Source organism: Pseudoalteromonas sp. Cn5-37 (assembly GCF_021532495.1).
Classification (GTDB): domain Bacteria; phylum Pseudomonadota; class Gammaproteobacteria; order Enterobacterales; family Alteromonadaceae; genus Pseudoalteromonas; species Pseudoalteromonas simplex.
Window position 1 is genome coordinate 1 of sequence record NZ_JAKGBA010000014.1, and the last position, 57,671, is coordinate 57,671.

Annotated in this window: 56 protein-coding genes and 1 tRNA gene (1 of these 57 running past the window's edge); 39 read left to right on the top strand and 18 right to left on the bottom strand. The window is 41.5% G+C overall.

Features of this window, described 5'->3' with window-relative positions; translation table 11 throughout:
* Positions 1 to 462 precede the first annotated feature (462 nt).
* The 7 genes from L1266_RS14865 to L1266_RS14890 all read left to right on the top strand — a co-directional run bounded on the left by L1266_RS14865 (position 463) and on the right by L1266_RS14890 (position 8,514).
* Positions 463 to 936 (top strand): DUF721 domain-containing protein, encoded by a 474-nt coding sequence (locus tag L1266_RS14865; RefSeq protein WP_235377800.1) that lies wholly within the window; start codon positions 463 to 465, stop codon positions 934 to 936.
* 681 nt (positions 937 to 1,617) lie between these two features.
* Positions 1,618 to 4,326: a preprotein translocase subunit SecA gene (secA, locus tag L1266_RS14870; protein WP_235377801.1), complete on the top strand. Its 2,709-nt coding sequence runs from the start codon at positions 1,618 to 1,620 to the stop codon at positions 4,324 to 4,326.
* Positions 4,327 to 4,388: 62 nt separating this feature from the next.
* The gene (gene mutT, locus L1266_RS14875; protein ID WP_235377802.1) at positions 4,389 to 4,790 is read left to right on the top strand and encodes an 8-oxo-dGTP diphosphatase MutT; all 402 of its coding nucleotides are present in this window, start codon (positions 4,389 to 4,391) and stop codon (positions 4,788 to 4,790) included.
* Positions 4,791 to 5,275: 485 nt separating this feature from the next.
* Positions 5,276 to 7,348 (top strand): M13 family metallopeptidase, encoded by a 2,073-nt coding sequence (locus L1266_RS14880; protein ID WP_235377803.1) that lies wholly within the window; start codon positions 5,276 to 5,278, stop codon positions 7,346 to 7,348.
* A 100-nt stretch (positions 7,349 to 7,448) separates the two neighbouring features.
* Positions 7,449 to 7,634, top strand: a complete 186-nt coding sequence (locus tag L1266_RS14885) for a hypothetical protein (protein WP_235377804.1) — start codon at positions 7,449 to 7,451, stop codon at positions 7,632 to 7,634.
* 92 nt (positions 7,635 to 7,726) lie between these two features.
* Complete coding sequence (locus L1266_RS22300) at positions 7,727 to 7,861, top strand: hypothetical protein (RefSeq protein ID WP_268842770.1); 135 nt, start codon at positions 7,727 to 7,729, stop codon at positions 7,859 to 7,861.
* A gap of 206 nt (positions 7,862 to 8,067) precedes the next feature.
* A complete protein-coding gene (locus L1266_RS14890) occupies positions 8,068 to 8,514 on the top strand; it encodes an REP-associated tyrosine transposase (RefSeq protein ID WP_235377805.1) in 447 nt (148 codons plus the stop codon).
* Positions 8,515 to 8,712: 198 nt separating this feature from the next.
* Here L1266_RS14890 and yjgA read toward each other — a convergent pair whose 3' ends face one another.
* Positions 8,713 to 9,234, bottom strand: a complete 522-nt coding sequence (yjgA, locus tag L1266_RS14895; protein ID WP_058583884.1) for a ribosome biogenesis factor YjgA — start codon at positions 9,232 to 9,234, stop codon at positions 8,713 to 8,715.
* Positions 9,235 to 9,371: 137 nt separating this feature from the next.
* On the opposite strand from yjgA, the gene pmbA reads away from it, so the two are divergent.
* Together pmbA and L1266_RS14905 are read left to right on the top strand one after the other, a co-directional pair.
* A complete protein-coding gene (pmbA, locus tag L1266_RS14900) occupies positions 9,372 to 10,709 on the top strand; it encodes a metalloprotease PmbA (RefSeq protein WP_235377806.1) in 1,338 nt (445 codons plus the stop codon).
* Positions 10,710 to 10,838: 129 nt separating this feature from the next.
* Complete coding sequence (locus L1266_RS14905; protein ID WP_235377807.1) at positions 10,839 to 11,255, top strand: VOC family protein; 417 nt, start codon at positions 10,839 to 10,841, stop codon at positions 11,253 to 11,255.
* A gap of 322 nt (positions 11,256 to 11,577) precedes the next feature.
* Here L1266_RS14905 and L1266_RS14910 read toward each other — a convergent pair whose 3' ends face one another.
* Positions 11,578 to 12,237 (bottom strand): LiaF domain-containing protein, encoded by a 660-nt coding sequence (locus L1266_RS14910; protein ID WP_235377808.1) that lies wholly within the window; start codon positions 12,235 to 12,237, stop codon positions 11,578 to 11,580.
* Positions 12,238 to 12,567: 330 nt separating this feature from the next.
* On the opposite strand from L1266_RS14910, the gene L1266_RS14915 reads away from it, so the two are divergent.
* The 3 genes from L1266_RS14915 (at position 12,568) to L1266_RS14925 (ending at position 13,814) form a co-directional block, all read left to right on the top strand.
* A complete protein-coding gene (locus L1266_RS14915; protein WP_054552867.1) occupies positions 12,568 to 13,134 on the top strand; it encodes a BON domain-containing protein in 567 nt (188 codons plus the stop codon).
* A gap of 57 nt (positions 13,135 to 13,191) precedes the next feature.
* A complete protein-coding gene (locus tag L1266_RS14920) occupies positions 13,192 to 13,350 on the top strand; it encodes a YqaE/Pmp3 family membrane protein (RefSeq protein WP_064971745.1) in 159 nt (52 codons plus the stop codon).
* A gap of 254 nt (positions 13,351 to 13,604) precedes the next feature.
* Positions 13,605 to 13,814: a hypothetical protein gene (locus L1266_RS14925; protein ID WP_054552865.1), complete on the top strand. Its 210-nt coding sequence runs from the start codon at positions 13,605 to 13,607 to the stop codon at positions 13,812 to 13,814.
* On the opposite strand, the gene L1266_RS14930 is transcribed toward L1266_RS14925, so the two are convergent.
* Entirely contained in the window at positions 13,799 to 15,823 is a 2,025-nt protein-coding gene (locus tag L1266_RS14930) for a methyl-accepting chemotaxis protein (RefSeq protein WP_235377809.1), read from the bottom strand. The genes L1266_RS14925 and L1266_RS14930 overlap by 16 nt on opposite strands.
* A gap of 112 nt (positions 15,824 to 15,935) precedes the next feature.
* Between L1266_RS14930 and L1266_RS14935 the strand changes: the two genes are divergently transcribed.
* Complete coding sequence (locus L1266_RS14935; protein WP_235377810.1) at positions 15,936 to 16,706, top strand: NADP-binding protein; 771 nt, start codon at positions 15,936 to 15,938, stop codon at positions 16,704 to 16,706.
* On the opposite strand, the gene hutC is transcribed toward L1266_RS14935, so the two are convergent.
* A complete protein-coding gene (gene hutC / locus L1266_RS14940; RefSeq protein ID WP_235377811.1) occupies positions 16,707 to 17,414 on the bottom strand; it encodes a histidine utilization repressor in 708 nt (235 codons plus the stop codon).
* Between the two features lie 142 nt (positions 17,415 to 17,556).
* On the opposite strand from hutC, the gene hutI reads away from it, so the two are divergent.
* Positions 17,557 to 18,798 (top strand): imidazolonepropionase, encoded by a 1,242-nt coding sequence (gene hutI, locus L1266_RS14945; protein WP_235377812.1) that lies wholly within the window; start codon positions 17,557 to 17,559, stop codon positions 18,796 to 18,798.
* Between the two features lie 121 nt (positions 18,799 to 18,919).
* Complete coding sequence (locus L1266_RS14950) at positions 18,920 to 20,590, top strand: GGDEF domain-containing phosphodiesterase (protein ID WP_235377833.1); 1,671 nt, start codon at positions 18,920 to 18,922, stop codon at positions 20,588 to 20,590.
* A 50-nt stretch (positions 20,591 to 20,640) separates the two neighbouring features.
* Here the strand turns inward: L1266_RS14950 and L1266_RS14955 are convergent, their stop codons facing one another.
* Positions 20,641 to 21,561 carry an esterase/lipase family protein gene (locus L1266_RS14955; protein ID WP_138616089.1) on the bottom strand — a complete coding sequence of 307 codons (921 nt, stop codon included), beginning with the start codon at positions 21,559 to 21,561 and terminating at the stop codon, positions 20,641 to 20,643.
* Positions 21,562 to 21,984: 423 nt separating this feature from the next.
* Here L1266_RS14955 and L1266_RS14960 point away from each other — a divergent pair, with 423 nt between their 5' ends.
* Together L1266_RS14960 and L1266_RS14965 are read left to right on the top strand one after the other, a co-directional pair.
* Complete coding sequence (locus L1266_RS14960; RefSeq protein ID WP_166341074.1) at positions 21,985 to 22,572, top strand: YceI family protein; 588 nt, start codon at positions 21,985 to 21,987, stop codon at positions 22,570 to 22,572.
* The gene (locus L1266_RS14965; protein ID WP_235377813.1) at positions 22,572 to 23,090 is read left to right on the top strand and encodes a DUF1285 domain-containing protein; all 519 of its coding nucleotides are present in this window, start codon (positions 22,572 to 22,574) and stop codon (positions 23,088 to 23,090) included. The genes L1266_RS14960 and L1266_RS14965 overlap by 1 nt, the downstream gene beginning before the upstream one ends.
* 4 nt (positions 23,091 to 23,094) lie before the next feature.
* On the opposite strand, the gene yihA is transcribed toward L1266_RS14965, so the two are convergent.
* Positions 23,095 to 23,742, bottom strand: a complete 648-nt coding sequence (gene yihA / locus L1266_RS14970) for a ribosome biogenesis GTP-binding protein YihA/YsxC (protein ID WP_138599290.1) — start codon at positions 23,740 to 23,742, stop codon at positions 23,095 to 23,097.
* 283 nt (positions 23,743 to 24,025) lie between these two features.
* On the opposite strand from yihA, the gene L1266_RS14975 reads away from it, so the two are divergent.
* The 3 genes from L1266_RS14975 to L1266_RS14985 all read left to right on the top strand — a co-directional run bounded on the left by L1266_RS14975 (position 24,026) and on the right by L1266_RS14985 (position 26,520).
* A complete protein-coding gene (locus L1266_RS14975) occupies positions 24,026 to 24,658 on the top strand; it encodes a c-type cytochrome (RefSeq protein ID WP_054552855.1) in 633 nt (210 codons plus the stop codon).
* A 750-nt stretch (positions 24,659 to 25,408) separates the two neighbouring features.
* Entirely contained in the window at positions 25,409 to 26,008 is a 600-nt protein-coding gene (gene yihI / locus L1266_RS14980) for a Der GTPase-activating protein YihI (RefSeq protein WP_235377814.1), read from the top strand.
* Entirely contained in the window at positions 26,005 to 26,520 is a 516-nt protein-coding gene (locus L1266_RS14985) for a DUF2489 domain-containing protein (RefSeq protein ID WP_235377815.1), read from the top strand. Before yihI ends, L1266_RS14985 begins: the two co-directional genes overlap by 4 nt.
* A 62-nt stretch (positions 26,521 to 26,582) precedes the next feature.
* Here the strand turns inward: L1266_RS14985 and hemN are convergent, their stop codons facing one another.
* Positions 26,583 to 27,956: an oxygen-independent coproporphyrinogen III oxidase gene (gene hemN / locus L1266_RS14990; protein WP_235377816.1), complete on the bottom strand. Its 1,374-nt coding sequence runs from the start codon at positions 27,954 to 27,956 to the stop codon at positions 26,583 to 26,585.
* Positions 27,957 to 28,230: 274 nt separating this feature from the next.
* Here hemN and L1266_RS14995 point away from each other — a divergent pair.
* The 4 genes from L1266_RS14995 to L1266_RS15010 all read left to right on the top strand — a co-directional run bounded on the left by L1266_RS14995 (position 28,231) and on the right by L1266_RS15010 (position 30,372).
* Positions 28,231 to 28,307, top strand: a tRNA-Ile gene (locus L1266_RS14995).
* Positions 28,308 to 28,564: 257 nt separating this feature from the next.
* On the top strand, positions 28,565 to 29,272 hold the full coding sequence (locus L1266_RS15000) for a hypothetical protein (protein WP_235377817.1): 708 nt from the start codon (positions 28,565 to 28,567) through the stop codon (positions 29,270 to 29,272).
* A 21-nt stretch (positions 29,273 to 29,293) separates the two neighbouring features.
* Positions 29,294 to 29,797: an RNA polymerase sigma factor gene (locus L1266_RS15005; protein ID WP_054552830.1), complete on the top strand. Its 504-nt coding sequence runs from the start codon at positions 29,294 to 29,296 to the stop codon at positions 29,795 to 29,797.
* Between the two features lie 5 nt (positions 29,798 to 29,802).
* Entirely contained in the window at positions 29,803 to 30,372 is a 570-nt protein-coding gene (locus L1266_RS15010; protein ID WP_054552829.1) for a hypothetical protein, read from the top strand.
* On the opposite strand, the gene L1266_RS15015 is transcribed toward L1266_RS15010, so the two are convergent.
* A complete protein-coding gene (locus tag L1266_RS15015; protein ID WP_138599286.1) occupies positions 30,357 to 31,262 on the bottom strand; it encodes a LysR family transcriptional regulator in 906 nt (301 codons plus the stop codon). The genes L1266_RS15010 and L1266_RS15015 overlap by 16 nt on opposite strands.
* A gap of 108 nt (positions 31,263 to 31,370) precedes the next feature.
* Between L1266_RS15015 and L1266_RS15020 the strand changes: the two genes are divergently transcribed.
* Positions 31,371 to 32,390, top strand: a complete 1,020-nt coding sequence (locus tag L1266_RS15020) for an NADP-dependent oxidoreductase (RefSeq protein ID WP_138599285.1) — start codon at positions 31,371 to 31,373, stop codon at positions 32,388 to 32,390.
* Between the two features lie 13 nt (positions 32,391 to 32,403).
* Positions 32,404 to 33,105, top strand: a complete 702-nt coding sequence (locus tag L1266_RS15025; RefSeq protein WP_235377818.1) for a hypothetical protein — start codon at positions 32,404 to 32,406, stop codon at positions 33,103 to 33,105.
* A 45-nt stretch (positions 33,106 to 33,150) separates the two neighbouring features.
* On the opposite strand, the gene galE is transcribed toward L1266_RS15025, so the two are convergent.
* Entirely contained in the window at positions 33,151 to 34,164 is a 1,014-nt protein-coding gene (galE, locus tag L1266_RS15030) for a UDP-glucose 4-epimerase GalE (RefSeq protein ID WP_054552825.1), read from the bottom strand.
* Between the two features lie 229 nt (positions 34,165 to 34,393).
* Here galE and L1266_RS15035 point away from each other — a divergent pair, with 229 nt between their 5' ends.
* A complete protein-coding gene (locus L1266_RS15035) occupies positions 34,394 to 34,897 on the top strand; it encodes a DUF3016 domain-containing protein (RefSeq protein ID WP_138599283.1) in 504 nt (167 codons plus the stop codon).
* Positions 34,898 to 34,970: 73 nt separating this feature from the next.
* Here the strand turns inward: L1266_RS15035 and L1266_RS15040 are convergent, their stop codons facing one another.
* A complete protein-coding gene (locus L1266_RS15040; protein WP_235377819.1) occupies positions 34,971 to 36,020 on the bottom strand; it encodes a formimidoylglutamase in 1,050 nt (349 codons plus the stop codon).
* 5 nt (positions 36,021 to 36,025) lie between these two features.
* The gene (gene rraA, locus L1266_RS15045; RefSeq protein WP_054552822.1) at positions 36,026 to 36,523 is read right to left on the bottom strand and encodes a ribonuclease E activity regulator RraA; all 498 of its coding nucleotides are present in this window, start codon (positions 36,521 to 36,523) and stop codon (positions 36,026 to 36,028) included.
* Positions 36,524 to 36,735: 212 nt separating this feature from the next.
* On the opposite strand from rraA, the gene L1266_RS15050 reads away from it, so the two are divergent.
* The 3 genes from L1266_RS15050 (at position 36,736) to L1266_RS15060 (ending at position 40,305) form a co-directional block, all read left to right on the top strand.
* Complete coding sequence (locus L1266_RS15050; RefSeq protein WP_054552821.1) at positions 36,736 to 37,272, top strand: phosphatase PAP2 family protein; 537 nt, start codon at positions 36,736 to 36,738, stop codon at positions 37,270 to 37,272.
* On the top strand, positions 37,269 to 38,318 hold the full coding sequence (locus L1266_RS15055) for an MJ1255/VC2487 family glycosyltransferase (RefSeq protein ID WP_235377820.1): 1,050 nt from the start codon (positions 37,269 to 37,271) through the stop codon (positions 38,316 to 38,318). Before L1266_RS15050 ends, L1266_RS15055 begins: the two co-directional genes overlap by 4 nt.
* 106 nt (positions 38,319 to 38,424) lie before the next feature.
* On the top strand, positions 38,425 to 40,305 hold the full coding sequence (locus L1266_RS15060; RefSeq protein ID WP_138616133.1) for a methyl-accepting chemotaxis protein: 1,881 nt from the start codon (positions 38,425 to 38,427) through the stop codon (positions 40,303 to 40,305).
* A 101-nt stretch (positions 40,306 to 40,406) separates the two neighbouring features.
* On the opposite strand, the gene L1266_RS15065 is transcribed toward L1266_RS15060, so the two are convergent.
* The 5 genes from L1266_RS15065 to priA form a co-directional block, all read right to left on the bottom strand.
* On the bottom strand, positions 40,407 to 40,781 hold the full coding sequence (locus tag L1266_RS15065) for a gamma-butyrobetaine hydroxylase-like domain-containing protein (RefSeq protein WP_235377821.1): 375 nt from the start codon (positions 40,779 to 40,781) through the stop codon (positions 40,407 to 40,409).
* Positions 40,782 to 40,857: 76 nt separating this feature from the next.
* Positions 40,858 to 42,186 carry an HslU--HslV peptidase ATPase subunit gene (gene hslU / locus L1266_RS15070; RefSeq protein ID WP_235377822.1) on the bottom strand — a complete coding sequence of 443 codons (1,329 nt, stop codon included), beginning with the start codon at positions 42,184 to 42,186 and terminating at the stop codon, positions 40,858 to 40,860.
* 11 nt (positions 42,187 to 42,197) lie between these two features.
* Complete coding sequence (hslV, locus tag L1266_RS15075) at positions 42,198 to 42,716, bottom strand: ATP-dependent protease subunit HslV (RefSeq protein WP_054552816.1); 519 nt, start codon at positions 42,714 to 42,716, stop codon at positions 42,198 to 42,200.
* 80 nt (positions 42,717 to 42,796) lie between these two features.
* Positions 42,797 to 43,324, bottom strand: coding sequence for an SPOR domain-containing protein (locus tag L1266_RS15080; protein WP_130167267.1), 528 nt, complete (start codon positions 43,322 to 43,324; stop codon positions 42,797 to 42,799).
* Between the two features lie 16 nt (positions 43,325 to 43,340).
* Complete coding sequence (gene priA / locus L1266_RS15085; protein WP_138599279.1) at positions 43,341 to 45,521, bottom strand: primosomal protein N'; 2,181 nt, start codon at positions 45,519 to 45,521, stop codon at positions 43,341 to 43,343.
* Between the two features lie 233 nt (positions 45,522 to 45,754).
* On the opposite strand from priA, the gene rpmE reads away from it, so the two are divergent.
* Both rpmE and L1266_RS15095 read left to right on the top strand, forming a co-directional pair.
* Positions 45,755 to 45,970: a 50S ribosomal protein L31 gene (rpmE, locus tag L1266_RS15090; protein ID WP_036973208.1), complete on the top strand. Its 216-nt coding sequence runs from the start codon at positions 45,755 to 45,757 to the stop codon at positions 45,968 to 45,970.
* A 535-nt stretch (positions 45,971 to 46,505) separates the two neighbouring features.
* On the top strand, positions 46,506 to 47,747 hold the full coding sequence (locus tag L1266_RS15095) for a malic enzyme-like NAD(P)-binding protein (protein WP_235377823.1): 1,242 nt from the start codon (positions 46,506 to 46,508) through the stop codon (positions 47,745 to 47,747).
* A gap of 99 nt (positions 47,748 to 47,846) precedes the next feature.
* Here L1266_RS15095 and metJ read toward each other — a convergent pair whose 3' ends face one another.
* Positions 47,847 to 48,167 (bottom strand): met regulon transcriptional regulator MetJ, encoded by a 321-nt coding sequence (gene metJ / locus L1266_RS15100; protein WP_036973203.1) that lies wholly within the window; start codon positions 48,165 to 48,167, stop codon positions 47,847 to 47,849.
* A gap of 224 nt (positions 48,168 to 48,391) precedes the next feature.
* On the opposite strand from metJ, the gene metB reads away from it, so the two are divergent.
* Together metB and metL are read left to right on the top strand one after the other, a co-directional pair.
* The gene (metB, locus tag L1266_RS15105) at positions 48,392 to 49,651 is read left to right on the top strand and encodes a cystathionine gamma-synthase (protein WP_235377824.1); all 1,260 of its coding nucleotides are present in this window, start codon (positions 48,392 to 48,394) and stop codon (positions 49,649 to 49,651) included.
* Positions 49,652 to 49,655: 4 nt separating this feature from the next.
* Complete coding sequence (gene metL / locus L1266_RS15110) at positions 49,656 to 52,001, top strand: bifunctional aspartate kinase/homoserine dehydrogenase II (protein ID WP_235377825.1); 2,346 nt, start codon at positions 49,656 to 49,658, stop codon at positions 51,999 to 52,001.
* Between the two features lie 79 nt (positions 52,002 to 52,080).
* On the opposite strand, the gene L1266_RS15115 is transcribed toward metL, so the two are convergent.
* Entirely contained in the window at positions 52,081 to 54,591 is a 2,511-nt protein-coding gene (locus L1266_RS15115; RefSeq protein ID WP_235377826.1) for a penicillin-binding protein 1A, read from the bottom strand.
* A gap of 132 nt (positions 54,592 to 54,723) precedes the next feature.
* On the opposite strand from L1266_RS15115, the gene L1266_RS15120 reads away from it, so the two are divergent.
* The 5 genes in view from L1266_RS15120 to L1266_RS15140 are tightly spaced (at most 22 nt apart) and all read left to right on the top strand, a layout consistent with a single transcriptional unit that may run on beyond the window.
* The gene (locus L1266_RS15120; protein WP_235377827.1) at positions 54,724 to 55,803 is read left to right on the top strand and encodes a pilus assembly protein PilM; all 1,080 of its coding nucleotides are present in this window, start codon (positions 54,724 to 54,726) and stop codon (positions 55,801 to 55,803) included.
* The gene (locus L1266_RS15125) at positions 55,791 to 56,363 is read left to right on the top strand and encodes a PilN domain-containing protein (protein WP_054552808.1); all 573 of its coding nucleotides are present in this window, start codon (positions 55,791 to 55,793) and stop codon (positions 56,361 to 56,363) included. The genes L1266_RS15120 and L1266_RS15125 overlap by 13 nt, the downstream gene beginning before the upstream one ends.
* The gene (locus L1266_RS15130; protein ID WP_054552807.1) at positions 56,353 to 56,958 is read left to right on the top strand and encodes a type 4a pilus biogenesis protein PilO; all 606 of its coding nucleotides are present in this window, start codon (positions 56,353 to 56,355) and stop codon (positions 56,956 to 56,958) included. The genes L1266_RS15125 and L1266_RS15130 overlap by 11 nt, the downstream gene beginning before the upstream one ends.
* Positions 56,955 to 57,491, top strand: coding sequence for a pilus assembly protein PilP (locus L1266_RS15135; RefSeq protein WP_054552806.1), 537 nt, complete (start codon positions 56,955 to 56,957; stop codon positions 57,489 to 57,491). The genes L1266_RS15130 and L1266_RS15135 overlap by 4 nt, the downstream gene beginning before the upstream one ends.
* A 22-nt stretch (positions 57,492 to 57,513) precedes the next feature.
* Positions 57,514 to 57,671, top strand: the 5' portion of a protein-coding gene (locus L1266_RS15140; RefSeq protein ID WP_371351972.1) for a type IV pilus secretin PilQ. Its footprint extends 1,900 nt past the window's final position; 158 of the gene's 2,058 nt are visible here — the first part of the coding sequence; the start codon lies at positions 57,514 to 57,516; the stop codon falls past the right edge of the window.

A 57,671-nucleotide genomic window follows, 5' to 3' on the forward strand; every position in this document is an offset into this window, starting at 1 on the left:
AGAAGAGGCACAAGGGCGCGAATACATCAAAGGGCCGAGGTAGCTCCTCATTATGAGCCCGCATATAAGCACGCAGTCTGACAAAATTAACGAAGGGTATTGTGCAATAGGAGGAGTCCATATAAGGTACTTCAGTGCCGAAAATATTTTTACAAAGAGAAGTGAATGAGAAGAAAATGAGGGAACCACGGGATCATTTTTTTCTTCCTCTTCAGCGAAGTGCCTCTTACCCTCTTTGTGCTATTAGATGTCTTTGATGTAGGCGTGAAATTTATTTTGCGCGCTTTCTTGTAGATCGTGCTTTAGCGCATCATTGATGAGAGATACGTAATAGCTTGACGCCATAAATGACCACTTTGTACAAAACCGCATCTTGTATCTCGTTCCCCGAACCTAATAGCTTCATATTTACGTAGGTGGTATATTCTCTTTGTGGTGATTAACCTTTTAGGTAGACGATTAATGGCAAAAGATAGATACGCGCCAAAAGCTGTTGGCGATATTATGGCGGGCTTGAGTGGTCGCTTGGCATCTTATGCTGGTAAAACCCAAGGCTTGTCTTCTCAACAAACCATTCTTGATGACTTCTTAGGTGAAACGCTTTCAAAAAAATGCCGGGTAAGTAATTACCGTGATGGTACTTTGATGATAGAAGCTGTTTCGGCACCGATAGCACTGCGTTTAAATTACTTAAAAATGGATATGCTTTCGCATTTTCGTGCCGCTGGTATGGTAGAGCTTGGGCAAATTAAAATTACCGCAAACCCACAGGCTACGCAGCGCTTATCTGCAACAAATAAGCCAGAAGAAAAGCCTGTTTCTAAACGTCAAATGAGCGAACAAACAGCTGATTACCTCAGCGCCATTGCCGCAGATGCCCCTCCATCTTTAAAAGCTAAGTTAGAGCGTTTAGCACAACATGGGCGGAAGAAATAAAGCCGTCAGCTTTCAGCTGTCAGTTTTGAGTAGAACGGCATTGTTCTTTGGTATTGCGTTAATTCTCTGGCAGCCCCTGAATTCAGTCTCATTAATAAAGAACATTTGCACAAAGAGAAGTGAATGAGAAAAGAATGAGAAAGCGATAATGTGCTTTTTTGTTTTCTTTTAAGCGCAGCGTCTCTTATCCTCTTTGTGCGATTAAATGTCTTTGATGTAGGCGTGAAATTTATTTCGCGTGTTATCTTGTAGGTCGTGCTTTAGCGCGTCATTGGTGAAGGCGATGTAATGTATTGTCGGCATAAATGACCACCTACATTTACAAAGTCGAATTTCGTCCATCGCATCGCCTTTTTACTCCCCTGATCTTGATTTTATTCTTATTGTCGCCATATCTATTCAGTAATCTTGTTTTCACCCTTTTTATGGGGTTAGATCAAAGATTATGGCTGATTTTTAAATTTTCTTGCTGAAAATCCATATCTTCATAAACAGAAGGTTTGATGTTGCGCAGACTCTGGTATGATAGCGCACGAAATAAGCGGTGTTTTGAACAGCGTACTGATAAATTGTTAATTAATATGCCCTACATCATGAGCATAAGCGCATATTAATTATCAATTGAAGAAAGTGGGTTAGCTAATGACTAGCTAACAAAGAATATATTGTAACGGTTTTATCATGATATCTAATTTATTTACCAAGATTTTTGGTAGTCGCAATGACCGCACTATTAAAAACCTAAGAAAGACGGTCGCTCTAATTAATGCGCTTGAAAAGCAATTAGAAGCGCTTTCTGATGAAGATTTAAAAGCAAAAACAGCTGAATTTAGAGAGCGTTACGATAACGGACAAAGCCTAGATGACATTTTACCAGAAGCATTTGCTGTGGTACGTGAAGCATCTAAGCGTGTAAATGGCATGCGTCACTTCGACGTACAGCTACTAGGTGGTATGGTTTTACACCAAGGTCGCATCGCAGAAATGCGTACCGGTGAAGGTAAAACACTAACAGCAACATTACCTGCCTACCTTCGTGGTTTAACAGGTAAAGGTGTTCACGTAATTACCGTGAATGACTACCTTGCAAAACGTGACGCCGAAACTAACCGCCCATTATTTGAGTTCTTAGGCCTAACAGTAGGCTGTAACGTACCTGGCATGATGCCACAGCAGAAGAAAATCGCTTACGCTGCTGACATTACTTACGGTACTAATAACGAATTTGGCTTTGATTATCTGCGCGATAACATGGCATTTAGCATTGAAGAGCGTGTACAACGCCCACTTTACTACGCCGTAGTGGATGAGGTGGATTCAATCCTAATCGATGAAGCGCGTACGCCGCTGATTATCTCAGGCCCAGCTGAAGACAGCTCTGAGCTTTACATCGAAATCAACAAAATTGTGCCTGACCTAGAGCTTCAAGAAAAAGAAGATGAAGAAGGCGTTGAAGGCGACGGCGATTACACGATCGATGAAAAGTCTAAGCAAGTTCACCTTACAGAGCGTGGTCAAATTAAAGTTGAAGAGCTACTAATTGAGCGCGGCTTAATTCAAGAAGGTGATTCACTTTACTCAGCTTCAAGCATCACATTATTAAGCCATGTGTATGCGGCACTTCGTGCTCACAAGCTTTATCAAAAAGACGTTGATTACGTTGTTAAAGAAAACGAAGTTATCATTGTTGATGAGCACACTGGCCGTACAATGGAAGGTCGTCGTTGGTCAGAAGGTTTACACCAAGCTGTTGAAGCAAAAGAAGGTGTACGCATTCAAAACGAAAACCAAACATTGGCATCAATCACGTTCCAAAACTACTTCCGTTTATACGACACTCTAGCGGGTATGACAGGTACAGCAGACACAGAAGCGTTCGAGTTCCAGTCTATCTATGGTCTAGACACAGTAGTAATGCCAACTAACAAACCGATGATCCGTGACGATCGTGCTGACCTTGTGTACCTAACACAAGAAGAAAAGTACGAAGCAATTCTTGCTGATATCAAAGATTGTCAAGAACGTGGTCAACCGGTACTTGTGGGTACTATTTCTATCGAAAGTTCAGAGTACTTATCGCAGTTCTTACGTAAAGAAAAAATTAAGCACAACGTACTTAATGCTAAGTTCCACGCGCAAGAAGCAGACATTGTTGCCGATGCCGGTTTACCTGGCACAGTAACTATTGCTACTAACATGGCCGGTCGTGGTACTGATATCGTGTTAGGTGGTAACTGGAACAGCGAAGTTGAAAAGCTAGAAAGCCCAACTGATGAACAAATCAAAGCGATTAAAGATGAGTGGCAAAAACGTCACGATGCAGTAATCGAAGCGGGTGGTTTACACATCATTGGTACTGAGCGTCACGAATCTCGTCGTATCGATAACCAGCTACGTGGTCGTTCTGGTCGTCAAGGTGATGCCGGTTCAAGCCGTTTCTATTTATCAATGGACGACGCGCTAATGCGTATCTTCGCTGGTGAGCGCATGACTAACATGATGCGTAAACTAGGTATGCAACGCGGTGAAGCAATTGAGCACCCTTGGGTTAACCGCGCAATCGAAAACGCGCAGCGTAAAGTTGAAGCACGTAACTTCGACGTTCGTAAACAATTACTTGAGTACGATGATGTAGCAAATGACCAACGTCGTGTTGTTTACTCGCAACGTAACGAGCTACTTGAAGAAGGCGATATTTCAGAAACTATCACTGCAATTCGCGGCGATGTGTTAAATGGTGTGATTGACCAATTCATTGCACCGCAAAGCCTTGCTGAAATGTGGGATATCCCAGGTCTTGAAGAGCGTTTAAAACAAGACTTCTTAATCGAGCTGCCAATTTCACAATGGCTAGCTGACGATAGCAAATTATACGAAGAGAAGCTTCGTGAGCGTATCGAAGAAGCGGTTGAGCAAGCATACAAGCAAAAAGAAGAGATGGTAGGTGAGTCTGTACTACGTCAATTCGAAAAAGCGATTATGCTACAAAGCCTAGACCAACATTGGAAAGATCACTTGGCAGCGATGGATCACCTTCGTCAAGGTATCCACTTACGTGGTTACGCACAGAAGAATCCTAAGCAAGAGTACAAGCGCGAGTCGTTTGAGCTATTCTCTGAAATGCTTGAGAACTTAAAAGTCGACGTTGTGGGTATTTTAAGTAAAGTACAAGTTCGCGCTGAAGAAGATGTTGAAAAAGTTGAAGAGCAACATCGTCGTAGCGAAAATGCGCCACGTGAATACCAACACGAAGAAGCTGAGCACATCGGTGGCGAAACACCAGAAGGTGCTGTAGTTACACAACGCGCAGAACCTAAAGTAGGCCGTAACGAGCCGTGTCCTTGTGGTTCAGGTAATAAATATAAGCAGTGTTGCGGTAAATTAAAATAACCAAAACACGGTGATAAAAAGCGACGCTTGCGTCGCTTTTTTTATGATTAAGGAAACAACAAATGACTAAAAAAGTAGTGCATGTTGCAGTTGGTGTTATTTATAAAGATCAGCAATTATTTATTTGTAAACGCCCAGACGACAAACACCAAGGCGGCTTATGGGAATTCCCAGGTGGTAAAGTAGAGCAGGGCGAAAGCGTATTTACTGCGCTACAGCGCGAGCTATTAGAAGAAGTAAACCTAACCGTAAATGGCAGTGAAGAGCTAATGGTTATCGAACATGACTACGGTGATAAATGCGTACGCTTAGATGTGCACATTGTTGATGATTTCACAGGCACAGCCCATGGCGCAGAAGGCCAACAAGGCAAATGGGTCGCACTTAGCGAGCTTGATGAATACAGCTTCCCAGCCGCCAATGTTGAGATCATCGAAAAGATAAAACAGAAGTACAAGCAGTAACAGCCGTCAGCTTTCAGCTGTCAGTTTCTGGCCGAGCGGTGTTGTTTGCGGGTTCTTTATTAATTTGCAATCTTGGTGTTGAATGTAAGACGCGCCAAGCAAGCGTGACGCCTACGATTGATGTAGGCGTGAAATTTATTTCGCGTGAAAAAATTGCACAAAGAGCAGTGAATGAGAAAAGAATGAGGAAGTGATAATAATGCTTTTTTGTATTCTCTTAAGCGCAGCGCCTCTTATCCTCTTTGTGAGTCATAGAAACATTGCGCGATATAAAATCGCGCCTACAATGCAACCACTAACCACTTAACCTCCCACTCTCATCGCTCAAAAATGCGGCTTATCTTGTTTTGATAAGAATTGTTACATATTCGATTTTGTTGTTTTGCTCGAGAGGTTTATTATGGAAACAGCGAAAAACTAACTGTTGGTATGGTTTACTCGTTTTTCGATAAATACTTTATAAATTAAATTGGTACGGGAACCTCATGAAAAAAGTAACACTTACCGCGGCAAGTATTGCACTTGCGCTCGGTCTTGTTGGTTGTGGTGAAAAAGAACAAGAAACTAAAGCACCAGCAACTGCGACCGTCACTGAAGCAAAAGCACCTTTAAACTCTGGCATTGAACTGGCGAACATGGACAAATCTGTTCGCGCACAAGATGACTTTTACTATCACGTAAACGGCGAATGGTTAGAGAAAACAGAAATTCCAGGTGATAAATCAAACTACGGTTCATTCACTCAGCTTTACGATGATTCGCAAAAAGCGATGAAAGAAGTGCTAGAAAAAGCAGCGGCAAATAAAGACGTTAAGCCAGGCTCTGATGAAGCTAAATTAGCTGCATTCTACAACAGCTACATGGACGAAGCAGGTCGTGAAGCGGCAGGTATCAAGCCATTAACACCAGTGCTAGAAAGCGTTGATGCAGTGAAAAACAAGTCAGATCTTGTTGCTTTAATGGCTGAACTTCGCATTAAAGGTGGTAGTTTACCGTTTGGTTGGTACGTAAACAACGACGCGAAAAACTCTAGCGAAAACGCGATGTATGTTTATCAGTCTGGTTTAGGTTTGCCAGATCGCGACTACTACTTAAAAGATGAAGAAAAATTCACAAAAATTCGTGAAGCTTACCAAGCATACGTAACAGCTATCTTAAGCAAGGCCGGTGTTGCTGATGCAGAGTCTGCGGCTAAAGCAATTATCGATCTTGAAACAAGCATTGCTGATGCACAGTGGAGCCGTGTTGAAAGCCGTGATGCAACTAAATCTTACAATAAGATGAGCATTGCAGATGCAAACAAACTTACAGGCGACTTTGACTTTGCAGCTTACCTTGATGCATCAGGTATCAAAATTGATGATGTAATCATTCGCCAACCTAGCTACCTAGAAAAATTTGCTGGTATCTACAACGATACAGACTTAGCAACGTGGCAGAACTACCTTAAGTTCCACTTTGTTAGCAACTATGCTCACCTATTAGATAAAGAGCTAGTAGACCTTAACTTTGATTTCTACAGCACAACACTTCGCGGTGTTACAGAGCAATCTCCACTTTGGAAAAAAGCGGTTGATGCATCAAACGGTGTACTAGGTGAAATTCTAGGTAAAGTATACGTTAAAGAAAACTTCCCGCCTGAAGCGAAAGCGCGCATGGAAGAGTTAGTAGATAACGTAATCAAAGGTTATGCAGTTGCGATTGAAAACCTTGAGTGGATGAGCCCTGAAACAAAAATTGCGGCTAAAGAAAAGCTTGATAAGTTCACACCAAAAATCGGTTACCCAGATAAATGGAAAGATTACTCAGCACTTGAAGTTAAAGGTGATGACTTAGTAGGTAACTACATTCGCCACAGCGAGTGGGAATATGCAGACATGACTGCAAAACTAGGTAAGCCAGTTGACCGTTCAGAGTGGCACATGACACCTCAAACAGTAAACGCTTACTATAATCCTGTGAACAACGAAATCGTATTCCCTGCGGCTATCTTACAACCGCCATTCTTTAACCTAGAAGCTGACGATGCTGTTAACTACGGTGCAATCGGTGCGGTAATCGGCCACGAATTAGGTCACGGTTTTGATGATCAAGGCGCGAAGTACGATGGTGACGGTAACTTACGTAACTGGTGGAGCGAATCAGACCTTAAACAGTTTGAAGAGCGCACGGGTCAGCTAGTTGCTCAATATAACGAGTACAAACCATTTGAAGATGCTAGCGTAAATGGTCAGCTTACATTAGGTGAAAACATTGGTGACTTAGGTGGCTTAACAGTTGCTTATACAGCATACCAGTTATCACTTGGTGATGAAAAAGCGCCTATTATTGATGGTTACACAGGTGATCAGCGTTTCTTCATGGGTTGGTCGCAAATTTGGCGTCGTAAATATCGTGACGAAGAGTTACGTAACCGCCTAATGACAGACCCTCATTCACCAAGCCATTACCGCGTAATCGGTATTCTTTCAAACATGCCAGAATTCTATCAGGCATTTGATGTGAAAGAAGGTGACAAAATGTATATCAAACCAGAAGATCGCGTAAAAATCTGGTAATTGATTATCGATTTTAAAAAAGGCTCTGAGTGAACGCTCAGAGCCTTTTTTGTTTGGAGCTGTCAGCTTTAAGCCGACATTTGATGTAGACGTGAAATTTATGTCACGCGATGGTTGTGTATTAAGTGGTGTTCAACACGCGCCAAGCAAGCGTGACGCCTACGGTGTTGTAGGCGTGAAATTTATTTCGCGCGATGGTTGTGTATTAAGTGGTGTTCAACACGCGCCAAGCAAGCGTGACGCCTACGGTGTTGTAGGCGTGAAATTTATTTCGCGCGATGGTTGAGTATTGCGTGATGTTCAATACGCGCCAAGCAAGCGTGACGCCTATGTTTGATGTAGGCGTGAAATTTATTTCGCGCGGTGGTTGCGTGTTGTGTGGTGTTTAAAACGCGCCAAGCAAGCGTGACGCCTACGGTTGATGTAGGCGTGAAATTTATTTCGCGCGATGGTCGAGTATTGTTTGATGTTCAATACGCGCCAAGCAAGCGTGACGCCTACGGTTTGATGTAGGCGTGAAATTTATTTCGCGCGGTGGTTGCGTTTTGTGTGGTGTTTAAAACGCGCCAAGCAAGCGTGACGCCTACGGTTTGATGTAGGCGTGAAATTTATTTCGCGCGATGGTTGTGTATTGTGAGGTTCAAACATTTTTGGTGTAAATTGGCTAGGTGTGTTTTTAAGTTCTAAGATCAGGTTTTACCTTCAGGATTGATAGGTTTATGTTTTCGTCAAGGAAGAGGCTTAAAGGGCGTACCTCACATTCAAATTGCTATTATTCAGTAACTCTTTGTTGTGAGAATCGAGTACCCATATTTGCCAACTACCTATATGCAGTTGATGCTGCCAAAGCAATTTACTATTTAGAAGATAAAGTAGAGACAATCTGCTTTGTCCTCATGCCTGACCATTTACATTGGATATTTCAACTTCGCTCTCAGCAAAACTTATCAGCAGTAATTAAGCTGTATAAAAGCATGGTGACCATGTCTATTCGTAAGAGGAAGGGGCGTAAAGTCGTAGTCTGGCAAAGTAATTTTTATGATCATCAAATCAGAGATGAAAACGACCTAATACATCAAGCTCGATATGTAGTCGCAAACCCTCTACGCGCAAGATTAGTTAAACACGTTGGCGATTACCCGTTTTGGAATTGTATTTGGTTGTAGGCGTGAAATTTATTTCGCGCGGTGTTTTTGTATTGTGTGATGTTTAAGATGCGCCAAGCAAGCGTGACGCCTACGTTTGATGTAGGCGTGAAATTTATTTCGCGCGATGTTTTTGTATTGTGTGATGTTCAAGTCGCGCTAAGCAAGCGTGACGCCTACGGTTTGATGTAGGCGTGAAATTTATTTCGCGCGAAGAAATCAAAGCATAATCGCATCTTTTAGATACTGGAATAATTCTTTGTAATTCTTTGCTGGTTTTTCTGCTTTTACTTCTTTTGCGGCGCTGCGCACTAATTGGCGCATTTTTTGACGCTCAAGAGAAGGGTATTGATCAATTGTTGAATTGATCAGGTCGTCACCTTGTTTAATTAAATCATCACGCAGGGTTTCGATTTTGTTCATCAAAACATCGGCTTGATTGTTTTTATTAAGCATGATGTCGATCATCGCTTGGATTTCATCAACGTTTTCTGTGGTACGTAATACTTTTGCGATGTAGTTTAAGTTACGACGGTAAGCATCGCTCTTATCACTTACTTTATCAGAAACAACAAGGGCTTCTTTTAAATCGTGATTAAGCGGTAAACGATCGCGTTGCTTTTTCGGCATTTTTGCAATTTCAGCACCCAGACCATGATATTGCATGGCTTCACGTTTTAATTCGCTTTTTGATACGTAAATAATTTCTTCTTCGATAAGTGGCTTTTTCTTCTTCGCCATAAGGATGCTCATTCAGTAAACTTAACTATTCGCTATTATACGCCATTTAGTTAATGATTAATATTAGCTGATGCAGGTCTCGCAGTGTGTTAGCATTCGTTACACTATAAAAAATATCAGAACCTAGGACACACAAGATGAAAGATCCTATTTATCAACACATTTCTGAAGTGAAAGACGCAGTAAGCGAAGTGCTAGAGCATGCAAAAAAATTGGGTGCAACAGCAGCCGAAGCGGCGATGTCGAGCACGTCAGGTTTGTCTGTCAGTACGCGCATGGGCGAAGTTGAAACAATAGAGTTTAACCAAGACGGTGGCTTAGGTATCAGTGTTTATGTGGGTAATAACAAAGGGTCTGCTTCAACGGCTGACTTAAACCCAAAAACATTACGTACAGTGGTCGAAAAAGCCATTGATATTGCAAAGTTCACCTCTGACGACCCATTTAATGGTATCGCTGATAAAGAGTTACTTGAATTTGCGCCGCAAGATTTAGATTTATACCACCCGTGGGAAGTTAGCCCAGAGCAAGGTGTTGAGTTTTGTCATCAAGCAGAGCAAGCGGCGTTGAACGCCGATGAGCGCATTGTAAACTCAGATGGTGCGAGTTTTTCTTCTCATCAAGGTTTACGTGTTTATGGTAACAGCCATGGCATGATTGCAGGTTACCCGCGTACGCGTCATAGCATTAGCACGATGGTGATTGGTAAAGATGGCGAGCAAATGCAGCGCGACTCGGCTTACACTATCGCGCGCCATAAAGATGATTTAAATGACGCTGCAAAAGTGGGCCTTGAAGCAGCAACTGAAACCTTGGCTAAACTGAATAGCCAAAAGCTCGGCACTATGAAAGTGCCTGTAATCTTTAGAGCTGATATTGCGAACTCATTATTCGGCCATTTAGTGTCGGCGATTGGTGGCGGTGCGCTTTATCGTAAATCAAGCTTCTTGCTTGATAGTTTAGGTACAAAAGTATTCAGCGATTGTGTGAATATCTCTGAGCGCCCGCATTTATTAAAAGGTTTAGCGTCTTCACCGTTTGATGCTGAAGGTTTAAAAACTGTAGACCGTGAAATTATTCAAGGTGGTGAACTGCAAACATACCTATTAGCAAGCTATGCGGCACGCAAACTGTCTATGGCACCAACGGGTCATGCTGGTGGTATTCATAACTGGCTAGTTGAACAAACCCATGCCGATTTAAAAGCGCTATTAAAAACCATGGGCACAGGCTTATTAGTAACTGAACTTATGGGCCAAGGTGTGAACACGGTAACGGGCGATTACTCACGTGGCGCAGCTGGCTTCTGGGTTGAGAATGGTGAAATCCAATACCCAGTCAGTGAAATCACAATTGCTGGTAACTTAAAAGATATGTTTAAGGCCGTTGTGGGCTTAGGTGGCGATATCGAGCGTCGTGGTGGTATTCAAACAGGCTCTGTATTGATTGAACAAATGCAGGTTGCTGGTAGCTGATTCATCAATAACTACTCAATTTTTGAAGCCTCACGTTTGTGGGGCTTTTTTATTTGAAAAAACGCTTTACCTAAACTTAACTTGAGGTTTTATCTTGGTGGCAGTTTAAAAATAAAAAGGAAAACTACCATGTATTTAGAGCACGTAAACCTTGTTGTAAGTAATGTTGATGCCATGCTGCACTTTTATAAAGCCGCATTCCCGCACTGGCGTGTGCGAAGCCAAGGTGACAGCAAATGGTCGGGCAAACCGCGTAAATGGCTGCACTTTGGTGATGATTACCAATATCTTGCATTAAGCGATAACGGTGAAGCTGAAAACCGTGATTTAGCCGGCCACCAAGTAGGCCTTGCTCATTTTGCCTATGTGACAAACGATATTAATGCAGTAGTTGAACGCCTGGTTTCGGCTGGTTATGAAGTTGATAAACACGGCCCAGAAAACCCTTACCGTAAAAATGTATATTTCATCGACCCTGCAGGTTTTGAAGTTGAGTTTGTAGAGTATTTTAGTGATATTCCAAGTGAAAGGAATAATGACTTGTGAGGGAGCTGTCAGCTTTCAGCTGTCAGTTTTGAGCCGAGCAGTGTTGTTTGTAGGTCAGACATAGGTTGATGGAATGGCGTTGCATATAAGACGCGCCAAGCAAGCGTGACGCCTACGACGTAAAATGTGATGTAGGAGGCGTTTTAACGCCGAACAGCTTTACTTTATTCACGGCTAAAGCCGTTCCCACGTTTGATGTAGGCGTGAAATTTATTTCGCGCGCATTCTTGTAGGTCGTGCTTTAGCGCGTCATTGATGAAACGTATGTAATATCTTGTCGCCATAAATGACGACTTACATTGCATAACCGCACCTCGTAACTTTACTGCATCTTATTCATCTCTTTCCAACTGGCTTTTAGGCTGTTGGCGAAGCTGATGAACTTTTCTTTCATGGTACGTTTAACTGAAATCTCGACTGAGCCTAGCCATACATTACCTTCAATAGTGATGGTTGGGCCTTGGCCTTTGTTTAAGGCAACTGATTTATTCTCTACACTACCAATCACGCTAAATAATTTAGATACCACATTTACATGTTCTGGCACGTAGATTTCATCGTTACCTAAAATACAGTTCACGTAAATAGTGACATGCTGATGTTGGAAAATCGCTTCGCTAAAGTCGAGTTCAATTGAACCTAAGCAGTTTGTTAGGTGAATTTCTTTTGGTACTACCCATTGGCCGCTGCGCTCATTTGAGCCCAGAATACTGCGTAGCTGCAGGCTTTCGTTGTCGCTGCTGTGGCTGTAGTGAGGTTTAAATTGCGCATGCTTATGCGACTTGTAGTCAATATCCGCTTTCAGATCTAAATCAGCAACCAGTTCAATCAGTACTTCGTTGCTGGTAGCTGCCATTGCTTGATCTAGGCGGCGTTCAAATGCTTCGGCTGAAATAACAGCATGACTGTAGTTATAAATGAGTTGATCAATGACTTCTTCTCTTACTTGATCGATTGGGCGATCTTCAAGTTTAACGGCCATGGTAGTTCCCTGTTGTGATTTTAAAGGTGATTCTTTAGTTATTAATTACAAAGCAAAGCTTAGGCCAGATTTTATTTCTATATAAATCATGAGGTTGTCTTTTTAGGCGAATAAGCAATTTCGTTAAATTAACCACAGATTAATAAAATCAGCAACTAAATGGTTATTTTTGCAACATCGTGAACTTCTTACCGAGCAGCTTGTAAATCTTTACCGAAATGAATATAAATCATCGCTGAATGAATTTTTAAATCACTGAAAATAAACAAGTAAATAGTTGGCATCATAGTCGCATTAGTAAAAGTGTCTTTAATCAAAAGGAGAAAGATTATGAACACTTTTAACAAATCTATGATTGCGGCTTTAGTAATTGGTGCAACTAGCATGTCAGCTCAGGCAAGCAGCTGGGAAAATGAAAGTAAAGATGCTTGGATTGATGGTAAGGCGGAAACTGTGCTTCTTATGAACACAAACCTTAACAACTTTGACATCAACACTGATGTAACGAATGGCAAGGTTGTACTTACAGGTAAAGTTGATAGCGAATTAGATAAAGAGCTTGCTGAAGAGTTGGTTCTTAGCCTAGACGGTGTTAGCTCTGTTGATAACAAATTAACGGTTGTTAAAAACATGAAAGCTAAGCACATGAAATCAGACAAAGCTGATTCTGCAGAAAGCGACTTAACCGATGCAAAAATCAGTACTGTAATCACCACACGTTATTTATTTAACTCAGAAGTAGGTGGTACAGATATCGATGTTGATACCGACAACGGTGTAGTAACACTAAAAGGTACTGTTGAGTCTGATGCAGAAAAGCAATTAGCGGTAAGCATTGCTGAAAACGCTGAAGATGTTCGCAAAGTAATCGATGAATTAACGATTGTTGCTGAATAATAGCAAGCCCTATATAGCCCAGCTTTGGCTGGGCTTATCTTTTTCAAGGAGTGAGTCATGGATTTAATACGTATTATTTTATCGGTTTTAATTCCACCTCTCGGCGTATTTTTACAGGTAGGTTTAGGTGCGCAGTTCTGGATTAATATTCTTTTAACTCTATTAGGGTATATTCCAGGTTTGATTCATGCTGTGTATATCATCGCTAAGCGATAATCACCGCATTAATCTACAAGGATGGGTAATGGAGCACAGCAAGGAAGGGCTGTAGGAGTAACGGACGATAAACCGCAAGGAGTTTACAGTATGGATAATGTAACTAAGCACAAAGGACAACAAGGAAGTAACAAGGCGTTATGGAGTAGCGCACAATGGCAACGCTTTATGGATAAGGTGAATGGAGATGACAGCAAGGATTAAGCTTAGGCTTGGAGCCCAAACGGATGAAGCTAGCGTAAGGAGGAGACTATATGGAACAAGTACAAACGCAATCAAAACAAGGATTGACCAATAATGGAGTTGCTTTATGGAACAAGCAACAGTGGCACGAATTTATGGAACACGCGAAAGCGGTTGCGCCACGATTAACAGGGAAGGCTGACGATAAAAACCCGATGTCATCTTCAGGTGACATCGGGTTTTTAACTACTTCAGCAATTTATCTTTATAACTTAAATTGATTTACTGTCTTATTTAGAGACTCTGCTAACTCATTCAAATCACGTGCTTCATCCGCCAATTCATGGGCATGATCCGCAGTGCTATTCACTAAGTGATTAATCGCTGCCAAGCTATTGTTAATATCTTCTGCAACCACAGTTTGCTGCTCTGTCGAAGTCGCAATTTGATGACTTTGATCTTGTACATTTGTCACAGATTGCGCGATATCTTGCAATGCTTGCAATACAATTTGTGTTTGCTCAACTGAGCCTTCAGCACGCTCTTGACCTTGCTGCATCATGGTTGATGCTTGTTGGGCAATTTGCTGTAAACGGCTGATCATATTGCGAATATCATCTGTTGACTCTTGCGTTCTGCTTGCTAGTGAACGAACCTCATCAGCAACAACTGCGAAACCTCGGCCTTGCTCACCAGCACGGGCTGCTTCTATCGCTGCGTTAAGTGCCAGTAAGTTAGTTTGCTCAGCGATTGAGTTGATAACATCAACCACCGCGCCGATATTGCCACTTTCTTGTTCAAGACCCGCAACGACTTTAGACGCTTCACCAATGTGACTTGCAAGAGCGGTCATGACTGACTGAGCTTGAGTTGAGCGCTTAGTGCCATCTGCGGTAATGGTTTGCACTTCTTCAGCGGCATTATTGGTGTGCTGGGCATTACGCGAGATTTCCATCACTGTAGACGCCATTTCGGTTACTGCCGCACTTACGCTATCAACTTGTTGCTTTTCTTGCTGAATTTCATCATTGGTTTTTTGCGATACGGTTTTCAATTGGGCAGCGGCTTGGCTTAATTGCTCAGCTTGTGCTGCAGTATTCAGCATCATTGCACGTAATTTATCGATGAAAGTATTCATGTGATGAGCAAGCTGTCCTACTTCATCCTGACTTTTTATCTCGATTTTTTGTGTTAGATCGCCATCACCTGATGCGATATCACGCATGATGTAAGTGAGTTTAGTCAGCGGCTTGGTGATCATTTGCGTGGCCCAGAAGATCATCGCAATAATAATCGCAAGAATGATGATCACGGATGTTGTGGTTGTCATCACCGCATCATTTACTGGCTCATCAATCATACTGGTCGGAATTAAAATACCCACATACCAATCAAGGTAAGGGCTTTCTAATTCAAGGCGATTGTATACAACGTAATATTGCTCGCCTTTGAATGTGACAAAGCTGCTACCCTCTTTTTGGCTTTTCATCGCGCGGTTTAATTCGCTAAAGCCCGAGGTGTCGTTAAATTGCTTTTCGAGAGCATCTAAGCCTTCTTTGCCATTAGGGCCTTCGTCTGTGATAGATAGTTTATGTCCAGTTCGTTTTGAAAAGTGCACTACTTTCTGGTTACTGTCGAGTAAAAAGCCAAAGCCTTGGCCATCAAATCGAATAGCTTCAACCATGTCGTTGATATTATTAAGCTGTAAATCAACACCACCAAAACCAATAAGCTTGTTTTGTTTATAAACAGGCTGTTGTACAACTGCAGAGGCGATACCTGTGGTTAAATCAACAGAAATAGGGCCAACATACAACTTATTAATTTTTAATGCATCTTGCCACCAACCACGTTTGTAAGCGTAATATGGTTGGCCATTATAAGTGGCTGTACGCTCGTTTTCTTTGAAGTACTCACCTGTGGTCGCAGAAGCAAAGAAGGCTGATAAAATGTTATCATCGTTACCACTAATACGAACAAAATCTTGATTAATGCTGCTGTAACCAGGCTGACTATCTAAGCTTTGATCGCGCTGAGTCCAGTTATCGAACCAGTTAACTAAATGCGGGTTTGTTACAAAGGTTTCGACAACTTTGCCGTATTTGGCAAAATAGGCCTGCATTGACAGTCGCTCACTTTGCAAATAGCTGTCGGCTTCGCGTTGAATTGCATGACGTGAAAGATCAGCAATATGGTTTACAAAAAAGCTAGACGCGATGATTAGTAGCACACTTATCGTCCCGCCAATGAGCAGAAGTATTTTTTTACGTAAAGAGAGGTTGTTTAACATAGTGCACGCGTTTTTATTATAGGTTAGAGTTATCTATCTAATCATATTTGCACCTAAATCGCTACACTGTTAAGCGAAGGTTAATAATAAATACTAAGGGGCAGTTGAGTAAATGAGTACTGAAAATAATAAACTGGTTGTTTTAGGTGCTGGCTGGCTTGGAAATGCACTTTGTGTTGAGGCAAATAAATTAGCATGGCAAGTACAGGGAACACATCGCGGTGGCGAGCACGAATATGACTTTCAGCGCCAGTTTATACTTGAAGGTGATATGCTCAAGCATGAGCTGTCGCTTGAAAATGCTTGGTGGGTCTGCGCTATTCCACCGCGTAGTCGTAGCTCAGAAAGTAACTATTTAGCGACTTTGCAAGCAGGGCTTGAACTTGCTAAGCAACTAAATTGTAAAGGCTTTATTTTATGTTCTTCGACAGGAGTTTATCCATCTAACAATGGTCAATATGACGAAACTACAGAAATTATTTGCCAATCAGCACGTCAACAGCAGCTATATGATGCTGAACAGTTAGTGCTAAGTGCTGGTGGTAAAGTATTGCGCTTGGCTGGTCTTGTAGGGCCTGGGCGCGATCCGGGTAGGTTTGTTGCCGGTAAAGAACTGACTAGCTCAAGTCAGCAAGTGGTAAACATGGTTCAGCAGCAAGATGTGATAGCGGCGATTTTTTCAGTACTTGAAAATTGGTCAAACGCGAGCAGTATTTATAATGTGGTTAATCCGGCACATCCTACAAAAGCAGATTACTACCAACAAAAATGTGCTGAGCAGGGCAACCAGCCACCGACTTTTACTAGTCATGATAAAGGCGAGCGCCTTATTGATGGCTCAGCGATTGAGTCACTGAGTTTTCGTTATCAAATGTCCATTTAGTTATTTTTTAAAAGTAAGGTGGCCGCCTAATCGGTATTTACTGCCTGGTGATACTAAACGGGCAAAGCTCACAATACCTTGTGATGACCAAGTTCGGCGGATCACTTGTAAGCATGGCTCTTCGTTATAAAGGTTCAGCCATTCGCACATTTCTTGGTTGGGCATAATCGCTTCGACTGTATGGCGTGCCTCGGTGAGCGGGGCGTTTTGCGATAAGTATTCATGAGGCGTTAGGCTATGGAAATCCTGCTGTAAGTAATCTTTAGCAAGAGCGGGGTTCACAAAGCGTTCTTCAACTTGCAGAGGTTGCTCGTTTTCATTGTGTACAATCACACTTCTGTAAACATGGCTGTCGACCTCGACACCCAAAGCAATCGCAATTGGTGCTATAGCGCTTATAGACTCCATTACTAAAATGGTACAGCTATAATGGTTACTTCGCGCTTTTACCTCATCAGCAATATTTTTAATTTCTAATAAAGATGATTGTGACTTAAAGCTAGCCACAAAAGTACCTAGGCCTTGGCTACGGGTTAATATACCTGCATCGGTTAATTCACTGAGTGCTCGTCTTGCAGTCATACGACTAACTTTAAACTGGTTGGTAAGCTCATTTTCAGAGGGCACTCGGTGATTTTCTTGCCAAGCTCCAGAACGAATATTTTCCAGAATGAACTCTTTTATTTGCGCAAATTTAGGAACTCTCATTATGCGTGTATATGTGGTGAGTAAACAGTATGTTTGAAGGTGACATAATTATCTTGTATATACAAGGTGAGTTGATAAACTTTAAGCAAATTTAAACTTAGTCTCGTAATGGGCCTATCGCAAGTATCAATGTAGGTGAAAAATGCACACAACCAATAATGATCAAGCTTTCTGGGATTTAGTGATCACAGATGCCAACATCGCCACAATGGACCCAGCCATCGAAGCACCTTATGGTGCTATTGAAAATGCAGCTATTGCTGTTAAAGATGGCAAAATTGCTTGGTTAGGTGAGCAAGCCGATTTACCAGAGTTTGATGCGCTAGCTACGCCAACATTGTCAGCAAAAGGGCAGTGGTTAACCCCCGGGTTAATTGATTGCCACACTCACTTAGTGTTCGCGGGTAGCCGTGCAGAAGAATTTGAGCAGCGTTTACAAGGTGTAAGCTATGAGCAAATAGCTGCAAACGGAGGCGGTATTGCAAGTACCGTACGTGCAACGCGAGAAGCCGATCACGAAGTTTTATTTGTCAGTGCAAAAGAGCGCTTAAATGCATTATACGCAGAAGGTGTGACGACGGTAGAGATTAAATCTGGCTACGGTCTTGATTGCGAAAACGAAATTAAACTTCTCGAAGTGGCACGTTTACTCGGTGAAAATCACCCTGTTGATGTTAAAACCACGTTTTTAGGTGCGCATGCATTACCACCTGAATATAAAGGCCGTAGCGATGAGTACATTGATCTGGTGTGCGGTGAAATGCTTGACCGTGTTGTTGAAGCTGATTTAGCTGATGCAGTTGATGCTTTTTGTGAAAACGTTGGCTTTAGTAATGAGCAAACTCGCCGTGTGTTTGAAGCGGCTAAAAAACACAACTTACCAGTCAAGTTGCACGCTGAGCAGTTATCTAATCAACATGGTGCAGAGCTTGTTGCTGAATTTAATGGCTTATCTGCGGATCATATTGAACACTTAGATGAAGCTGGTATTCAGGCAATGGCCAAAGCGGGTACTGCAGCAGTTTTATTACCAGGTGCATTTTACTTCTTACGTGAAACAAAGTATCCGCCAATTGAACTACTGCAGCAGTACCAAGTTCCAATTGCTATTTCAACTGACTTCAACCCGGGTACTTCGCCTTTATGTTCATTGCATTTGATGATGAACATGGCATGCACTATTTTTCGGATGACACCAGAACAAGCATTAGCAGGGGTAACACGAAACGCTGCAGGTGCTTTAGGACTTGATGATCGTGGTGTGTTAAAGGTAGGCGCACGTGCTGATATTGCCCATTGGCAAATAACCCACCCAGCACAATTAAGTTACCAATTTGGCGTAAATAAACTGTTAAATCTGTGGATTTTGGGTAGACTTAATTAGATAAGTCTTTTTTACGTAGTATTTTTACATGTCTTTGATTGCCAGCTTAGCAAGTAGTAGTGTGAGCCTTGCAAATTTAAGTAGCGATGTTGTGCCAGTGTTTTTAGCTGGTTGCGTTCTTATGGCAATGATTTGTGCCTTATGTGTTACTCAAAATTCTATTTTAAGGCTGAGCTTAGTCGTCAATGGCGTGCTTGGATTAGCAATTCTTAGTCTTGGCATGCCTTGGTTAGTGCTATTGTTAAGTGCAAGTGTTTGTTTTCATTTGTGGCAGGCATTTCGCACAACTAATTGGCTAGCAATCATTATTTCAGTTGTTGCTGCGATTGTATTAACAGTACTTTATTCAGCTCATTTATTGTTACATACTGCTCTTTACTGGCTTGTTTTTTCTGTCGTTATTTTGTGTATATCAGGCTTTTTTAACTATGAAGAACCTGAAGAAGAGCAAGTGGTCGTTGAGCCACTTCACACTGACGAGTTAGATGCGACACCTCTTACAGGCTTACCCGATCGCAACGCCTTAAAAAATAGCTTTATTGCTTGGACCGAGGAGAATGATGCCAACTGCGCGTTAGTGATGCTTCGCCTTGAAGGTTTTAACGATGTAAACCAACACATAGGTCGAGACTTTGGTGATTTGTTATTAGCGCAATCAGCAACCCGAATTAAACAGCAGCTCAATGTTGATAATGTTCTTAATATAGTGGGTAATTCAGGCAAAGCCGAAAAGTTGGCGCATTTAGGGGGCTTAAACTTTGCGTTTATTTGTTCATTAGAGGAACAAAAGCACCTTCATGAGCAACTAATTAGTCAAATTCGCCATGTTACTTTAAAGCCATTTAATGTTGCCAATTGCACCATTGAAGTTAAAGTTCGTGCCAGTTATGTAGTTTGTGATGAGCCTGAATACAGCTTTGAAAACTTCATTTCGTTTGCCAATCTAGCGCTTGATTCAAATCCAGACAAAGCGATTGTGCCTTATCATCCACAAATGATGATTGAGCAATTGGAGCAGCAAGCACGACTACGTGAGTTAGCACACCTTGATTTTGCAAGTGAACTAGAGTTGTATTTTCAGCCAGTTATTCGTAATAGCGATGAGCAAATCGAATTTTTAGAATTGCTGTTACGTTGGCAGCATCCTAAGCAAGGGATTCTTTCTGCGAATAAATTTATAGATGATATACGTGTTGCAGGCCTAAGCTATCCTGTTGCAGCTTTTGTTATTGAGCGTGCAGCAGAACTTGCTATGGCACTACGAATGGAAGGTATTGAATTACCTCTTAGTATAAATGTGTTTGGCCCTGAGATGCTGCACGAAGAATTTATTGAGTTTGTTGACCGTATCATGGCTGAGCATCGACTAGAGCCGGGTGATTTAATTATCGAGTGCCCGCTCGATTTATTTATGAGTTTAGATGATCAAGGTAAAGCGATGGTTGCAAGGCTCAATAGTATTGGTATCAAATTATGTATAGATGGTTTTGGTGACACACCTATTTGGCTAGCTAAGCTTCCGAATCTTAATGTTGAGTATATTAAAGTGGCGGCTTCACTTACCGCTGATTTTGCTCATCAAAGTCAAATTCGAAGCCTCGTTTCGGGCATGGTCGATATGCACAATCAAAATAATGCAAAAGTGATTTGTGAAGGAGTTGAAACTCTAGAGCAACTTAAGTTTGTAAAGTCGCTTAAAACCTATGCTGCACAGGGCTATTATTTTAATTACCCATTGAGTAGTGTTGGTATGATGTCATGGCTTAAACAATGGCGTTTGGAACATCAGTAAGCGTAAAGCTGTGCTCTCCCTCTGGTAGGCTTCACGATACAACACCGCTTTTATAACCCTAGTTTCTGTAGCCTTGTCACGTGGCTACGGTAAAGTTCAACTGGATCAACTTCACGAAAACTATGTAAACCAATAAATTGGTTAATCTCATCGAGATGATTCATTTTGTAATCATCTTTGATCACATGCCCTAAATGGCTACTACAGCGTGAAATGAGGCCGTCACTGTGACCTAAGATAAATAATGAGCCAAATAACATGGATAAGTCACTTAAATCTAAGATATTAGTGAGTGTTTCTGTGCCGCTCCAAGAAAAGTAGTATACGCCATTGCTTGCAAGCATATTACCTTGTTCGCACTCGTTTTTGGGCAAGCCTTCGGGGTACTTTTGATTAAATGTTGCTGCTCCTTGTGTGCTTAAACTATTTATTGCACCGAGTGTATTTTGCGGTAATTGACTATTGCCTGATAATAACGAAATAACACCACCGAATGCATCGAATACTAATCGAGTTGTATATTCTGCTTGAGAGCCGGGTGTTAGCTCTTTATTAATAAGATCAATAATGCCACTGCCATAATTTGCACCGCCTACACTGGTAACTGAGGCAATTAGATCAGGCCTGATAGATGCAACATAGCGTGCAGTTTGCGCACCTTGACTGTGACCAATCAAGTTTACTTTTTTAGCACTAGTCAGAGCTAAGATTGATTCTATTTGTGTGAGTAATTGCTCGCCTCGGACTTCTGAACTGTTGATAGCAGAAACGGCAGGTGTGAAGACTAAAGTACCATCTTTTTCCAGAATTGTAGCGATATTGTAGAAGTAATCGATTCCGAGCAGGTTATCGAATCCCATTAGCCCATGAACTAAAACAACTGGATATTGGGTAGTTGTTTTTTTGGCATTGCACCAAGGGCTCAACAAAAAAAGTAAGGTAACAAATAAAATTAACGGGATTTTTTTCATACCTTTTACTCTTCTACTTCAATATTTATCACCAACAAGCCTTAAAAAAGCCTGATTTTAGTGCGCTTTTAATTCACCTTACCTTAAATTTGGGTTCTCTGTAATGTTAAATTAAAGTAAGCAGGAAAAGATGGTTTTAGTGTTTCGTTATATGTTTATCAATTTGTGTTTTTTCTGCGGTTAAGCAATTTATTTTTAATCTGGTATTTGATAAAGTCCGCGCCGTCCTCATCCTGTAGGACATCCTGTTGATGATGCATCTGAAAGGATGCAACGTATTGATAGCTTCTCCCCAGTTTGCTATAACGACTCACTCCTTGTTGAGTGAGTCGCTTTTTCTTTTCTTATCATACAATTCATTGCACAAATACACGCAAGTGATACCATCAAAGTGATTCTTATTTACTTTCGAAGGAATGCGTTATGTTTAAATCTTTGGCAATAGCTGCCTTTTCATTATCGAGTATTTTAGTTGCCCCTTTAGCCAGCGCAAATTGGCAAGTTAATAATGAGCAAAGTAACGTAAGCTTTGTATCTATTAAAAAGAACTCTATTGCAGAAGCACATCATTTCAAAAACGTGTCGGGTACACTCAACGAACAAGGTCAATTTAAGTTGATGATCGACCTGACATCGGTTGAAACTCTGATCCCTATCCGCAATGAGCGCATGACAAAGTTGTTATTTGAAACAGCTAAATTTCCTAATGCTGTGTTAACTGCTGATTTAAGTAAAGCATTATCAACACTGAAACCAGGTCAACATGTGCTGAAAGGGTTAAAAGCTGAATTAGACTTTCATGGCAACAAGAAAGAGCTAACGATTGATGTTCTAGCTAATATGTCAGCAAAGGGCGATATTAGCGTGTCATCTTTTACGCCAGTTATTATTAATGCAAGTGACTTCAAAGTAACAGAAGGTATTAGTGAGTTACAAAAGCTTGCGGGCTTACCATCAATTGCAACAGCGGTTCCTGTAACATTTTCTTTGACGCTAGATAAAGAAAAATAATGCAATCACTTGCTGACTTACAAGCCGCTCTTCAGACGCCTAATAAACCTTTTGATCAATGGCAGCCACAAAACTGTGGGCAAGTGCCAATAACGATTGATGCGCAAGGGCGGTGGTTTTATGCCAGCAGTGAAATAAAACGCGAGGCAATGGTTAAACTCTTTGCCTCTGTGCTTTGCAAAGAGGCAGATAGTTATTTTTTAAAAACACCCGTCGAGAAAATGGCCATCACTGTGATTGATGTGCCTTTTATTATTGTTGATTGGCGTTTTGAAGAGACAGAGCAAGGCCTTGCTCTATGTTGTGTCGATAATTTACAGCGCGCTTGGTTGGTATCAGCAAAGCAACCACTATTACTGAGAGAGTTTGAAGGTGTCAGTGTGCCTTATCTTCAATTAGCACATGGCTTGGCTGCGAGGGTATCGAGAAATGTTTATTATCAGTGGGCTGAAATAGCCTGCTCAGATGAGCAGGGCTATTATATAGAATCATTAGCCAAGCGTTATTACTTGGCCTAAGCACTTAGTCTTCTGGTTGTTCGTCAGACTCAGGTGCTTGCGCTTCAATAGGGCCTAAAAACCACTCATCGAGCTTTTTAGCAACTTCAGGTAAGCCGGTGCCTTTTAGTGAAGAAAAGGCGTGAACTGTAATATCACCATCTAAACTACTTAACTCACGACGAACTTGTAAAACTTGAGCTTTACGCGCGCCTTGTTTTAGCTTGTCAGCTTTAGTTAATAGTGCCAGCACTGGAATTTCGCTGCCCACCGCCCAGTCGATTAAGTCACGGTCTAAATCTTTTAACGGGTGGCGAATATCCATCAAAACAACGATACCTTTTAAGCTTTGACGTTTTTGTAAATATTCACCTAGCGACTTTTGCCATTTCTTTTTCATTTCGATAGGCACTTTCGCAAAACCATAGCCCGGCAAGTCAATAAGGCGCTTATCGGCATCAAGTTCAAAGGTATTGATCAGCTGAGTACGACCAGGTGTTTTAGAAGTACGCGCTAACTTTTGATCAGTTAACGTGTTTAAAGCACTTGATTTACCCGCATTAGAGCGACCAGCAAACGCGACTTCAATCCCCGTATCAGCAGGTAAGCGTGAGATATCAGGTGCGCTGGTAACAAAGGACGCAGTATTGTATTTGATACGAGATTTGAGCACAGGCTCTCCTAGTCTTTTATAAAAAATAACAAACAGTGGCTAATTTCCACTTAAGGCACGTATTTTATACTATTAAAGCAGCATTCAAAAGCGTATTTAAGCGTGCTAAATTGGCTTTAAATTAGGAAAATTACTAGGTGTAAACTTAATCTAAGTCAAATCCCTATAAATTATGAGCTTAATGTGGGCAGAAAACGTGCCAGAGAATTTATTATCGTGTAGAATGTAGAAATCACAACATCCATATTGTAGATGATACAGGGTCGGAAACAGAGAATTCACCATGAAAAAAATAGCACTATCTTTAACTATATTGCTTGGTACGTTGTCAGCAAGCAACGCAACAGCATTTGATGGCGATGTAAACGCAGGTAAAGAGAAATCGGCAACGTGTGCGGCTTGTCACGGCCCAGACGGTAATGCACCGGTTAATATCTACCCTAAAATTGCAGGCCAACACGCAGATTATATCTATAAACAATTACAAGAGTTTAAATTAGGTATGACATCTGGCGGCAAAGAAGGTCGTATGGATCCAGTAATGAGTGGTATGGCTATGCCGCTTAGCGATCAAGACATGAAAGACCTAGCAGCTTACTTCTCTTCTTTAAATATGTCTGAAGGTGCAACACCTAAAGATGTAGTAGAAGTAGGTCAGCAGCTTTATAAAGCCGGTGATGCAGAGCGTGGTATTCCAGCATGTGCTGCGTGTCACGGTCCTCGTGGTAACGGTACATCACTAGCTAAATTCCCGAAAATTTCGTTCCAACATCCAGAATACATCAAGTCACAACTTGAAAAATTCCGTGATGGTACGCGTAATAACGACTTAAACGGTATGATGCAAGACATCGCTAAAAAGCTAACAGACAAAGACATCGAAGTACTTTCAAAATACTTAGGTGGCTTACACTAAAGTATGATTGCGGAAAGAAATGCTCCGCAGTAGTATGTAAAGAGTTTGAAAAAGCAGCGCAAGCTGCTTTTTTTGTACCTAACGTATGTCGAAATTTCCCACTCCCTTGTGAGACATTGACCATATCTAGCTGTAAGCCAAGTCTTATTTTTATTTCACTATTTTTGCTAAGTCTTTGTTATTAATTAAAATGACAATGTTGCAATAAGTCATCTGTAAGAAAAATTATATAAATTAGTTGTAACAATTTTATTAATAAGTAAATTAACCACTGTCGCTGAGACAGCAAAAACAACATGGACAATGTAATAAGGAAAGTAACTGCGGCAAATCTTTAGGGGTTGACACTAGTTAGGTGTCCTAAAGGAAATAACAAAAAAGTGTCAGGATTGACCGAGAATAATAAAAGCTCATGGAAGTTTAATAATAAAAACAAAATGGAATGCTACACGGAAGGTTAAAACAATAACAAAATGGATAAACAATAATAATAAAAATAATAAAGACTAAAAAGTCGAAGGGAGAAGTGTCCAGATAATTGGCGCTCAGATTAGTAGGCGGTAGAGATGTTTTCTCTACCGCCTTTTTATTTGTCCTGTTACAATAGCCACCGTTTGTACTAAAAGTATGAAAAGTGCGCAGTTCGTCAAGTTGACCAACCACATCCGCACATCGAATTCTTCTGGTTATGCCAGCATTACAATGCCACAAAGGCGTTGTGCACAACCTCTTAAGTGAGATGATCAAGATATGAGTAGAAAGAAAAAGTCGCGTAAAATTCCATCGAATGGTCCTGTACGTCTAAGCAAAGAAAAGCTTAGAGAGATGCGCGCGTTAAAAGAGCAGCGAGTTAAAAAGACCAAAGGTGCTAAACCTGGGTCTCGAAATGCACCTGATGCACACAGTGCAGAAAACACTGCAGCGAACAATCAACCGAAAGATAAGCGTGTTGGTAGTAAAAAGCCAGTTTCTTTAGTTGCGCCTAAGGCTGAGCCGAAAGTTGAAATGAAACGCAACTTAAAGCCTATGGTTGAGCTTAAGAAAGTGGCTGAGCCTGAATTAACGCCAGAGCAAGAGTTAGAAGCGCTAGAGAATGACGAGCGTCTACTTAAGCTGGTTGAGCGTCATGAGCGCGGTGAGTTATTAACAGGTAAAGACGCTAAGTACTTCAATAGCCGTATTGCTCGCCACCAAGCACTTTGCGAGTTATTAGGCATTGAAGATGAAGACGAGTACGAAGATGACTTTGAAGATGATTCGTACGATGAAGGTGAATCTGACTTCGATAAGTACTTATCTGATGATTTAGCCAACGAATGGTTTGATGACGAAGATGAGGATAAGCGATGAGCACAACCTTGATTATTGCCATCGTAATTGGTGCGGCAATTATCGCAGGGCTTGCGTTTTATGCAGGACAACTTCTGTATAAACTAAAAGAGCAAAATAAGCTTATTGCCAAGAAGCAAGCTGAGCAGGAGCAAAAGCTAGCGGCATCAAAAGCAAAGCGTAATGCAAAGTTAGCCGATAGCATTCATTTAATTGCCCGTGCAATGAATGAAGAGCAATGTGAGTTCTCAGAAGGCTGCTTACGTATTTGGGTGCTGATCTCTCAATATAGCTTTGCTGAAGAGTTTGAGCTAAGTGAGCGCTACCCAGGCATATTTAAAATGTACGAAGTCGTAAAAGATATGCCAACGCACGATGCCCGTAAGAAATACTCTAAAAAAGAGATTTTTAAAATGGACACTGCTCGCTGGCGTGCTGAAGAGCAGCATAGCGATGAAATTAAAGCAGATTGCGCACGTATAATTGAAGAGTTTAAAGCCGCTCCAGGCAGCGAAAACGTAGTATTCAATTAAGTTGACGTATCGTTGAATTAAACAAAATAAAAAGCAGAGCCTAGGCTCTGCTTTTTGTTGGGCTAGATAACTCGTGAGAAACGAGTTTGCTTGATTTGTTGTTGTAGGTGCGCATCAAAGCACATACAAATAATACGAATAAATAAATTACCGCGAGCTGTTACTGTGATCTTATCTTGGCTAACAGACACCAAGCCATCAGCTAGTAATGGGTCGAGTGCCTGTAGTGCCTCGCAGAAGTAGCTGGCAAAGTTAATATTAAACTGTTTTTCGATTGCTGGAATATCCAGCTCAAACTGGCAGATCAATTGTTTGATCACTGCGGCACGTAACGTATCGTCATCAGTTAAAGCAACACCTTTACAGATTGCACTGCCATAGCCTTCTTGCACGGCTTTGTAATAGTGCTTTAACTCTTTTTCGTTTTGTAAAATGGCATTGCCTATTTGCGAAATAGATGACACACCCAAACCTAATAAGTCACATTGGCCATGCGTTGTGTAACCTTGGAAATTACGGTGTAATTGACCTGCGTTTTGTGCAATTGCTAGTTCATTGTCTTTACGGGCAAAGTGGTCCATACCAATAAACTGATAACCCGCCGCTAACATCTGCTCAAGGGTATTTTTGAACATAGTGAGCTTGTCGCCAGCAGATGGTAAGTCAGCGTCTTTAATTTTACGCTGAGCAGCGAATCTATCTGGTAAGTGGGCATAGTTAAATACCGACACGCGATCAGGGTTTAACTCTATCAGCTGCGCAATCGTCTCTTTAAAACTCTCTGGTGTTTGCAGTGGCAAACCGTAAATCATATCTGCATTAATAGACTTAAAGCCAAGTTCACGAGCCTCACTTATTAAACCTTTTACAGATTGCACGCTTTGTGGGCGATTAACTGCCAGCTGCACATCATCATTGAAATCCTGAATACCAAACGAGACACGATTGAAGCCAAGCTGACGTAGGTGAACTAGCATGCCATCAGCTAAAGAACGAGGGTCAATCTCAATACCGCGCTCGGCATCATCAGCAAAATTAAAATGCTGCTCAACCAATGCCATTAAACGGCTCATTTGCTCTGCCGATAAGAACGTTGGCGTACCACCCCCTAAATGCAGTTGCTCAACGTTATAATCGGCAAAAAGTGTTGCTTGCTCAGCAATTTCAAGCGCTAAGTTATCTAGGTATAAATCGGCTTTAGATTGATGACGAGTGATCACCTTATTACAACCACAGTAATAACAAAGCTGACTGCAAAAAGGGATATGGATATACAGCGATAAAGAACGGCTTTTCGATGCCGCAATCGCGTTAATCATATCTTGTTGCTTATAACCATCAGCTAAAGACAATGCTGTTGGGTAAGATGTATATCGTGGCCCAGAAATATTGTACTTGTTGATCAGAGATTGATCCCAGCTTGGTAAATTTATCACAGTCAGCACTCCGCAATTGATTGAGCGGCTATTTTAACGAGTTTAGCAAGTTAGCTATTTGATCTAGAACAATGTCGGAGAATAGAAACGAATCGGCAATGCTTTAAGGTCGTTGTAAAAACAAAGAGTTTACTATTTGAGCAGTTAATTTAGTGATTGTTAAAATAAAGGGTTTTGCTAGTGACAAGGTTGCAAAAACTTTTTATACTGCATCCCGCTTTAGTCAGTTAAACCTGTTAAACGCATCAAAAAATTTAGCTTTCGCTAATACAATGGCCCCTTAGCTCAGTTGGTTAGAGCACACGACTCATAATCGTTAGGTCCCCAGTTCAAGTCTGGGAGGGGCCACCATTTTCTTGCTGTAAAAAACCAAAAACCAAAAATCAAAGCTTAAATCTATCTCAAGCAGCTGCGTTCCACTATTGTTCCACCTCTTTTTTATCTTTAAAGTTCAACGAAATAAAATTATTTTTTAATTTTTTAAAAATATTTTGTCAGGTTTTCTGTGTTTGTCTCGTCTATAGCTGCAAATGACACGAAGTTGTTCCTATTAGGTGGTAGCGATAGGCAGTGTCTTATGTATCTATTTTTACGAAAAGGACAAACTTATGACGACTACAACATCAACTGTGAATACGCTAAAACTTGATTCAACAAATGCACCATTTAGTGATGCTGCTGTTTGGTTAAAAGAAGGGTGGGGGTTATTTAAAAAAGCACCGTTTAAACTTTTTTTACTTATGACGCTGTTCGCTATTGTGCCAGGCTTAGTGCAGCTATTACCTGCACCTACAGGTTTAACTGTATCAAAATGGTTAGCGCCTATGTTAATGGCGACGGTGTGGCCATTGTTGTTTAACCTGAATAATCAGCAAGGCTTTTCATTTAAGCACAATGCAACATGGATGAAGTGGGGGCGAGTTGCCGTGTGGTCAGTTGTTGGTATTTTACTGGCGCTGGTGCAATTTGCTGTTGGGAGTACTTTGATTGGTAGTGAGCAGTTATCGGCTTTATTGTCAGGTCAGTTTGTTGATGTTGAGCGCTGGCGCGTAGGGGTCATGTTTGTATCAATTGTTCCTGTAAATATGTTGCTTATGTTTGTGGTACCTCTGTTACTTTTAAACAATGCTTCGCTTAGTGCAGCTGTTAAAGAAGGCATTACAACGGCACTAAAGGTGATTAAACCATTAAGCATGCTTTGTTTGATTAATATGCTCGTTACCTTTGCTGCCCCTTATAGTCTTTTACCTATGTTGTTGGTAGGGCCGGTATTAGCATGTACCTACTTTTGTGCCTATAATCGTTTGTTCAAATAATAATAAAAACATGGAAGTACAGTGAAAGCTGATGTTCAAATAAACACATTGCTGAATGAATACGCGCCGCTGTTGGCGCGTGTTGCTGCAACCTACGAGATCAATCAAGCGCTACAAGATGAGCTAATTCAAGAGATGTCGCTGGCTGTTTGGCGCGCTTTTGAAAGTAATGACTCATCACCCGATGTTGCCTTTCGGGGCGATGCCAGCATAAAAACCTATATTGCCCGAATAGCTCACAATAAAGCGGTTGATCATGTGATAAAAGAGCAAAACCGCAAAGAGGTGGCAAGCTCTGAAAGTATTGATTACACCCAAGCCTTAAGTGCGCATAAGTCACCAGACGACAGTTTAGATTTAATGGCTGCCCTTCGTAAATTAACGCTGAAATATCGGCAGGTGCTTGCTTTACAGCTTGAAGGGTTTAATCAAAGTGAGATAGCTCAAACGCTGGGACTGTCTGAAGATGCTGTTGCTAAACGTGCCAGTAGAGCAAGACAGCAAATTGCGAGCCTAATGGAGTAAATAAAGTGGATAAATTCGAAGCAGATGATCAATTAGCTAAGTGGCAGCAGGCATTCGTGCAGGCAACGCCGAAAGTGGATAGTGCAGCGTTAATAGCACAAACGCAAAAGTCGCGAACTAAGTTAAAGCTAAAAGGGTTAATCGACTCATTTTTAGGTGTTGTGGTAACCGTATTTTGTATTTACGCCATGTTGTTTGAAGCAAAAAATACCTATGAAACCATTATGTTTGCGCTATTAGTGCCTATTCCTCTAGGTTTTGGAATTTGGTCATACCGTTTAAGGCGAAAGCTGTGGCGAGCAGAAACACTAGACGTTAATGCAATGCTTAATTTTAAAGAGAATCAGCTGAAGCACCAAGTTCATTACTGGCATGTGAGTTTTATTGGCTGCGTTGTGCTTTGGTGCGCTTTGTTAATCGCTGCCTTGTTTAATATGGTTATGTTTAAAACATACAGCCTATGGCTTATCCAGCTTGGTATTAATGGTATTATCGTGCTGGCTGTTTATATACGCTATAAAAAATTAAAAACACAGCTAGCTGTAGCACTTGAGAGCATTCAAGCAATGCGCTGATGTGCGGCTCTCACTTTTGCTGCGAATTGATTTAACCAGCCAGTAGCTAAACTTGGTTTGTAAACCAGCTCGAGGCGCTCTTGGCAAGTGTAGTTACAGTCTAATACATCGATGACTTTGAGGGCTGGATCGTTTGCAATAAAATCAGGGACGTATGCTAATGCAATCCCTTGTTTGACGAGTGACAGCAAGGTGCTGAAATCGTTGCAGCGATAACTTATGGTTCTAGGTACTTTGTCATCTCGCCAACCATCTGAGCCGACACCCCTAGTTACGCCACAAAAGGGTGAAATACTCGGACAAGCAAAACTAAATTGAAAAAGCTCTCTGTTGGTGAGTGAACCCTTACTAAACTGTTCGAATAATGGATGCGAGTGCGCAGCTACAACTTTGAAAGTAGTTGTGCCTAAATATATACGTTCAAAGTCACTTTGCAGTGTGCTTTCATTTAATGCCACTTCGGTAACTAAAGCTAAATGGGCATGGCCGCTGGCAACCTGTTCAATGGCTTGACCTTCCCAACTTGTATCAATATTAAATTGAAAACCTTGCTCATTAAATTGCGATAATAAAAAAGGCAGGTAATGCTGTAGCAGCAAAGAGGGGCCGGATAAGTTAACAACCGTATTTTTCGTGCTTCCATTAAACTCGCTGATAGCTTGATCAGCCTCATGAACCAAATTAAGCGCATAATGGCGAAATTTTTCACCTTGCTGATTTAGTTTTATATTTCGACCAATTCGCTTAAATAGTTGTGTATTTAGCTTAATTTCGAGCCGTTTTATGACCTTCGAAAGCGCACCAGGTGTGACATTTAATGTTGCAGATGCTTGCTGTAAGTTATTGTGCTTTGCGATGACCAAAAACTTTCGTAAATCTTCTGTATCCAAGTTTGCCTCTAATTCCAATATGGAAACGTATAGATAGTTTTAATAGCTTAATGGTTAATTGTTTAAGTGCAATAATTTCGTTATTAAATTTCATTAAATGAGAGAGCGATGACGTCTTACAATCTTAAGCAGTGGTTTTATGTTAAGCGCCCTGATGGACGTGTCAGTGAGCAGCATTATGCATTGCGAGAATCTGTAATTTCGCCGACATTGGCTAAAAACGAAGTGCTGCTAGAGGCAAAGTACATTTCTGTCGATCCATATATGCGTATTCAACAGGCTGCTAAGCCGAATTGGGAGCAACCTCATGCATTAAATACAGTGCAAGGGGCTGCGGTTGTTGCTCAGGTTTTAAAGTCAAACAGCGAGCGATTTAAGCAAGGTGATTGGGTAAGCGCTTATTCAGGTTGGCAAACTCATGCAGTTGTCCATGCCAATGAAATACAAGCCTTAAACCCTAATGATGCCGATGTAAGAACGGCACTAGGTGTTTTAGGTATGCCTGGGCGAACAGCTTGGTTTGGTTTAATGGAAGCAGGTAAACCAAAAGCCGGCGAGACGGTTGTCGTTTCAGGTGCTGCTGGAGCCGTGGGTTCGTTAGTTACTCAGTTTGCTATAAAAAATGGTTGTCGTGTTATTGCCTTAGCTGGATCTGAAGAAAAATGTACTTGGTTAGAAAAGCTCGGGGTCGCTTATGCGCTTAACTATAAGCAATTTGACTCAGCCCAACAGTTGCACGAAAGGTTGATGGAGCTTGGTGGTGTTGATGTTTATTTTGATAATGTTGGCGGGATGAACACTGATGCGGTGTTGAGCAGCTTAAACTTGCGTGCTCGTGTAGTGATTTGCGGGCAAATCTCGCAGTACGATGGCTCGCTTGACAACCCCGAACTAGGCCCTCGCTTTCTTCATCAATTACTTTATAAACGAGCGACAATTCAAGGGATTTTAGCAAGAGACTTTACTCACCGTATGCCTGAAATGATTAATCATATTTTGCCGTGGTTAAAAGCAGGAGAGATCCAATTTAAAACAACCGAAATTAATGGCTTTGAAAATTTACCAAGCGCGCTTGAGGGATTGTTCGAAGGGAAGAATATCGGTAAAGCGATTGTTCGTGTTAAATAAAAGGTATTAAAAAATGAAAGCAAATTTCGCTGTTCTGTTGTTACTTTGCTGTTTAATTGTCAGTTTTAAAAGCATAGCAAAAGAGGTTAAGCATTTTCATGCGCATAGCCGAGTTGGTATGCATGGCATGGTGTTGTTCACCGATGGCGTTGAGCTCTATGCCAGCCACCTTCCTTTGTACCACGCCCCGCATGATTACCAATTAATTTATCGTGTAGAAACTCGCTATGAGAAAGAACTAATTCGTTGGCTTACTGTGCAAGAAAGTGATTCAACTCCTCAGTATTTAAACTCTATGATCACTCTATTGCCTGCTAAGTTTGACTTGAATAAGTTAATTGCTGGGCAGACATTGAGTGTGCCCAGCCAATTATTCTTCGGTCATTTTGAACGAGGCGGTAAAAAATGGCTAAAGGATGAAAACTTTAAGTTTGTTTCTCTTGTATATAAACGAGCACTGTCATCGACTCAGCACGTGTCGCAACCGCGCTGGCAAAGAATAAATAAAGCGACAAATGAACAAGGAATACAAATATTGGTACATCAAATACAGGCCAGCCCGTCATTTGACGCCATTGCTTTAGTAAGAGGGTGTGAAGCTGAGCGTTTGCAGGTAGAAGTAAACGTGCCAACATTTACGCAATTATCAAGTGGCTTTAATGACTGTGAGTACAGCCAAATAGTTTATTTTGAAACGCAGGATTTTATAAAGTAGCCAGTAAAAAGGCACTTATTTGTAAGTGCCTTTTAATTCTTCTGACTATTTGTAACCGTTCGGGTTATTGCTTTGCCAGCGCCATGTATCTTGCATCATCTCATCGATGCCACGCTCTGCTTGCCAGCCAAGTTCTTTTAATGCTTTTTCTGGAGCTGCGTAGCAAGCTGCAATATCGCCCGCTCGACGCGGCGAAATTTGGTAAGGTACGGCTTGACCGCTGGCTTTCTCAAAAGCGGTAACCATCTGCAGTACTGAATAACCATTACCTGTGCCTAGGTTAAATACGTGCGCACCTGTATCACTTGCAATTCGGTTCAGTGCTTTTAAGTGACCTAATGCTAAATCGACAACGTGGATATAGTCACGAACACCTGTACCATCTACAGTATCGTAGTCATCCCCAAACACACCAAGCTTTTCTAGTTTACCCACAGCAACTTGCGAAATATAAGGTAATAAGTTGTTAGGAATACCATTAGGGTCTTCACCAATAAGGCCAGACTCATGTGCGCCTACAGGGTTAAAGTAACGTAAGATAACAAAGGCAAAGCGTTCATCGGATTTCGCGATATCTTGCAGCATCATCTCTACCATAAGCTTTGATGTGCCATACGGGTTAGTCGTGCCGCCAACTGGGAAGTCTTCGCGAATTGGTAAGCTTGCTGGGTCACCGTATACGGTTGCTGATGAGCTAAATACTAACTTAAACACGCCAGCATCACGCATAGCATCAACCAGAGTCAGTGTACCTTGTACGTTGTTTTGATAATACTCGATAGGTTTTACAACCGATTCACCAACCGCTTTTAAACCAGCGAAGTGAATAACACTATCAATCGTGTGTTCACTGAAGATTTTGTCTAAACAGGCTCTATCTAAAATATCACCTTGATAAAACGTGACGTCTTTGCCGGTGATTTGTTTTACGCGAGCCAATGACTCATTTGATGAATTGCTTAAATTATCAAGTACAACAACGTCTGTGCCTTGTTGTAGTAACTCTAAAACGGTGTGAGAACCGATGTACCCGGCTCCGCCGGTGACTAAAATGGTCATAAAATATCCATGAACTATACCTGGTTGAATTAGCCTTATTTCATCACATTTCGCGTTAAATTACATGAATAAAATGTGATTAAACTTCTTTCATAGAAATATCAGTGTCTTGTTTTTGATTACATTTTGCACCATATTGGTTACATCCAAGCGTTGAGTTATTAAGCTATAGTTAATTGTCAGCTGCTAAATTTTAATCAAAAGCTATTCCTGTTAAGTGGAGATAAAGATGAAAATTGTAAAGAAAATGGCCTTAGTAATGGTTATTGCACTACCTGCTTTTGCTCACGCAGGGGAGGCTAAGGTTAAATGGCATGACTTTAACGATTACCGTGATGTGCGCCCCGGAAATAACTCACCAAAAGGTGCATTTCATAAAAACGTGGCAAAGAGCTTTGAGAAGCACTTTAACAAGCTTGCTGAACAGTTACCTGATGGCTACACCTTCAATGTGGAAGTAACAGAGCTTGACCTTGCTGGTGATGTGCGTTTTGGAACGATGAATGAACTGCGCATTATCAAGCCAATTTATTTCCCACGTATTGACCTTAATTATTCAATTACTGATAAAGACGGTAAAGTGATTAGTGAAGCAAAAGACGTAAAGCTTAAAGATATGGGCTTTATGGACCGCATGAAAACAGGGCGCGATGAAGCTTATTACTACGACAAACGTTTAATCAGCGATTGGTTTGAAGATGAGCTATTACCATCGTTAAATCTTGGCGAATAAATCACCTTGTTTGCAGCAGGTGTGAATTTATTCGCAAAGTAGACGTTTCAGTAAGAATAGCGCCTAATGCAAGTTAAGAAGACTCTCTGGCTTGCAGGTAGGCGTTTACTAAAGCTGTGATTATTTGGCCTGCATCGTTCATACCTGTTTCTAAACTAACCGGGTGTTGTGATGGTGCGCCTTCACATAAATGTAAGTAGCGGGCTGTTGCTTGGCTGGCAGCTAAATGCACAAAGTGTTCTGCATCACTCACATTAAAACCACAGTTGGTGTATGCGCTAACTGGCATTAACGAAATACTGTCTAAGTCTACTTCTACGCCAAGCGAGGCATTATCAAACTGAGCTAGTGCGTGTTGACATGCTGAAGATAAATCAACTTTACGACGTACTTGAATGTCTTGGTAACTATCAAACGTGAAGTTTGCGTTTGTCAGGGCATCCATAATCGCTTGGTTATTTTTAAATTCGTGTAAACCTATCACATGGTAATCAGCAAGGTGATTCTCGCTGTACGCATATCTAAAGCCATTGCCACTATGACGCCCTTCGCATTCTCTAAAATCAGCATGAGGGTCTAAGTTAATAGCATTTACTGGTTTACCATCTTGCTTACTAAGGGCACGCAAAATACCTAAGCAGTTGTTATGGCCGCCACCGATTACAATTGGTTCAAGACCAGCTGTAAAGATCATTGCAAGCACTTGCTCAACGCGGGTGTCTATATCAGCGCACAATTCACGTAGTTTGGCTAAGTCGGCGTCGTTTTTATTATCAAGGTCAGCAGCTTGTTGGTTTAAGTCATCAAGGGCCACTTCGCCGAGTAGCAACACACGCTCGTGGTTTAAAAACTGGTTATGCGATTGGTTTAAAAAGCGCTTTAAAAATGCTTGCCACGCTTGTCCTGAGCCACCATTACCTAAGTTGGCACGAGGGCCAATATCTTCACATACGCCAACTAAGACATAACGAATACCGAATTGTTTTGCATCGATGAGTGCTTGTGGGGCGTTAACTTGAGTGTCGAGAAGGGCAAGGGCTTGCCAAGCTTTGAGTTCGTTAGCGCGGCGGACACATAAGTGCTTTACCGCCGCTTCATCATAAATTTTAAGGTAGTTTGTCACCGAGATTAGTCTTCTATTATTTCTAACTCTAATTCTTCAGCAGATAATATAATACCGGTGCTATCAGCGTAAACAAAGTCGTCATCAAAGAAAGAAACGCCTGCGAAGTTAACGCCTATGCCGTCTTCACCTGCACCTTCACTATCGGCAGCAACAGGAATAGAGGCAATTGCTTGAATGCCTAAGTCTAGCTCTTCAAGTTCATCAACATGACGAATAGCACCGTAAACGATAATGCCTTGCCAGTTGTTTTCTAATGCGATTTCAGCCAGCTCAATATCAATTAGGGCACGTCGGGTTGAACCACCACCGTCAATCAATAACACGCTGTCGGTGCCATCGGTTGATAAAATTTCGCGGATCAGCTCGTTATTTTCAAAGCATTTAACGGTTTTTACTCGACCACTAAAGCTTGGGCGTCCACCAAAATTGATAAACATTGGTTCGAGCACATCAACCACATCTGCAAAGTGGTCGCATAAATCAGAAGTGCTGTAATCCATTTTTTCATCCTCTAAAGAGACTGTCTGTTTAGTACTCAGTATACCCTGATACAACTCAATAACAACGACTTAATAGCGGATTATTGGTTTAAATCAAAGGAATTTTGTCACCGCAACATTAGTGTCTCAAAAGCGTCACTTAATTGTTATTTTTAGCGCCTAAGCTGAGGTGAGTATAAAAATTAGACGCAAAGTATGACAAGGAGCTCACCATGGCAAACAACATACTTACAAAATTGGCAAAGGTGGACGAACAGCTGTTCTTAAGTGTGTTTAATGATGCTTCGCCAGTGTGGTTAAGGCGATCAGCCATTGGCTTTTCAAAAAGTGGTGATGGCGGTCTTTATGTTGCACTATTTTTGAGCTTTTGGTGGTTTACGGAGCAAGCGCATTTTCAACAACTTGCAATGAGTCTACTGGTAGGTTTTGTCATTGAGCGACCCATTTATTTTTTAGTTAAAAAGCGAATTGCTCGGGTAAGGCCTTGTGATTGCTTAGTACAAGGCGCTTATTTAGTGCCGAGTGATAGGTTTAGTTTGCCATCGGGGCATAGTGCGGGAGCATTTGTAGTGGCGACAATTTTAACTATGTATTTACCTGAATTTGCCGGTTTGTGGTTGGTTTGGGCATCAGGGGTCGCTGCATCTAGAGTGATTATTGGTGTGCATTACCCCGCTGATGTGGTTATTGGTGCAGTAATGGGATCTAGTTGTGCAGTATTAGCTGTGATGGTGGTGGAGTCTATATGAGAATTTTGTACGGTATTCAAGGGACAGGCAATGGGCACATAACGCGTGCGCGTGTGATGGCTAGCACGTTTAGGGCTTTAGGAGTCGATGTTGACTATGTGTTCTCTGGTCGAAAAGAGCAAGACTACTTTGATATGGATGATTTTGCTGATTACCGAGTTTTTCGAGGTTTGTCGTTTACCAGTAAATCGGGGCAGGTTGATAGCTTTAAAACATTGAAAAATGCACGTCCACTACAACTAATTAAAGATATAAAAGGCCTTGATTTACGTCATTATGATTTGGTATTTAATGACTTTGAGCCAATTACAGCATGGGCTGCTAAACAACAAAATATTCCGGTAATTGGCATGAGTCATCAAGCGGCATTTTTATCTGATAAAGTGCCGATGTTTGGCCGCGCTTTCTTTCGCCGTGCGCTGATCCGTAACTATGCGCCAGCCAGTGTTTATTTAGGCGTACATTGGCAACCTTATGCTGAAAATATTATCCCTCCATTTATTGCTACTCATCATCACGATAACCCAGTGATGGTTGAAAATAAGGTGTTGGTGTATCTGCCATTCGAAAATCTTAACAATGTGGTCGAGTACTTAAAAGATTTTCCTGAAAGAGAGTTTTATTGTTATCACCCGGATGCTAAGGATTGTTCAATTGGTAATATCCATCTGCGAGCACCATCACGCGTTGGGTTTCTAAATGATCTTGCTAATGCGGGTGGCGTGATTGGTAATGCTGGATTCGAACTTGCAAGTGAAGCATTACAACTTGGTAAAAAATTATTGTTAAAACCGCTAGGTAAACAATTTGAGCAAGGTATTAATGCACAGACTTTATTGTCGATGGGGGCAGCTCATGTGATGAGTTATTTAAACCCCAATGCGATGGATGATTGGCTGCAATCTCCACAGAATAAAAAACTCAACTTCCCAAGCGATCCAGCACCTTTGGTTGAGTGGATAAGAAAAAAGCAATGGGAAAAGGTGGATCAGCTCCATAAATACCTGTGGCAACAGGTTGATTTAGAACAAAAACTAATTGTTTAAACCTTCCTAATATTAGAAAATGTGCGACAAGTTTAATCACTTTTTATTAGCTGCTTTAGATAGTTTAGCTATACTCTTAAATGCATGTTTCTATAGGGCACTTTGAATGAATGTATTACAAAACTTAACTATAAAGCGTCGTTTGCAATTAAACGCGCTCGTTGTTGGTCTTGCAATGATTGTGATGCTGTGTGTAATTATCCTTGAGTCGCGCATGATGCTAAAACTCAATGAAACAATTCAAAATGCGGAGGAGCTTGATATTCATGAACTTGCAATGCGCAAGCATGAAAAAAACTTTTTGTTTTATAAAGATGTCGAAAGTCTTGAGCTTTTTGAAAAAGAGTATGCACAGCTTAAAGTTAAAATGGCACGTCTTGACGAGCTAGTTAATGACTTATCAATGGAGTCAGCAAAACTTGATGAATTTAGAAGCTTAGCGAAATTGTATTACGATGACTTTAATGAAGTTGTTGTGTTGCAAAAGAAAATTGGTTTGCATCCTAAAGATGCGTTGTATGGTGAGCTACGTGGAGCCGTGCATCAAGTTGAAACCTTACTCAGTGAACGTGAAAACTATCAGCTATTAACCTTGATGCTGCAGCTTCGTCGCGCAGAGAAAGACTTTATGCTGCGATTTGATTTGAAGTATCTGGCTAAATTTGATGATTTAGTCAGTAATTTTCAGTCTGAAATTAAAAATGCAGGATTTGAAACTGGCTATGAGAAGCAATTACTTAGTAACTTGGCTACTTACCAAGTTAAATTCAAAGCGCTTGTCGATGCACAGGTGACTCTAGGATTAGATCTAGACTCAGGTGCACTAGGTGAAATGAAGCGAAGTGTAGAAAAGAGCGATGCAATTGTTAATCAATTAACAACGGAAACTAAAGCTTTTGTTGAGTCTAGCGCCGAGCGAGCGCAACTCATTGCGTTGCTTGTTTTCATTGTCGCCAGCGTTTTGGTCATGCTGTTAGTCTATTTTACTAGTCGTTCAATCATTATGCCTATTGAGCGTGTATATCACACGATTAATGAAATACGTCGCAGTAATGATTTAAGTATGTCTATTGAGCAGTCAGGTAAAGATGAAATCACCACGATGACAGTTGACTTTAATAGCTTGATTAGTGACTTTAAAAAGCTAATTTACGAAGTCAATACCGCTCTAGGCACACTCAATGTGGCAACAGAGCATTTATCTGAAACGACAGCGGCAACTAGCTCTGGTATGCAAGAGCAACTTCATGAAGCTGATATGGTTGCTACTGCTGCAACAGAAATGCAGGCGACGATCCAAGATATCTCTCACAATACTGAAGCAGCAGCGAAAAAAGCAGAGTCGACTAACTTAAGTGCGCAGCAAGGTCGTTCTGAGGTTGAATCAACGGTAGTGCAAATTAATCACTTATCAGACTCACTCGGTAATGCGTCAAGTGTGGTGTCGCAATTAGAAAAAGACGCTGAAACGATTGGCTCTGTACTGGATGTTATTCGTGGCATTGCTGAGCAAACAAACTTACTGGCACTCAATGCGGCTATTGAAGCGGCGCGTGCTGGTGAACAAGGCCGTGGCTTTGCGGTAGTAGCAGATGAAGTTCGCTCACTTGCGCAGCGTACTCAAGATTCAACACAAGAGATCGAGAGCATCATTTCGACCTTACAAGGGCGTACGCAAGAAGTGGTGAGCATTATGCAGCAATGTCGTACGCAAGGTGGCGAAAGTGCAGCACAGGCAAGTAAAGCCGGTGAGTTACTTCGTTCTATCACCGAAGATGTACAAACCATTATGGATATGAGCACTCACATTGCCACAGCGATTGATGAGCAAAGCCAAGTGGCTTCTGAGGTGAATAAAAACGTGGTTCGTATTCGTGATATCGCCCAAGAGGCATCGGGTCACGCAGCGACTAATGCGCAAACTAGCGAAGAAGTATCAGAGCAAGCGCGTGTGCTTTATCAAGCAATCGATAAGTTTAAAGTTTAATAATTACTTGATACTTTATATATAGACAAAGGCGCGGTGACGGTGTTGTCATCGCGCTTTTTTGTTTTTAGGTGTGCTTTATCGAGGCATTTTGATAGGTATTAAGGCACAAACTTAATAGGCACGCTGTCTTTACTTGCTTCGTGCTCAGTGACCCTTGTTTGGTATTGTTGCCAAAGCTCATTATGGTTAGATTGTAGCTCACTTAAATAGTGCCAGCTGAATAAACCGCTATTATGATTATCGCTAAACACCAGTCGAATCGCATAATGACCAACCGGCTCAATCTTGTTAATTCCTACTTGTTGCTTACCAAGTACGATTTTCATTGGTTCATTGCCATGACCTTGTACTTCAGCAGAAGGTGAGTGAACACGCAAAAATTCAGCACTAAATTGAGCAATAGTCTGATCATCAAAATGAACATCTAATACTTTGCTAACGCTGTGATAATGCACTTTAGTGACTTCTTTCATGTCAGCCTCGAATCTACGATTTATAAACTAAAAAGCCTCCAACTGGAGGCTTTTAATTATAACGCTAATTTGTTGATTAAAGAATGAAGCGACTTAAGTCTTCATCTTCAACAAGTGCACCTAAATGCTGCTCAACGTAATTAGCATCAATTGTTAGTGTTGAACCTGCTTTTTCTGAAGCATCAAATGAAATTTCTTCCATTAGTTTTTCCATCACTGTGTGCAAGCGACGGGCACCGATGTTTTCGGTTTTCTCATTTACTTGCCAAGCCGCTTTCGCGATACGTTCAATGGCATCATCAGTAAACTCAACGTCAACTTGCTCTGTTTTTAACAGCTCACGTTGTTGCTCAGTTAATGAAGCATGAGGTTCAGTTAAGATACGTTTAAAGTCATCAGCACTTAGTGCTTCAAGCTCAACGCGAATTGGTAAACGACCTTGTAGCTCTGGGATCATGTCTGATGGTTTAGCCATTTGGAATGCACCAGATGCGATAAACAACATGTGGTCAGTTTTAACCATACCGTGCTTAGTGCTTACTGTTGAACCTTCGATCAATGGTAGTAAGTCGCGTTGTACACCTTCACGGCTAACATCTGGGCCAGATGCTTCACCACGTTTACAGATTTTATCGATCTCATCGATAAACACGATACCGTTTTGCTCTACTGCGAAGATAGCTTGCTCTTTTAACTCTTCAGGGTTAACAAGCTTTGCTGCTTCTTCTTCAACTAATAGCTTAAATGCTTCTTTGATTTTTAGCTTACGCTTGCTGCGCTTATCGCCACCCATGTTTTGGAACATGCTCTGAAGCTGGTTGGTCATTTCTTCCATACCAGGAGGAGCCATGATCTCAACATTAGGTTGAGCTTGAGCAACATCGATATCAATTTCTTTATCGTCTAACTGACCTTCACGTAATTTTTTACGGAAAGATTGACGAGTAGAAGAGTTCTCTTCTGTTTTTGACTCACCAAAGGTATCGCGTGCTGGTGGTAAAAGAGCATCTAAAATACGCTCTTCTGCCGCTTCTTCAGCGCGATGTTTGAATTTTTTGGTTTGCTGTTCACGCGTCATTTTAATTGAGATATCAACTAAATCGCGGATGATCGTTTCAACTTCTTTACCAACATAGCCCACTTCGGTGAACTTTGTTGCTTCAACTTTAATAAAAGGCGCATTAGCAAGTTTAGCTAGGCGGCGAGCAATTTCAGTTTTACCCACACCAGTAGGGCCAATCATTAAAATGTTTTTTGGTGTTACTTCACTACGTAAATCTTCGCTCAGTTGCATACGGCGCCAGCGATTACGTAGCGCGATTGAAACTGCTTTTTTAGCTTTAGCTTGGCCAATAATATGTTGATCAAGCTCGTGAACGATTTCTCTTGGCGTCATCTCAGACATGGCAGTTCCTATTACAATTCTTCAATAGTTTGGAAATTATTCGTGAATACGCAGATGTTGCCTGCAATCGTTAGGCTTTTCTCTACAATGTCACGTGCACTTAGGTCGGTGTTTTCTAGTAGCGCTGTGGCTGCTGATTGTGCGAAGTTACCACCACTGCCAATCGCAATTAGGTCGTTTTCTGGCTGCACAACATCACCGTTACCTGTGATAATTAATGAAGCAGTTTCGTCTGCGACTGCTAATAGTGCTTCGAGCTTTCTAAGTGCACGATCACTACGCCAATCTTTGGCCATTTCAACGGCAGCCTTGGTTAAGTTGCCTTGGTGCATTTCTAGTTTGCTTTCAAATCGTTCGAAAAGGGTGAAGGCATCAGCAGTACCGCCAGCGAAACCAGCGATTACTTTGCCGTTATAAAGACGTCGAACTTTGCGGGCGTTGCCCTTCATTACGGTGTTACCAAGTGAAACTTGGCCGTCGCCACCAATAACGACCTTGTCGTCGCGGCGTACACTTACAATAGTGGTCATGATTATTCCTCATCATCGAGCGGCAAGGCCGCTCGTAAAAAGCGATTGATGAGGTGTTTATATGGGTGAATGAACTAAAATCAAGTCCAAAGCCAAATTCCGCAGCCCATTATTTTGATGCGTTTAAGTTTATTCTTGTCACTTTCAGCTAAACGTTTGGTTTCGTATGGGCCTAAGCGCACTTTATACCAAATACCATTGCTGCCCTCAGTTTTCTTAACTTCGGCAACTAAGCCGGCAAAAGCGATTTTAGCTTTTAATGTTTGTGCTTGCTCTAATGTTCTAAAAGAGCCGCATTGCATGACATACGGGCCTTTTTGTTCAATCTCTTTTACTTCAACCTGAACTTCGTGCTCTTTAATCTCTTTGATAAATTCAGGTGTCTTAGGTGGTGGAATAACTACTTCTTCTTTTTTAGTAGGATTTGCTTGCTGCTCTACTAACTCAGGATCAGCATTATGTTTGATATACCATAGGCCGTAACCAAACCCGCCTACTAAGATAAGCGCAATTAAAACAAGAATAATAGGGAAAGGCTTTTTCGCCGGGGCTTGTTTTTTATTATTTCGATTTGCTGGTTTTTTATTTATGTAATCGTGCTGTGCCATGACTCTTAATTGGCCTTTAAATCATATCTATAGGATCGACATCTAAGCTCCAACGCACCTTTTGCGCTAATTTACTGGTACTTATATAGTCGACCATTTGCGCTAAATATTGGTGTAAGTGGGAGCGTTCCTGCGCCTGAATATGTAACTGAAAGCGATATTTACCTGCCACACGTTCTAGTGGTGCGGGTATCGGACCGAGCAATTGTATACCAGATACGTTCTGGACAGGAACCAAATCAGTTAAAAAATCCATCACTTGATTTATGTTATGTCCTTCGGCACGCACCATAGCCATATTTGTGATTGGTGGAAGTTGCGCGTCTTCTCGTTCTGTCAGTGCGTAACGGGCAAAATCTTGGTAACCATTATTAACTAAGTCTTGCAGTAGCGGGTGCTCAGGAAAGTGAGTTTGTAATAATACTTGCCCAGGTTCACCACTGCGACCTGCACGGCCTGCCACTTGCGTAACAAGTTGCGCTAAATGTTCAGTGGCGCGAAAGTCACACGAATATAATCCACTGTCGACATCTAGGATTAAAACAAGGCTAACATCGGCAAAGTGGTGGCCTTTTGCCAACATTTGCGTGCCAACTAAGATGCGCGCACCGCCTTGGTTAATATCATCAAGGGCTTTTTCTAAGCTGCCTTTACGACGAGTTGAATCTCGGTCGATACGACTAATCGGAATGTCAGGGAAGGTTTGTGTTAAAAACTCTTCGATTTGTTCAGTGCCTTTGCCATTTGGAAAAATCTGCGTACTGCCACAATCAGGGCATTGATGAGGCACTTGGTGTTGTTCACCACAGTGGTGACAAATCATCTGGCCAATGGCTTTATGAAAGGTTGCACTGGTGCTGCAACGTGAGCACTCACTTAGCCAACCGCACTCATGGCATATGAGGGTAGGCGAAAAACCACGACGGTTTAAAAACACCATCACTTGCTTACCACGTTCTAAATGCTGGCGCATATAGGCAAGGCTGGCATGGGCAATCCCTGCTTGCTCAGGCTGACCTTTCATGTCCATTAATTGGAACTGGTTATCAGTACTGGTTTGGGCCCGTTCAGTGAGGCTCAACAGCTGATATTTGTTATTAATTGCTTTATGTAAGGTCTCAAGTGCTGGTGTGGCACTACCTAAAACCAGAGGAATATTATGCTGGTATGCCCTATAAGCGGCTAGGTCTCTAGCATGATAGCGAAGTGTATCTTGTTGCTTAAACGAACTGTCGTGCTCTTCATCAACTATGATCATGCCAAGAGATAAAAAGGGCAAGAAAATACTCGAACGTGTGCCGATCACTATAGCGCAGCTGCCTTTTTCACAAAAACGCCAGGTCTGTAAGCGTTCGTTATCTGTTAGGGCTGAGTGCCATAGCATAATTGGTGTATCAGGAAAGCGACGACGAAAACGGTTGACTGTTTGTGGTGTTAAGCCAATTTCAGGCACTAATACTAAGGCTTGCTGACCTTTTTTCAGTACTTCTTCTAGGCATTGCAAATACACTTCGGTTTTACCACTGCCGGTAACCCCTTCAAGCAAAAAGCTGGTAAAGCCACGAGCTTGGTTAATGCTGGTGCAGGCAACAGCTTGCTCTTTATTAAGCACCGGCTTGCTACCAACAGTCGGCGCGCGTTGCTGCCATTGGTTATCATGTTCAATAAACTGAGTGATCAGTTCTTTATCGAGCAGACTGTCGATGGTTTTTTTGGTAAATCCGAGCGCTTTTAATTCTGTGACCGATGACTTGCCCGACTCGGCTAGCTGTTTTAATAAACTTAACTGAGTTTTTGCTTTTAATGACGGCAGTTTTGCCCCTTTATCAGTTAATTCAACCATATTAATGCTGGTTTTATCTGGGCATTCGCCTTGCCTTAAAGCCGCCGGAAGTGCTGTATGAATGGTTTCTCCCAATGGGTAACAGTAGTAGCGTGCTGTGAATTTAAGTAACGCTAAATGTTGCTCAGATAACACTGGCGTGTCGTCTATAACATCAATAATCGGCTTGATTTTGTCAGCGGGAACATCGGTTGATGTTTTAAGAGCCAGTACCACGGCAACCTTTTTTTGACTACCAAATGGCACGCGAACTCGCATACCTGGCTTTAACTCAGGGCTATGCAGCAGCTGTTCAACTTTATAATCGAAGGTACGCTGTAAAGGGACTTTTATGGCAACTTCTACAAAGTGCATAACAACTCAACTGAAACAAAGATAGAAAGATAATGTACTAAAATTGCAGTTAAAAACCTACCAACAAATACTGAACAACAGACCACTTGGTTATTTTTTTAGCGAAAGATGTATTTAAAGCTTGTCGTAAGGCTTCTTGAGCTATAAAATACGCGGCCTATTAATTGTATTAACTGCGTATGGTGCCAGACTTCGGGTTTGGAGAGCGATACGGCCTTAACTAGAGGTTCCCTATGAAAGAAGGTATTCACCCTAAGTACGAAGCTATCACTGCAACTTGTTCATGTGGTAACAAATTCGAAACTAGCTCAACTCTTTGTAAAGACATCCACTTAGACGTATGTTCTGAGTGTCACCCGTTTTACACTGGTAAGCAAAAGATTTTAGACACTGGCGGCCGTGTTGATCGTTTCAACAAGCGCTTCGGTGCACTTAGCAGCAAGAAGTAATCTCTGCTGTTTAGTTAAAAAAAGCACCTTAGGGTGCTTTTTTTATGCCTAAAATTCACAAAACTCATTATTAACGCTGCCACTTACTTATCATCTTCACTTATGTATCTTGCATAACTATTTCTGGCTGTTATGCCCATTATGTCGCTATTTTTGCAGACAAAGTGCCACCCCTTGGCTATATTCTTTGTTGTATAAACTTTCATAAAAGTTATTAAAAATAATAAATTTAAATAACTTTGTTAGTAAATGCTGTGAACTTCGTTGAAATAGCTGTTTTGGGCTAATTTCGGCTAATTGCAGTGTACGTGCGTATAAAATACAACAACACGTGCTTAAAAGGTCATAAATAGATGAATTTTTATGTCTGATTAATCGCAACTATGCAAAGAAATTGTTGGGAAATCCTTTAAAATTAAGCGATATAGCATATAACAGGATAGACCTGATAATACTTGGAATTTTTATACATTACAGGTATCGTATTGATGCAAGCTCTCTCACTTTTTAACTTTTTGCAGGATACTATCGCGTTATGTCAGATTTTCGTGAACAAGCATTACATTACCACGCTCACCCCGTTCCAGGTAAAATTAGTGTTGAACTAACCAAGCCAGCCGAAACGGTTAACGATCTCGCTTTAGCTTATAGCCCAGGTGTGGCTGAACCAGTCCGTGAAATTGCTGCTGATCCAGCAAACGCCTATAAATACACAGGCAAAGGCAACATGGTTGCAGTTATTTCAAACGGTACCGCAATTTTAGGTTTAGGTAACTTAGGTCCGCTTGCATCAAAACCTGTAATGGAAGGTAAAGCCTTACTATTCAAACGTTTTGCTGGCCTTGACTCAATTGATATTGAAGTTAAACACCGCACAACAGAAGATTTCATTAATACGGTTGCTAACATCGCTGATACGTTTGGTGGTATCAACCTAGAAGATATTAAAGCACCAGAATGTTTTGAAATCGAAAAAGCGCTTATCGAGCGCTGTGATATTCCCGTTTTCCACGATGACCAACATGGTACCGCTATTGTTACAGCTGCTGGTATGCTTAACGCCCTTGAAGTGCAAGGCAAAGATATCGAAGATGCTATCATCGTATGTTTAGGTGCTGGTGCTGCTGCTGTTGCTTGTATGGAGCTTTTAATTAAGTGTGGCGCACTGCGTGAACACATTTATATGCTTGACCGTAAAGGTGTGATCCATACACGTCGTGATGACTTAAACGAGTATAAGCAATTATTTGCTAACAATACCGATAAGCGTACATTACAAGATGTTATTGCTGATGCTGATGTATTCGTTGGTGTATCAGGTCCTAACCTGTTAAATGCAGACGATCTTAAACTGATGGCAGACAAGCCAGTTGTGTTTGCATGTTCAAACCCAGATCCTGAGATTGCTCCAGAAGTTGCACACAGCGCGCGTAACGATTTAATTATGGCAACGGGTCGTTCAGATTTCCCTAACCAAGTAAATAACGTGCTTTGTTTCCCATTCATTTTCCGTGGCGCGTTAGATGTTCGTGCAACGGCAATTAATGATGAAATGAAAATTGCTGCAGTTCATGCTATTCGTGGCATCGCGAAAGAGCCTGTACCAAGTGAAGTATTAAAAGCGGCTGGCGTTGAGTCACTTGAGTTTGGTGCCGAGTACATCATTCCTAAGCCTATGGATCCGCGTTTATTACCACGTATTGCACGTGCTGTTGCTGAAGCGGCAGTAGAGTCGGGTGTGGCGCAAATCGATATGCCAGAAGATTACATGCGTTAAACTTAATTAGCCTTAGGTATAACGCTCAATAAAAAACTCAGCCTAGGCTGAGTTTTTTTATATCTGCGATTATCGGCGGTGATCCGATGGCCGAAATACTTATTCTGAATCAAGCACTGGGATATCTAATCCCATTTCTTGCATAATTCTTTTAACTTCTTCAGGTACCTTTTCAGGGTTGTCTTTACGTAGGTCGTCATCATTTGGTAATGGTTGACCTGTAAAAGCATGTAAGAAAGCTTCACACAATAACTCACTGTTCGTCGCATGACGCAGGTTATTGATCTGGCGGCGTGTACGCTCGTCAGTTAATACTTTTAATACGTTAAGTGGGATTGATACGGTAATCTTTTTTACTTGTTCTGATTTTTTACCGTGTTCTGCATATGGGTGAATGTATTCACCGTTCCATTTAGCCATAAGTTGTTTCGTTGCCTCGGTTGTCAGTGATTTACGCCTTATTCACAGCGCAAGATGCGGAAATTCTATCTCTTTAAAAAAGATAGTCAAATACTAGTTATTTGGCCATCTAGTGGTGTAAATGTATAAACTTCTATGTGTAAGCGATAAATGCTTTGACTTCTCATATTTGATCATCTAACCTTTTAGACGTCTAAACATCCAATTAAAGAATAGGTGATGAAATGAGCGAAAAAAATAAAGCGACGATTGCTGTTCGTCACGGCATTGAAGCCGATAAACATCATGGTGCGGTTGTGCCTCCTTTATACTTATCAACCACCTATTCGTTTGCTGATTTTGATACTAAGCGCCAGTATGACTATGGTCGCAGCGGTAATCCAAATCGCGATATCTTAGCTGAAACCTTAGCTGAACTTGAAGGTGGTGCTAAAGGTATTATCACTGCAACAGGTATGTCTGCTGTGCATTTAGCCACTCAGCTATTAAACAGTGACGACACGTTAGTGATCCCACATGACTGTTATGGCGGTAGTTATCGTTTATTCACCTCGCTTGAAAAGCGTGGCCTGTTAAAACTAAAAGTTTTGGATTTAACTAAATCTGAAAATCTCCAAGAAATTTTAGCGATTAAACCTAAGTTGATTTGGATTGAAACGCCAAGTAACCCAATCTTGCGTTTAACAGATATTAAAGCAATCACTAGTATTGCTAAGCAGTGTGGTGCTTTGGTTGCGGCTGATAACACCTTCTTATCACCTGCATTACAAAACCCAATTGAGTTTGGTGTTGATATTGTTGTGCACTCAACCACTAAATACATCAATGGTCACTCTGATGTAGTGGGCGGTGCAGTGATTGCTGCAACGCAAGAGCTAGGCGACGAGCTTGCTTGGTGGGCGAATAATATCGGTATTACTGGTGCACCATTTGACAGCTACTTAACGCTTCGTGGTTTACGTACTTTAAATGTACGCCTAAAGCAGCACCAAGAAAATGCCTTTGCCATTGCTGAGTATTTAGAAAGCTCTCCTTATGTGAGCCAAGTTTATTACCCTGGCCTTGCTTCTCACCCACAACATGAGCTTGCTAAAGCACAGCAACGCGGTTTTGGTGGCATGGTGAGCTTTGATATTAAAGGCGACATCAACGATGCTGCTGCGTTTTTAACAAGCCTTAAAGACTTTAGCCTTGCTGAGTCGTTAGGTGGGGTAGAAAGTTTGATTTGTCACCCTGCAACAATGACCCACGCAGGCATGGAGCCTAAAGCGCGTCTTGAAGCTGGTGTGGGCGATACCTTGATCCGTATTTCTGTAGGCATTGAAGACGTAAAAGATCTCATTGCTGATTTAGACCGTGTTTTCAATTTAGTTAAGCCAGGTCAAGGAGTGCAAGTTACAAAAGCTGAAGCTAAGCAAGCACAGCAAGATACACAACAAAACGCGTCATTTAAGTTAACGCCAGCACATACGGCATTGTGGTAGAAAAATGGTAAATATTGTTCATAAATTTGGTGGCTCAAGCTTAAGCTCGGCAGATCGTTATCATGCGGTAGCGAACATCGTTCTTGCTAATACTGAGCAGGGCGATTGCGTCGTTGTGTCGGCATCGGGTAAAACAACCGATACCCTGGTAAAGCTTTGGCAAAGTTACCAGCAGCAAGATAGCCAAGCTGTTAGCGATATTCTATTGCTTATTGATAACAATCAACGTGCGCTTATTGAGCAGCTACTTATAGGGCAGAATAAACAACAGGCGTTGGCACAGTTAAAAGATGAACTTGCTGTATTAAATGAATTAATTAGTCAGCAGCAGTTACTTGAAGCCCCTTTACTTGCTCATGGTGAAGTGTGGTCGGCGCGGTTATTGGCCGCTTATCTAAATCAGTTAGGTGTCGATTCGCAAGATGTTGATGCAAGGCAGTTATTTACTCTAAATGATGGTCAGCTTTTACATCAAAAAAACCAACAGCAATGCAGTGATGTGATTAGCAGAACACATATCAACGTAGTAACGGGTTTTATAGCTGCAGATTGCCAAGGTAATACGGTGACATTAGGCCGTAATGGCAGTGATTACAGCGCCACTTTGTTAGCGAGTTATACTTTTGCCAAGCAAGTGTCTATCTGGACAGATACACAAGGGGTATTTAGTACTGACCCTCGTAAAGTTAAAAATGCGGTTAAGTACGCCAAGGTATGCCGCGAACAAGCTAACTTATTAGCGCGTTTAGGTAACCCAGTATTGCATGCAAAAACTTTGTCGCCGTTAAAAGACTCAGAAATTAAATTAGTGGTAAGAAGTAGCTTTGATTGTGATGCAACGCCAACCGAGGTAGTAAAAGAAGGTTATAGTAAAGCAAAACGTTTTATTACGACCTTAGATAACATCGATTTATTACGGGTTGATAAACTAAGCAGTGGTGAAGTCGGTGAGCTTAGTCAGTTAATTCAACACAGCCTGCACCACTTTACTAAAGAGGGCGATACTTACTTGTTAGTGCCAGGTCAAAGCACTCACCAAGTTGTCAGCCACTTAGCGGGCCGTGCTAATATTGTCGAGTCTAATTTAAGTGGTTGTGCAGTGGTTGCCCCAACCGCTGATGTATCTGCGCTAACAGAGCAAGCCACAGCGCTTTTAAAAGAGCAAAGTATTCATCCTCGTTTTGTACAACAAGACGATAACTATGTGTTGATCTTAAACGATCAGGCAATTGATAGTGATGTTTTAACTCTTCTACATGACAAGCTGGTAAACAAAGGTCAAGAGTTGGCCATTATCGTTGCTGGCCTTGGTAATGTGGGCGAAGTGTTCTTATCGCAACTACAAGCTCAGTTTGCGCGTTTATCTGCTCAGTACAAAGTAAAAGTAGTTGCTCTTTTACGCTCTAAACAAATGCTTTTTAGTGCCAGTGGTTTAAATACTGAAACATGGCAAGAGCAGTGGCATAACGAAGCGCAAAGCTACGACAAAGCTGAGTTATTAGCACGTATCAATGAACTAGATTATGAGCACAAAGTGGTGATTGATATCACTGCCAGTGAGGCATTTAGCCAGTTGTATCCTGATTTTGTTGAACTTAACTGTCATTTGATCAGTGCAAACAAATATGCGGGTACTGCTGCGAATGGTTGGTATCAAAACCTACGCACTAATTTGGCTGAGCGAAGCTTGCTGTGGCGTTATAACACCAGTGTGGGTGCAGGTTTACCGATTAACTTTGCTTTAGCTGATTTGCAAAATAGCGGAGACAGCATTAACCGCATTGAAGGGGTATTCTCGGGTACTTTATCTTGGTTATGTAGCAGTTATGATGGCAGTGTGCCGTTTTCAGATTTAGTGCTTCAAGCTCAGCAAATGGGCTATACAGAGCCAGATCCTCGTGAAGATTTATCTGGCCGTGATATGCAGCGCAAACTGCTAATTTTAGCGCGTGACTTAGGCCTTGATTTAGAGCTTGATGATATTGCTTTAACACCTCTGATGCCTGAACAGCTTGCATCAGGAAGCTGGCAAGATTTCCTTGCAAACAAACAGCTACTTGATGAATTCATGACAGAAAAAGCAGCCCAAGCTGCGGCGGAAGATAAAGTGGTGCGCTACACCGGTGCTATAACACTCGTAGATGGTAAGGTTCAGGCTCAAGTTGGTTTAGTCAATGTTGGCAAAGATGATGTACTAGCAAGCCTTAAACCGGGCGATAACATCTTTGTGATCAATTCACAGTGGTATACAGATAATGCATTGGTGATCCAGGGTCCAGGAGCGGGTAAAGAAGTCACTGCCGCTGGGGTGCACTCAGACCTATATTGGCTGGTAAATAACCTAAAGTAATTTTGCTGATCTTAGTTTAAATAGCTAAGCAAAAAGCGCCCCAAGGGCGCTTTTTTATGTCTTATAGCAACTTAGTTATTTAGAACAACTCTTCCTCTGTGCTGAGCTTTTCTTCAAATACGTCTGTTGGTTGATCGAGTACGTACTTAGTTGGTGCAGTGCCTTTAATGAAGTATTCAAAACGACTGGTGTAATCATTTTTGTGACTCAATAGACCTGTTGCTAAGTCGATTCGAACCGATACTAAACCTTCAGGAAGCTCAATAGGTGCTTCTGGCATTCCATCAAGGGCTGCACGCATAAAGTCGACCCATGCAGGTTGCGCGGTTTTAGCGCCGGATTCTGCACCTGATATTTGCGATTTATCGAGGTTACTATTGTAAGTCGAGCGGCCTAGCGCTTTTCCAGGGTTATCAAAACCAACCCAGACCGAAGTCATTACATTGCGATTAAAGCCGCTAAACCAAGTATCTACCGAATCATTAGTGGTACCTGTTTTACCAGCTAAATCACGACGGTCAAGCGCCTGTGCACGCCAACCTGTACCACTCCAGCCTGTTTTGTGAGTCCAGCTGCCACCACCCCAAATTGCGCTGTGCATAGCTTGCGAAATTAAAAATGCATTTTGCTTAGAAATGATACGAGGCGCACAGCGAGGTGTGTTCGTTATCTCTGCTTCAGTAAAACTCTGTTGATTCTGGTTAAGAGATGCAAACTCAGGGGTTACAGTTTGCTTAGGCGCATCACAAGCAAGTTCAGGCTCTGTTTTAAATAAAACAGTACCCGCCGAATCCTGAATCTCAGAGATAAAGTAAGGGGTTATCAAATGACCGCCATTGGCGAATGTACTCATACCGCGGGCTAGTTCAAGTGGAGTGATTGAAGCGCTACCGAGTGCGAGTGATTCACTGCGGTTAATATCGTTATTCAAAAAGCCAAACTTAAGCAAATGATCGGCTGTACGCTCAAGGCCAACACCACGTAATAGGCGCACCGAGATTACGTTCTTCGATTGTGCGAGTGCTCTGCGAATACGTATAGGACCATTATAAACCGCTGGGCTGTTCTTAGGGCGCCATGCCACACCTTGGCTTTTATCCCATTGATTAATTGGCGCATCATTCAAAATAGAAGCAAGCGTATAGCCATTCTCAAGTGCCGCTGAATAAATAAATGGCTTAATGTTTGAGCCTACTTGGCGTTTTGCTTGAACTGCGCGATTGTATTGGCTTTGTTCAAAGCTATAACCACCGACAATCGCTTTAATACGACCATCTTGCGGATCAAGTGAAACAAGTGCGCTCGATGCTTCTGGTACTTGGCTAAGGATATAGCTTTCATCTGCATTTTTACGCAGCCAAATTTGCGCTCCCGCTGATAAAATTTCGGTAGCTGTTTTTGGTGCAAAGCTTTGACGGTAACGCGTAATATATTTACGCGCCCATTTTAGACCATCCCACTCAACAGTGACTTGTTCACCGCTTTTTAATAGCACATCAATTGATTGTTCAGCGACGTTGGTGACAACACCTGCTAATAACGGACCAAATTCTTTGACATCTTTTAATTTAGATAAGATCTCTTCTTGGCTAAGAGGGCTTTCATTTTCGCTGTCCCATAACTGAGCCGCAGCACCACGGAAGCCATGACGCATATCGTAAGCGTGTAGGTTATCAACAATCGCATCTTGAGCTGCCTGTTGAATGTTAGAGTCAACGCTGGTGTAAACTTTAAAACCAGTATTATAGGCGCGCTCGTGACCATAACGAGCTACCATTTCAGCACGAACCATCTCTGAAATATACGGGGCATAGACTTCAATTTCTGCGCCGTGAAATTTTGCAGTAATAGGTGCGTTAATAGCCTCTTCGTATTCACTCTGTGTAATATACTTTTCGGTATACATACGGCCTAGTACAACGTTGCGACGTGCCTTTGCGCGAACTGGGTTACGAATAGGGTTAAGTGCAGAAGGTGCTTTAGGTAGGCCTGCAATCATCGCCATTTGCGCTAAAGTTAACTCGTTTAAATCTTTGCCATAGTAAACTTGCGCAGCTGCACCAATACCAAAGGCGCGATTACCCAATTCGATTTTGTTTAAGTATAATTCGAGAATTTCGTCCTTAGTTAAAATACTTTCAATGTGAAGAGCTATGAAGATCTCTTTAACTTTACGGATATATGCTTTTTCTCGGGTTAAGAAGAAGTTACGGGCAAGCTGCATGGTTATCGTACTTGCGCCTTGTTTCTTTTCACCGGTAGATATGAGTACAATGGCTGAGCGAACTATACCAATTGGATCAATGCCAATATGTTCATAAAAGCGATTATCTTCTGTTGCTAATATTGCATCGATTAATGGTTGGGGTATTTGATCTATTGTTACTGGAATGCGGCGTTTTTCACCAAATTGATTGATCAATAAGCCATCTCGTGAGAAAACTTGCATAGGTGTCTGTAACTGAACGTCTTTTAAAACCTGAACGCTAGGAATGTCGGGTTTAACGTAATAGTATAGACCAACTAAAGTGATTAGTCCTAAGAATGAGCAGATGATAATAAATTGTAAAGTTCGCTTTAATAAAATCACTTATATTTTCCCTAAATGGACTCCCAATTAGAATCGGAGACTGCTAGTATATATTGATTAAAAAATGAATAATATTTTTTCAGATAAAAATTATAACTTGTTTATTATTAAAACAAAGGCCAAGTTGCAAACATGCTAAGTCAGCTATTTAAAAAGCCTTCATCTATGATGGTAGGGATCGACATCGGATCACACTGTATAAAGGCAGTGTTATTGCAGGAGACAGACGCTGGTTTGCGGCTTGAAGCACTAGCTATTGAACCTATGCCTAAAGGCGCTATGTCTGAACGTTCTATTCAAGACATAGAAGCAATAGGTAATGTTATCGCGAAATTAAAAAGAAAAATACCTAAATCCGTACAACGCGCTGCTGTTGCAGTGTCTGGGCAAACCGTGATCACAAAAGTAATTTTTATGGATGTATCATTAACTGATGCTGAACTTGAGTCACAAATTGCTATTGAAGCAGACAGCTTAATTCCTTACCCCCTCGACGAAGTTAATATCGATTTCGAAAAACTGGCTATTAACGAAGCGGATCCAAGTAAAGTTAATGTACTTCTTTCGGCAGCGCGAACTGAAAGTGTGCAAGCTCGTGTAGGTGCTCTTGAAACAGCTAACTTAAAAGCGGCAGTGGTCGATGTAGAAAGTTATGCCCTCAGCCGAGTAATGGATGTTTACTATCAACAGTTGCCAAGCGATGCTTACAATAAGTGTGTCGCTGTGGTTGATATTGGTGCTGTTCTGATGTTGGTTAGTGTGGTGCAAGAGGGTGAAACAATTTATACCCGTGACCAAGTATTTGGCGGCGATCAATATACTAATAGTATCGTTGCATATTACAACAAGAGCTTTGATGAAGCTGAAATAGGTAAAACAACTGGGGATTTACCACCAAATTATACTTTTGAGGTGTTAGCGCCATTCCAAACATCACTATTGCAGCAAGTAAGACGCGCAGTACAAATGTTCTTAACAACCAGTGGTAAAGAGCAAGTTGACTATATTGTTCTAACGGGTGGCACAGCTATGATTGATGGCCTTGACAGGCTTTTAATTGAAGAATTGGGAATCCATACGGTGGTTGCTGAGCCATTTGCAAACATTGAAATCTCCGCAAAAGTGGATCGGAATATGCTGCAGCGTCACCGAACTCAGTTTGCAATAGCCACAGGACTGGCATTAAGGAGCTTTTCATCATGCCACATATAAATTTACTGCCCTGGCGAGAACAGCAAAGAAAAGACTCACAGAATAAATTTATAACTGTGCTTTTTTCTGTTGTTGTTGTCAGCTTTATCAGTATGTATCTACTGAGCTCTTTTTACAGCGGCCTTCGTCAAGGCCAAGATGCAAAGAATAACTTTTTAAATACTGAGATCGCTCTTTTGAATCAACGTATTAGGGAAATTAATGAGCTTGATAAAAAGAAAGAAAACTTACAGCAACGAATGCGTTTAATTGAAGAGCTGCAAAGTAGTCGTAACTTAGGTACACAAATCATGGATGAAGTTGCGAAAATAGTCCCTGCAGGTGTCTATTTGACTAAGTTGGAGCGCCGTGGTGACCAAATTCATGTAACAGGTCGTAGCGAATCGAATAACCGCTTATCGACCATGCTACGTCAAGTTCAAAGTTCTTATTTACTAGAGCGCCCAGTAATGCAAGGCATTGTTGCAGGTGAGCAGACATCAAGGCTATTAAGTGACTTTAATATGGATTTTTATGTTAAACCGTTTGATCAGATAGGTGAGGCGCGTAATGAACCTTGATATCAAATCGTTAACTGAAATAGATTGGAATGAAATAGAGCTCGAAAACATGGGTGATTGGCCCATTGCTGTAAAAGCGTTATGTTGTGCTTTTGTAGCTGCAATCGTGTTGTATTTTAGTTATAGCCTATTGGTGTCTGATGAGATTGCCAGCTATCACAGTGCCGTAGCAAAAGAAACTGAGTTGCGTAACACTTACAAGCAAAAATATGCTTTAGCGAGCAACTTAGAACTGTATCGCCAACAAATGGTAGAAATGGAAGAGAAATTTTCTCAACTATTGAAGCGCTTACCTACCTCGAATGAAACACCTGGGTTGCTTGATGATTTATCTTATGTTGGAACGACAAGTGGTTTAACCTTCTTAAAAATTGGTTGGTTACCTGAAATTGAAAAAGAATTTTATACAGAGCTACCGATAAAAATTGAGGTGGTGGGTACTTACCATGAATTCGGTGAATTCGTCGGCAAAGTAGCACAATTACCGCGTATTGTTAGTTTGCATGATTTTACAATTCAAACTTTAGGTAATGGCGAACTTACTTTTAGTGTTGTAGCCAAAACATATCGTTACGAGGGGGGCACTAAAAAATGAAGAAGCTTTCCTTAGTTATATTAATGAGCTTTGCGTTAGCCGCTTGTAATGATGATACTGCTGAGCAAAAAGAGTTTATCGATCAGGTAAAAGCTAGCACAACGCCGAAAGTTGAACCGATCCCACAGATAGCGCAATTTGAATATTTTGAATACAGTGCAGGTAGACTTCGCAGCCCATTTGTTGCTCCGAAGCCTGAGATTATTCAAAATAACCTTGTGCAGGTGAAGAACTGTCTTCATCCAGATCCAAATCGAGTTCGCCAACCTCTTGAGAAATACCCACTAGATAATTTGCTTATGAAAGGTACCATAGGCCGAGCTGGCAATACTTGGGCACTCATCAAAGCGGCAGATGAAACGCTTTATCGCGTAACCGTAGGTAATTACATTGGTTTGTATCATGGTGAAATAAAAGAAGTGCACGACAATTACATAGAATTATTAGAATTAATCCCTGATGGGGCTGGTTGTTGGAAAGAGCGTCTGACAAAGCTAGAAATGTTAGAGGCGGATACAAATGGTGCAAGTTAATCTTATGAAAGGTAAAAAAAATATGCATAAAGGAATGGCTTGGTTTAAAAACATGCATAAGTTCATGTTAGCTGCACTTGCTTTTTTAATAGCGCAGTCAGCAGTTGCGGCACCTTTACTATATGATGTGCGTTATAACCCATTAATGAAAGGCGAAACACAACTACAGCTTGTGTTTGA

Bases quoted from the DNA above. Each gene is read 5' to 3' on its own strand.
- L1266_RS14865 (WP_235377800.1), top strand. From the start codon at position 463: ATGGCAAAAGATAGATACGCGCCAAAAGCTGTTGGCGATATTATGGCG.
- secA (WP_235377801.1), top strand. From the start codon at position 1,618: ATGATATCTAATTTATTTACCAAGATTTTTGGTAGTCGCAATGACCGC.
- mutT (WP_235377802.1), top strand. From the start codon at position 4,389: ATGACTAAAAAAGTAGTGCATGTTGCAGTTGGTGTTATTTATAAAGAT.
- L1266_RS14880 (WP_235377803.1), top strand. From the start codon at position 5,276: ATGAAAAAAGTAACACTTACCGCGGCAAGTATTGCACTTGCGCTCGGT.
- L1266_RS14885 (WP_235377804.1), top strand. From the start codon at position 7,449: ATGTCACGCGATGGTTGTGTATTAAGTGGTGTTCAACACGCGCCAAGC.
- L1266_RS14890 (WP_235377805.1), top strand. From the start codon at position 8,068: ATGTTTTCGTCAAGGAAGAGGCTTAAAGGGCGTACCTCACATTCAAAT.
- yjgA (WP_058583884.1), bottom strand. From the start codon at position 9,234: ATGGCGAAGAAGAAAAAGCCACTTATCGAAGAAGAAATTATTTACGTA.
- pmbA (WP_235377806.1), top strand. From the start codon at position 9,372: ATGAAAGATCCTATTTATCAACACATTTCTGAAGTGAAAGACGCAGTA.
- L1266_RS14905 (WP_235377807.1), top strand. From the start codon at position 10,839: ATGTATTTAGAGCACGTAAACCTTGTTGTAAGTAATGTTGATGCCATG.
- L1266_RS14910 (WP_235377808.1), bottom strand. From the start codon at position 12,237: ATGGCCGTTAAACTTGAAGATCGCCCAATCGATCAAGTAAGAGAAGAA.
- L1266_RS14915 (WP_054552867.1), top strand. From the start codon at position 12,568: ATGAACACTTTTAACAAATCTATGATTGCGGCTTTAGTAATTGGTGCA.
- L1266_RS14920 (WP_064971745.1), top strand. From the start codon at position 13,192: ATGGATTTAATACGTATTATTTTATCGGTTTTAATTCCACCTCTCGGC.
- L1266_RS14925 (WP_054552865.1), top strand. From the start codon at position 13,605: ATGGAACAAGTACAAACGCAATCAAAACAAGGATTGACCAATAATGGA.
- L1266_RS14930 (WP_235377809.1), bottom strand. From the start codon at position 15,823: ATGTTAAACAACCTCTCTTTACGTAAAAAAATACTTCTGCTCATTGGC.
- L1266_RS14935 (WP_235377810.1), top strand. From the start codon at position 15,936: ATGAGTACTGAAAATAATAAACTGGTTGTTTTAGGTGCTGGCTGGCTT.
- hutC (WP_235377811.1), bottom strand. From the start codon at position 17,414: ATGAGAGTTCCTAAATTTGCGCAAATAAAAGAGTTCATTCTGGAAAAT.
- hutI (WP_235377812.1), top strand. From the start codon at position 17,557: ATGCACACAACCAATAATGATCAAGCTTTCTGGGATTTAGTGATCACA.
- L1266_RS14950 (WP_235377833.1), top strand. From the start codon at position 18,920: ATGGCAATGATTTGTGCCTTATGTGTTACTCAAAATTCTATTTTAAGG.
- L1266_RS14955 (WP_138616089.1), bottom strand. From the start codon at position 21,561: ATGAAAAAAATCCCGTTAATTTTATTTGTTACCTTACTTTTTTTGTTG.
- L1266_RS14960 (WP_166341074.1), top strand. From the start codon at position 21,985: ATGTTTAAATCTTTGGCAATAGCTGCCTTTTCATTATCGAGTATTTTA.
- L1266_RS14965 (WP_235377813.1), top strand. From the start codon at position 22,572: ATGCAATCACTTGCTGACTTACAAGCCGCTCTTCAGACGCCTAATAAA.
- L1266_RS14975 (WP_054552855.1), top strand. From the start codon at position 24,026: ATGAAAAAAATAGCACTATCTTTAACTATATTGCTTGGTACGTTGTCA.
- yihI (WP_235377814.1), top strand. From the start codon at position 25,409: ATGAGTAGAAAGAAAAAGTCGCGTAAAATTCCATCGAATGGTCCTGTA.
- L1266_RS14985 (WP_235377815.1), top strand. From the start codon at position 26,005: ATGAGCACAACCTTGATTATTGCCATCGTAATTGGTGCGGCAATTATC.
- L1266_RS15000 (WP_235377817.1), top strand. From the start codon at position 28,565: ATGACGACTACAACATCAACTGTGAATACGCTAAAACTTGATTCAACA.
- L1266_RS15020 (WP_138599285.1), top strand. From the start codon at position 31,371: ATGACGTCTTACAATCTTAAGCAGTGGTTTTATGTTAAGCGCCCTGAT.
- L1266_RS15025 (WP_235377818.1), top strand. From the start codon at position 32,404: ATGAAAGCAAATTTCGCTGTTCTGTTGTTACTTTGCTGTTTAATTGTC.
- galE (WP_054552825.1), bottom strand. From the start codon at position 34,164: ATGACCATTTTAGTCACCGGCGGAGCCGGGTACATCGGTTCTCACACC.
- L1266_RS15035 (WP_138599283.1), top strand. From the start codon at position 34,394: ATGAAAATTGTAAAGAAAATGGCCTTAGTAATGGTTATTGCACTACCT.
- rraA (WP_054552822.1), bottom strand. From the start codon at position 36,523: ATGGATTACAGCACTTCTGATTTATGCGACCACTTTGCAGATGTGGTT.
- L1266_RS15050 (WP_054552821.1), top strand. From the start codon at position 36,736: ATGGCAAACAACATACTTACAAAATTGGCAAAGGTGGACGAACAGCTG.
- L1266_RS15055 (WP_235377820.1), top strand. From the start codon at position 37,269: ATGAGAATTTTGTACGGTATTCAAGGGACAGGCAATGGGCACATAACG.
- L1266_RS15060 (WP_138616133.1), top strand. From the start codon at position 38,425: ATGAATGTATTACAAAACTTAACTATAAAGCGTCGTTTGCAATTAAAC.
- L1266_RS15065 (WP_235377821.1), bottom strand. From the start codon at position 40,781: ATGAAAGAAGTCACTAAAGTGCATTATCACAGCGTTAGCAAAGTATTA.
- hslU (WP_235377822.1), bottom strand. From the start codon at position 42,186: ATGTCTGAGATGACGCCAAGAGAAATCGTTCACGAGCTTGATCAACAT.
- hslV (WP_054552816.1), bottom strand. From the start codon at position 42,716: ATGACCACTATTGTAAGTGTACGCCGCGACGACAAGGTCGTTATTGGT.
- L1266_RS15080 (WP_130167267.1), bottom strand. From the start codon at position 43,324: ATGGCACAGCACGATTACATAAATAAAAAACCAGCAAATCGAAATAAT.
- priA (WP_138599279.1), bottom strand. From the start codon at position 45,521: ATGCACTTTGTAGAAGTTGCCATAAAAGTCCCTTTACAGCGTACCTTC.
- rpmE (WP_036973208.1), top strand. From the start codon at position 45,755: ATGAAAGAAGGTATTCACCCTAAGTACGAAGCTATCACTGCAACTTGT.
- L1266_RS15095 (WP_235377823.1), top strand. From the start codon at position 46,506: ATGTCAGATTTTCGTGAACAAGCATTACATTACCACGCTCACCCCGTT.
- metJ (WP_036973203.1), bottom strand. From the start codon at position 48,167: ATGGCTAAATGGAACGGTGAATACATTCACCCATATGCAGAACACGGT.
- metB (WP_235377824.1), top strand. From the start codon at position 48,392: ATGAGCGAAAAAAATAAAGCGACGATTGCTGTTCGTCACGGCATTGAA.
- metL (WP_235377825.1), top strand. From the start codon at position 49,656: ATGGTAAATATTGTTCATAAATTTGGTGGCTCAAGCTTAAGCTCGGCA.
- L1266_RS15120 (WP_235377827.1), top strand. From the start codon at position 54,724: ATGCTAAGTCAGCTATTTAAAAAGCCTTCATCTATGATGGTAGGGATC.
- L1266_RS15125 (WP_054552808.1), top strand. From the start codon at position 55,791: ATGCCACATATAAATTTACTGCCCTGGCGAGAACAGCAAAGAAAAGAC.
- L1266_RS15130 (WP_054552807.1), top strand. From the start codon at position 56,353: ATGAACCTTGATATCAAATCGTTAACTGAAATAGATTGGAATGAAATA.
- L1266_RS15135 (WP_054552806.1), top strand. From the start codon at position 56,955: ATGAAGAAGCTTTCCTTAGTTATATTAATGAGCTTTGCGTTAGCCGCT.